This is a genomic window from Bacillus cereus group sp. BceL220 (genome assembly GCF_051776965.1).
Taxonomy (GTDB): Bacteria; Bacillota; Bacilli; order Bacillales; family Bacillaceae_G; genus Bacillus_A; species Bacillus_A cereus.
Window position 1 is genome coordinate 748,292 of record NZ_JBPWBC010000001.1, and the last position, 57,671, is coordinate 805,962.

Below are 57,671 nucleotides of genomic sequence, written 5' to 3' on the forward strand. Positions count from 1 at the left end.
TTCTAGCTCATCAATCGCTGGATCAATATCACGTGGCACTGCAATGTCAACCATAAACAAAGGACGACCAGAGCGCATTTTCTCCACCTTTGTCATCATCTCTTTCGTAATGACATACTCTGATGCACCAGTTGAACTAATTAAAATATCTGCTTCTAATAATGCACATTGTAATTCGCTTAACGATTTTGCATGTCCCATATATTTCTCAGCCATTACTTCTGCTTTCGAAAGCGTCCTATTCATAACTGTTACTTTACGAGCACCACTTCCATATAAGTTTTGCAATGCAAGTTCGCCCATTTTACCAGCACCAAGAATAAGCACATGACAATCTGTTAACTCGCCAAATATTTTCTTTCCAAGCTCAACAGCAGCATAACTAACAGACATCGCACTTTCACCAATTGTTGTTTCTGAGTGGGCACGTTTTGCTAATGTAATGACTTGCTTAAACAATTCATTAAAAATTGTGCCTGTTGCTTTAACTTGTTGTGCTTCTAAAAAGCTATCTTTTATTTGGCCTAAAATCTGTGTTTCTCCCACTACCATAGAATCTAAACCGCACGTTACGCGGAATAAATGGTCTATTGCACCATCTTGTTCAAAAATAGTTAAATATGGTGCGACTTCTTCTATTTCAAGCTGAAACCAATCAGCTAAAAATTTCTTAATATAATACCGTCCCGTGTGTAATTGATCTACAACAGCATAAATCTCAGTGCGATTACAAGTTGATACAATGACATTCTCTAACACGCTCTTTTGATTTTGTAATGTAGTCATCGCTCGCTCTAGCTCTGCTGCCTGAAATGTGAGTTTCTCACGAAATTCTACAGGGGCTGTTCGATAATTTACACTAACAACAAGAATATGCACGCAGCATGTCCCCCTTCACCCGTTTTATCACTTTATCTACTATCATAATACAACTTTCCTCTTATGAATCTGACAATCGTGTGAACAACCGATTATTTTTTAATTATTCTCCGTATGTAATAAAGGAGATTCAGCAAACTAATAAAAAAACTTCTACTTTATAATGATTATAAATTAATAACTCTATTTGTACGTTACCAAAAAAAGTCCTCATAATCAAGTGATGGAAACTATTCCATATAAATTATAACATCATCTTTCCTATCTTCTTTCATCATGAAGGAAAATATGTATGATTGTTCCAAAATGTAGCAGACACTTTCTCAATACAATGTATTTGACATTTTATTTATTTTTCGTTATATTGATTTTACAAAATTAAATTGTGCACAACTTAATAAGAAGGGAGTTATGTATGACAGAGGACTCTTTGCATCTAGATAACCAACTTTGTTTTTCTATTTATGCCTGCTCTAGAGAGGTTACTCGTTTTTATCGACCTTATTTAGAAGAGATGGGTATTACGTATCCCCAGTACATTACTTTACTCGTACTATGGGAGCAAGATGGACTAACAGTAAAAGAAATTGGAGAACGTCTATTTTTAGATTCCGGTACGTTAACACCTATGTTAAAACGAATGGAATCATTAACACTTGTAAAACGTGTTCGTTCCAAAGAAGACGAGCGAAAAGTTTGTATTGAATTAACAGAACAAGGCAAAGATTTAAAGGAAAAGGCTTGTTCATTACCGACAACGATGGCTACAAACTTAGGAATTACAGAGCAAGAATATCGCTCTTTATTAATTCAACTAAATAAACTAATTGAAACAATGAAAACAATTAATGATGGAAAAGGGGAATAAATATGGATAAATTATATACTGCTTCAGTAACAGCAACAGGTGGAAGAAATGGGAAAGTAGTTTCAGATGATGGCATATTAAATCTTGATGTGAAAATGCCGAAAGCACTAGGTGGTGCAGGTGGAGAAGCAACAAATCCAGAACAACTATTTGCAGCTGGTTATGCAGCTTGTTTCGATAGTGCATTACAACTTGTCATTCGTACAAAACGTATGAAAGTAGAAAGTACAGAAGTAACCGCTCACGTTTCTATCGGAAAAGATACAGATGGTGGTTTTGGCCTATCTGCCGTGCTTGATGTACATGTCGCTGGCGTTTCACATAGCGAAGCACAAGAACTTGTAGAAGCGGCTCACGGTGTATGTCCTTACTCTAAAGCAACACGAGGTAATATTGAAGTTACATTAAACGTACGTTAACAGCTTATATAAAGAAAAAAACGCGCGACATTCGTCACGCGTTTTTTGTTTTTGTCATTTTATGAATTGCCTTCCACGCTTCTTCTTTTCCAAGTCCTGTTTCAGAAGAGAATAGAACGATTTCATCGCCAATTTCAACAGCAAGCGTTTCTTTTACAACTTTTAAATGCTTTTGCCATTTCCCTTTCGGGATTTTATCAGCTTTCGTCGCAATAATAATTGTTGGGATTTCATAATGCTTTAAGAAATCATACATCATCACGTCATCACTTGTCGGTTGGTGACGTAAATCAACTACTAATACAGCTGCGTCTAATTGCTTACGCGTTGTAAAGTACGTTTCAATCATTTTCCCCCATGCCGCGCGCTCCGATTTAGACACTTTCGCATATCCATAACCTGGAACGTCAACAAAATGCATCATCTCATTGATCAAGAAAAAGTTCAGCGTTTGTGTTTTTCCTGGTTTAGAAGAAATACGCACTAACTTTTTACGATTTAAAATTTTATTAATAAAGGAAGACTTCCCGACATTTGAACGACCTGCTAATGCAATTTCTGGTAAATCACTGTCTGGATATTGTTCTGGTTTAACAGCACTAATTACAATATCTGCTTTTGTTACTTTCATTGTTTCACTCCTACTAATGCGTGCTCCAATACTTCATCTAAATGAGATGCAAGCACAAACGTAAGGTTTTCTTTTACGCTCTCTGGAATATCATCTAAATCTTTCTCGTTTTCTGCTGGCAAAATAATTTTTGTTAAGCCTGCGCGGTGAGCACTTAATGTTTTTTCTTTTAAGCCACCAATTGGTAATACACGACCACGAAGTGTAATTTCACCTGTCATACCTACTTCTTTACTTACAGGAATACCTGTTAGTGCAGAAATAAGTGCCGTTGCCATCGTAATACCTGCTGACGGTCCATCTTTCGGAACTGCTCCTTCTGGAACATGAATATGAATATCATTTTTCTCATGGAAATTCGGATCAATCTGAAGCTCTTCTGCACGAGAACGTATATAACTAAACGCAGCTTGTGCTGATTCTTTCATAACATCCCCAAGTTTCCCTGTTAAAATTAGTTTCCCTTTTCCTGGCGCTACAGAAACTTCAATTGCAAGTGTATCGCCGCCTGCTGCTGTGTAAGCTAGACCTGTTGCCATACCAACTTGGTCTGTTTTTTCAGCTTGCCCATAACGGAATATGTGTTTACCAAGTAAATCAACAATCTTTTTCTCTGTCACAACGATACGTTTACGTTCTGCTGTAACGATAATTTTCGCTACTTTACGGCAAACTTTTGCAATTTGGCGTTCTAGCGTACGAACACCAGCCTCACGTGTATAATAACGAATAATTTCAAGAAGCGCTTCATCACGTACTTGTAAATTACCTTTTCGTAAGCCATGCTCTTTTAATTGTTTCGGCAATAAATGCTCACGAGCAATGTGTACTTTTTCAAGTTCTGTATAGCCAGCAATCGAAATGATTTCCATACGGTCAAGTAATGGACCTGGAATACTTGAAAGTGTATTAGCAGTTGCTACAAACATAACTTTCGATAGATCATATGGTTCTTCAATGTAATGATCACTGAAGTTATGGTTTTGTTCTGGATCTAATACTTCAAGTAATGCTGCTGATGGATCTCCACGGAAATCGTTAGACATTTTATCAATCTCATCTAATAAGAAGACTGGATTAACTGTTTTCGCCTTTTTCATACCTTGAATAATGCGTCCTGGCATTGCTCCAACATATGTACGGCGGTGACCACGAATTTCAGATTCATCACGCACACCACCAAGAGATACACGGACAAAGTTACGATTCAATGATGTTGCAATTGAACGCGCTAACGAAGTTTTTCCGACCCCAGGAGGGCCTACTAAACAAAGGATAGGTCCTTTTAATGAATTCGTTAACTTCTGTACAGCTAAATATTCAAGTACACGCTCTTTCACTTTTTCAAGACCGTAATGATCGTTATTTAAAATCTCTTCCGAATGAGCAAGATCAATTATATCTTCTGTTGCCTCTGTCCACGGAAGCGCTAATAACCAATCAATATAATTGCGAATAACACCACTCTCCGCAGAACTTGCTGGTAACTTTTCATAACGATCTAATTCTTTCAGCGCAGCCTTCATTGTTTCTTCAGGCATTCCTGACTGTTCAATTTTTTCACGAAGTTCTTCTACTTCTCCACCCTTACCTTCTTTGTCGCCAAGTTCAGTTTGAATCGCCTTCATTTGCTCACGTAAGAAATATTCTTTTTGCGTGCGCTCCATTGAACGTTTCACTTGTTGCCCAATTTTCTTTTCTAGGCTAAGTAACTCTTGTTCATCTTGAATAATTGAAATAAGTGTATGTAATCGTTCTTTTACAGATACAATCTCTAGAATCTCTTGTTTCTGCTTCGTTTTAATCGGCAAGTGAGAAGCAATTAAATCAGCTAATCTCCCTGGTTCCTCTACATCAGCTACCGTTGCAAATGTTTCATTTGAAACTTTTTTCGAAACTTTAATATATTGTTCGAAATGCTCCAGTAACGTACGCATAAGAGCTTTCTCTTCTAAATCATCTTCTACTTCTTCAGTTACCGTTTTAATAGACACTTGTACTACATTTTCTTCTTCGATAAACTCTATTACTTCTGCTCTATGTAAACCTTCCACAAGGACACGAAGCGTACCGTTCGGCAATTTTAGCATTTGCTTTACTTTCGCCACTGTACCTACACTATATATGTCATCTTCTTTCGGATCATCGATATTCATTTCTTTTTGCATTGCTAAAAAGATGATATTTTCATCCATTGCCGCCTGCTCTAGTGCTTGTATCGATTTATCACGTCCTACATCAAGATGCAAAACCATCGTTGGATATACGAGAACGCCTCTTAATGGTAGGAGGGGCACGATTCTTTCGTTCGTATTCATACTAGACATAGCACCTCCATAATAAATTAAACTCCTGTTCAACTATTTTATATTACAATACACCTAGATGCAATTGCTGAGATTCCTCGCAATTGTAAATAGCTTGTTTTTCTACCTCACGAAAAGAAAAAAGACTCCGATTAAGCATACAAACTTAAACGAAGTCTGGCAAATTTTATTATTGTTTATTTTTACATAGATTGTGCATCTGTTTCGTCTACGTTAGTATGTACATCTAGCTCTCTATGCATATTTTCTTGCATAAACGTTAACTCAAATACTTCTTTTAATTTACGGACAGGAATAATTTCGATTCCCTTTATCGTATACAAAAATGGTTGCATATTTTCAGCAGGAATAATGACTTTCTTAGCTCCCGCTTTTTTCGCAGCTTTTATTTTTGCGTACACGCCACCAATAGGCTTTACTTCTCCGTGTATACTTATTTCACCTGTCATCGCTACTTCATTATTTACATATGTGCGATGCACCGCAGAATATACACCTGTTGCCATAGCAATTCCTGCAGAAGGTCCATCAATTGGGATACCACCTGGAAAATTAATATGTATATCGTATCCTTCTGGCAACACATCTAAAGAACGAAGTACTGTTAATACATTATCAACAGAGCCTTTTGCCATACTTTTACGGCGAATCGATTTCGTTTGACTACCAATACTTTCTTCTTCTACAATTCCGGTAACATTTACCGATCCTTTATCTTTCGCCGGAATTGCTGTTACTTCAATTTCTAATAACGCACCTGTATTTGGTCCGTATACAGCAAGACCATTTACAAGACCAATCCTTGGAATCGGATAAATGTGCTTTTCGTATTTCGGCGTAAGCTGACTTGAGTGAACAACCCACTCTATATCTTCATCTTTAATAAAAGAACGTTCTTCATTTATCGCCATACCAGCAGAAATTTGTACGAGATTAATCGCCTCTCGTCCATTTCTTGCATACATCCCAATCATTTCAATACCATTTTCACCTATTTGCATTTCCACTTTTTCCGCGGCGTTTTTCGCTACTTTTTGAATCTCTTCCGTATCTAATTCACGGAAAAATACTTCTAAGCAACGTGACCGAATAGCAGGAGGAATTTCCTCTGGCGAACGTGTCGTTGCTCCAACTAAGCGAAAATCTGCCGGTAAGCCTTTTTGGAAAATATCATGTATATATGTTGGGATCATCGTATTTTCTTCACTATAGTACGCACTTTCTAAAAATACTTTTCGATCTTCTAACACCTTTAACATTTTGTTCATTTGAATCGGATGGAGTTCGCCAATCTCATCAATAAACAAAATACCACCATGCGCATCTGTTACAGCACCTTTTTTCGGTTGCGGAATACCTGCTTGCCCCATCGCCCCAGCACCTTGATAAATCGGATCATGCACCGAACCAATTAAAGGGTCTGCGATACCACGTTCATCAAACCGAGCTGTCGTCGCATCAAGTTCAATAAATGTTGCATTCGTACGAAATGGAGATTTAGGATTTCGTTTCGCTTCTTCTAATACAAGACGTGCTGCCGCTGTTTTCCCAACACCTGGTGGGCCATATATGATTACATGTTGCGGATTCGGACCACAAAGAGCCGCTTTTAAGGACTTAATCCCGTCCTCTTGCCCTACAATATCTAAAAAGGTTGTAGGACGCACCTTTTCTGCTAGCGGCTCTGTTAAAGAAATCTCACGCATTTTACGAAGCTGTTCTAATTCTTTTTTCGATTCTCGATCAATTGAAACTTTTTGTGTTCGTTGATTTCGAAGTAAATGCCAGAAATATAATCCGACAATTACACCAAAAACAAGTTGAACAACTAAAAATATATTTGTCCAGCTCATTATTTATTTCCTCCCGCAATATTTTATCTCTTAGTATTTCCGCGGAGGAACGTAGCTAAACATAAAGAAAAACAGCAATTATAAAAATTGCTGTTTCCCTTTCGCATTATGCAGATGTTTTTGTATCAAGTACAGTACCGTCTTGTAACACCAATTTTGGCGGTTCATTATCAGCTACTGTTTCTTTTGTAAGAATACACTTCTCGATATCTTTACGAGATGGAAGTTCGAACATTACATCAAGCATTAAGCCTTCAATAATAGAACGAAGTCCACGAGCACCCGTTTTACGTTCAATTGCTTTTTTCGCAATTTCGATTAGTGCACCTTCTTCAAACTCTAACTCAACATCGTCAAGCTCCAATAGTTTTTGGAATTGCTTAACAAGTGCATTTTTCGGTTTCGTTAAAATATCAACAAGAGCATCTTCATCAAGTGGCTCTAGGTTCGCAATAACTGGAAGACGACCGATAAACTCTGGAATTAAACCAAATCTTAAAAGATCCTCTGGTAATACGTGAGATAAAACATGCTTCTCATTTACATCAGCATTTTTCTTCTCAGAACCAAATCCAATTACTTTCTCACCAAGGCGACGTTTAATAATCGGCTCAATGCCATCAAACGCTCCACCACAAATGAATAAGATGTTCGTTGTATCAATTTGAATAAACTCTTGGTGCGGATGCTTACGACCACCTTGAGGTGGAACGCTTGCTACAGTACCTTCTAAAATTTTCAGAAGTGCCTGCTGCACACCTTCACCAGATACATCACGTGTAATTGATGGATTTTCGGACTTACGTGCCACTTTATCAATCTCATCAATATAAATGATTCCTTTTTCCGCTTTCTCTACATCATAATCAGCTGCTTGAATTAATTTTAGTAAGATATTTTCTACATCTTCCCCAACATATCCAGCTTCTGTTAAAGATGTTGCGTCCGCGATTGCAAATGGAACATTTAGAATACGCGCTAACGTTTGTGCAAGTAATGTTTTACCACTACCTGTTGGCCCGATAAGTGCGATATTACTCTTCGCTAATTCTACATCATCAATTTTGCTGTTAGAATTAATGCGTTTGTAATGATTATATACCGCTACCGCTAGTGCTTTTTTCGCGCTATCTTGCCCGATGACATACTCATCTAAGATTTCACGAATTTCTACCGGTTTCGGTACATCTTTGAATTCTACTTCTTCGTCCTTTGCAAGCTCCTCTTGTACAATTTCAGTACAAAGTTCGATACACTCGTCACAAATGTAAACACCTGGACCTGCCACTAACTTTCGAACTTGCGTTTGTGTTTTACCACAGAAAGAACATTTTAATTGCCCTTTTTCATCATTAAATTTAAACATATTTTCACACCCCTTACAAAGTGCTAACCTCTTGCCTTCGTATGTACACGATAAATGTATCGTATGTAAATACATATTATGTCACTACGTGGCGAGAAATACAAATAATATGACTAGTTATGTACAAATAAAAAAATTTTAAAACTTTTGAAATATGTATATTCGACTTGTAAAGGAACTTTTCCTTCTCCATCGAAAAGTTTTATAAATATATTTCTATATTTATAAAACAAGGCACGATTAAAATCGTGCCTTGTTATTTTATTATGCAGCGTTTTCTACTAAGAAGTCTACAGCTTTACGCACTTTAAGATCTTCAGCTAAAGCGTCTACGCTTCCAAGAGCTTGCTTGATAGCGTCTACTGGCATACCGTACATTTCAGCCATTTTTTCAACTTCTGCAGTTACTTCTTCTTCAGTAACTTCGATGTTTTCAGCTTCAATGATAGCTTCAAGAACAAGATTGATTCTTACACGTTTTTGTGCATCTTCTTTCATTTGCTCTTTTAATTTGTCAGCGTCAGTACCTGTGAATTGGTAGTAAAGCTCAAGGTTCATACCTTGTTGGCTTAAACGTTGCTCGAATTCACGAACCATACGATCTAACTCAGTGTTGATCATAGCTTCTGGAATTTCGATTTCAGCGTTAGCAGCAGCTAATTCTACTACTTCGTCACGTACTTTGTGCTCAGCTTCGTGCTTTTTGCCTTCTTCTAAGTTTGTGCGAAGTTTTGCTTTTAATTCATCAAGAGTTGCAACCGCTTCGTCCGCTTCTTTAGCGAACTCGTCGTTTAACTCAGGAAATTCTTTTGTTTTGATTTCGTGAATTGTTACTTTGAATGTTGCTGGTTTGCCAGCTAATTCAGCAGCATGGTACTCTTCTGGGAATGATACTTCAACGTCTTTAGACTCACCAGATTTAAGACCGATTACTTGCTCTTCGAAACCTGGGATGAATGTACCAGAACCGATTGCTAGAGAGTAGTTTTCGCCTTTTCCGCCTTCAAATGCTTCGCCATCAACGAAACCTTCGAAGTCGATTACAGCTGTATCACCGTTTTCAACAGTTCCTTCTTCTTTAACAACTAGTTCAGCTTGACGCTCTTGTAAAGATTTTAATTCGTTCTCTACATCTTCGTCAGTTACAGTTGTTTCAACTTTTTCTACTGCTAAACCTTTGTACTCACCTAATTTAACTTCAGGTTTCACTGTAACTTTTGCAGTGAAGATAAGGTTAGCATTTTTTTCGAACTTCTCGATGTCGATTTCAGGATGATCAACTGGGAAGATACCAGCTTCTTCGATCGCTTCACCGTATGCTTTTGGTAAAATGATATCTAAAGCATCTTGGTATAAAGATTCAATACCAAAGCGTTGTTCGAATAATGGACGAGGCATTTTTCCTTTACGGAAACCTGGTACGTTAATTGTTTTTACTACTTTTTTGAACGCAGCGTCGATAGAGTTGTTTACTTCTTTAGCATCAACTTCGATTGTTAAAACGCCAACGTTACCTTCTAATTTTTCCCATTTTGTAGACATTTATTCTTTCCCTCCAACTATAATAATGTATGCACATACCTCTATAGATTAAGATCTTCATTATCTCTTTTTTGAAATAACAAATACACAAATAATCCTCTAGCAAAAGCTTTCAGATATAATGTTCCAATCTACTAATTGCCCAGAAGACAACTACGGTATATTTTGTTCGAGAATAATATGAAACATATTAAGTAAGAGAATTACACTTCTCTTCTCTTACAAACAGGCAGATTTCTGCCTTTTGCAACCCTTACATTATAACATAGAATATGCTCGTTTCAAGAACTGAACGATTCTTTTTCATAATTATACGGGCAAATATCCTTCTCTTTCAACACGTAATAACCATTGATAGGCAATATGAAACTCTTCCAATTCGATATTATATGCTGCCATAAGCTCTTCTTCATCTATAGCCAATCCGAAACGCTTTCTTCCAATTCTCTCTAAAACAGCTGACCAAATCTCTTCTTTATCCATTAATAGAGCGAATGGGAAAACGCTAATTTGCAACTCTTTCCAATATGTAACCATTGCTTCAAATATATCGGGATAATTTTGCTCTAATCGGCTTGATAATTTATGTATAATGTTATTGGATTGCTCCTCATTATGACCTGTAAATGCTGGAATCACCTTAATCGTATTTCCAAACTTTTCTACCTCTATTTCTTCTTCTACCTGACTTTCTATCATTTTATACAAAATAGAAGTTTTCAAATAGGGGTGCTGCTCTTCGTCTATTAAAAATTTCTTTAAAACAGGTAATGCAAGATCTAAGTCTTTTAACGAAAGTCGCTGAATCGCTCTTAGCTTCTGTCCAAAGTTTTCTCCAAAAATTTCATTAGTAAACTCATCCAATTCAAAATTTGAATCCACTAGCGATGCGTCTCCCTCATTTAGCATACCTTCTGCAAATAAAGCAAGCTGCGCTAATTTTTCCTTTTGATCAGGCATTATATCTTTCGTTTGTAAAACCTTTTCAACAGTTTCAATAACACCTTCATAATCATTTGTTTGAACTAAAATAGTTACGTACGTTTCAAGAATATCACCAAATAAGACAACTCCTGTTTTAAGCAACTGTTCACATTTGTCTTTCGCTTCTTCCATACGTTTTAATTCGAGTAAACAAATAACTGAAGCTAATTCCGTTTGTTCCGTTTCCGCATTATACTGACGTAATATTTCAAAGCAACGCAATGCATCTTCGAATTCCCGCTCTTTCAGCGCTAAAAAACCTTCATCAATATAGCGCTCTGATAGTTGTGGAAACAATACGACCGTATTTTCTTTTTTATCCATACGTCCGCCTCTTTTTCTTGATTTTAATTATGTTCAAAGTAAATATATCAAATGCGTAATGAGAACACAACATCCCTAAACTATTTGTTTTAAATATGAAAATATTTAATTTTTACATTCCAATACGAATAAATTTCTACTAAAAATTAAAATTGTACAAATAAAAATCCCCAGCAACAAGCGCAGAGGATTCATCATTAATGGAAAGCTTTTATAATTGTGGGGTATATTACAAGGGTAATAATTTGGAGAACAATAATTGCCATAACAATCATGCTAAAATAGAAGATTGGTTTACTTCGCTTCATTAAAAACATAATAATAAGCATCGTACAAGCAAACAAACTTAAGAAGAACAAACTTGTTGTCGAACTAAGTATACCACTTGGGACAAAGAACAATAACACTACACTACAAGTACCTATAATTCCAAATAACCATTCCATTCATTCACTCATTCCCTTTCCCTCTCATGGCTGTTTTCTCTAAGCGATCAAATGTTTCACAACATCAACTACATACGTTAATTTCTCATACGCTACAAATCCAAAAGCAACCGTTAAGCCCGTTACAACTAATCCTTTCATCATTTCTGCCTCCTCGTTTTATCGTTGTTATCTTCATTATAAAAGATTAGCAATTTCTTACCATCGAACTACCTTACAGTTACCTTACAGAATTGTAAGATTCCAAAAAGAGATTGAAAAACACCTCATATCGCTTGATGTGCTTTCACGGAATTTCTCTATAATCACTTGCAAAATTAACTTTTTTCTCTTGGTTATTTTTCAGCAAATAGACTCTTAAACTAATAGATTTACTAAATAATTTAGAATCAAAATAATTATTCGTTACTTTTCTTAACTTACCTTCAGATATTTTCGTATTACAAGAAAACAACGGGTGAAAATCGTGTTAATATATTTTTGTACAATTAAGAATTTAATTTACAAGGGGGATTATATATGTTTAAAAAAATGGCGGCAGATGTATTAGGACTAAGCGATGTAGGTTCTGTCATTACACCTAAAGACTATGATAAGGTCGATGCTGATGATTATGTGATGCATGAAGATGGGGAGAAAATTTATTTTCTAATTAAATCCAAATCAGATGAATATTGCTTCACAAACAAAGGGTTAATTCACTTAGACGGTACAAGCGCAACAAGCAAAAAACGTACACTGCGCCGCTATAGCTATAGCAAATATCAAATTAAAAACGTAGCACTTGAAACTGCAGGAACGATTGATTTAGATGTAGAAATTAAGTTTCAAATGGGCGATGAACATTACTCAATTGATGTTCATAAAAAACATATTGAAGAATTAAAAGATTTATATAAGGCTTTACTTAAAATCGAAGAAATTTCATACGACAACGATATTACATTACAATATGCACATAAAAGTTTAGATATGGCATCTAATGCCTTTAGCCGCATTTCAAACGCACAAGTAAATTTAGCAGAGCAATTTAAAGAAATGAACGAGATTGCCTTTAACTGGCTTGTTGATACGAAGAAACAATATAATGTGAAAGATTATGGTTTTGTCTTTGACAAGTTTATTAACAACTAATTTAAAATACACAAAAAACCTTGTTATCAAAAGATAACAAGGTTTTCTTAGCACCCCAGGAGAGATTCGAACTCCCACTCCGGCCATTTCCGTACTATTTTATATATTTTGATCGCAGTCTTAATATATCTTCGCCCTCGCGAATGCCTGCCGATCCCTTCCTCACATTTTTTACAACAGTCCAATTCGGGTTAGTTTCATCACCAATGTTCTGTACTGTAAAGTTGCCGTCACCATATTTTCGGTGACCTTCTGCCAATTTCTCCGTTAAATCATTCTCATTTGATCTCGCCATCTTTGCGCCATCTCCCTTTTTTATACGACCTTCTTAAACCCTCTAACCAATCACAGGTCCAGTCAATTGGAGATTCTCGTTTTCCGCTTCTATTAATTGTAACACACTGCCGGGGATAAGTTCCGATAACTGCTGCTCAATCGTACTAGAATGGTAAAGAGTTTGATAATATTATAAGTAAACAATTAAGAGAATCTGGATATGGTTTTCAATACGTGCATAAACCATTTGATGAGCCTGAACAAACAAATAATATAACTGACTAGCAAAGAGCGTTTTTAAGCGCTCTTTTTAATGCACTTTAATCTGTTGCATATACTCATTATCATATATCCCGTTATAATATTTTTAAACCTCTTGCACATACATCAATTTATAGACAAACAAAAAACCTTGTTATCAAAAGATAACAAGGTTTTTTTAGCGTCCCAGGAGAGATTCGAACTCCCGACCGTACGCTTAGAAGGCGTATGCTCTATCCGGCTGAGCTACTGGGACATGGAGCGGGTGAAGAGAATCGAACTCTCGACCAGAGCTTGGAAGGCTCTTGTTTTACCACTAAACTACACCCGCATATGTTATTTTCTTTTCTTCGTTAGCGCCGTTGCCCTATCGACAATATTTATTATATGTATAACCACACATAAAGTCAACACCTTTTTTAAAAGAGGATAAATTTTCTTATCCTCTTTTAAAAACTGCTTGTTCAACTAGTTGTCCGTCTAACGTTTCAAAACGAACTTCCATTTGATTTTCATCCATTTCTAATAAAGCAAATGTCTTTTCTACACGCTGACGTGGTAATAAAATACTGCCTGGATTAATAAATAAAACGCCCTCGATTAATTCCGCACCTAATACGTGAGAATGTCCGAAGCATGCAACTTGCGCTCCCACTTCTTCAGCATGGTACGCTAGCGTTTGTAATGTCATTTTCACATTATGGCGATGTCCATGCACTACTAAGAAGCGAATTCCATCTACATCAGTTACAATTTCATCTTGAAAGTTAGCATAATCACAGTTTCCTTTTACAACATGGAAACCTTGCAGTTCTTCATGAGCAGGCGTTAGCTCTGAATCACCGCAATGAATCATGATATCTACTTTCCCTTCATATTTCTCTTTCAACTGCTGTAATTCCTTCACAGAGCTATGACTATCGCTTACGATTAAAGCTTTCATCATTCTCTCTCCCTTATTCTCCTAAAAACCATTCCGGGATTTTTTCTTCTAACTTACGAAGAGCACGGCCACGATGGCTAATAGCATTTTTTTCATCTGAACTTAATTCCGCCATTGCTTTTTTGTATTCTTCCACATAAAAAATCGGATCGTATCCAAAGCCATTTTCTCCGCGGCGTTGTTCTAAGATAAATCCTTCACATGTCCCATTTACAATGACAGGCTTTTTATCACCTTCAGGGAAAGCAACTGCTAATGCACAATAGAAACGAGCTTTACGCTTTTCAAAGTCAACGCCATTTAATTCTTGTAACACTTTATCGATATTTGCTTGGTCATTTTTCGGTTCACCAGCAAAACGCGCTGAATACACTCCTGGTTTTCCATTTAAAGCATCTACAATAAGACCCGAATCATCCGCAATTACGATAGAATTCAACTGTCTACTCAAACTATCCGCTTTTAAGATCGCATTTTCTTCAAATGTTTCACCAGTTTCTTCGACTTCTTCAATATGAGGAAAATCGTGTAATGATTTCACTTCTAAATCAAATCGCTCAAATAACTCAGCAAACTCACGTACTTTTCCCATATTTTTTGTCGCTACAACAACTTGTTTCATACTTTCCACCTCTACTCTATATGAGATACGATGTCACCTAAAGCTTCTTTTTGTATATCAATCAGTTGGAAAATGCCTTTTTCCGCAGCATCAAGTAGTTCATTTAACTGCGCTCTACTAAACGTCGCTTCTTCTCCAGTTCCTTGCACTTCAACAAATTGGCCTTTTCCAGTCATAATTACGTTCATATCAACGTCTGCTTTAGAATCTTCTGGATAGTTTAAATCTAAAACAACACCTTGCTCTTCAACAATTCCTACTGACGTTGCTGCTAAATAATCTTTTACTGGAATTTTAGATACTTTTTCTGCTTGTAATAATTTCTCGAAAGCTAATACCATCGCTACATATGCACCTGTAATAGACGCTGTTCTCGTTCCACCATCTGCTTGGATAACATCACAGTCAATCCAAACTGTTCTCTCGCCAAGCGCTTCTAAATCAACTACCGCACGTAATGCTCGTCCAATTAGACGTTGAATTTCCATTGTACGTCCTGTTACTTTTCCTTTGCTTGACTCCCTAATTGTACGTTGTTCTGTTGCACGCGGAATCATCGCGTATTCAGCTGTTACCCATCCTTTTCCTTCTCCACGCATAAACGGTGGTACACGCTCTTCAATTGTTGCTGAGCAAATCACCTTTGTATCCCCAACTTCAATTAATACAGATCCCTCTGGATGTTTTAAATAATTCGTATGAATATGTATATGGCGTAATTCTGTTTTCTCTCTACCATCTACTCGCATAAAAATAACCTCCTCTTAATTACTACTCGTTAGTATAGCCAAATTTAAATGTATGATATGTATACAATAAAAGAAGGAGAACCCAAAAAGCAATTCTCCTTTCTTACTTAAGTATATCAAATTATTCAAGATTAAAAACTACCTGTATTCACGTTTTCTGGACGATCTACAGGTTTTATTAACTTTCCGCCCTTTTCATCTATAAGATTTGCTTTTCCATTCACTTCAATAGAAATATTTTTCACACCTTTCTTTTCTGTTAAAGATAAAACTAACGACTTCAATACGTAATTTGAGATCATATTTTTATCTGGGTTTACAAATATATTTTCATTAAAGTTTAATGTAAGATTTCCGTCTTGTAATTTCGGATTCGTAATAAGCTTAACGCCTGGATTAAAATCATTCAGGAGCGATTGATGAATCGGACCTTTTACAAGTTCATCTATAATTGCTGCATAATCATTTTCTTTTCCTTCCGCAACGCGGCGTGTGACTGGTACGTAGTATTGCTGTTTATTATTATTTTGCGCCATGAAATATAGTGTGACTGGTTTTGTATTCGTTACATCTGCTACTTGTTCATCATCGAAGTTAATACCATTTGCACGGCTCACTCCTTCACCAAGCGGTGTACCAGCAACCGGCATCTTCGCCAATTTCTCACCATTTATTTGGAACTGCACTTGTTTTATCTCTGTAAATTGCGTCAACGTCCACGCTATAGATTCAATGATTTGACGCTCTTCTTCTTTCGCATAGTTTTTCATTTCTTTAGAGAAATCAATAACTGCCGTCCCGTCCTTTTTCAAATCTAAAGTCATCGTTGTATTCGCCGGAATGACTGCACGAAACCCATTCGGTAATAAATTCGTTACCGGTCCATCTTTCACAAGGTATTCTAACGTTTGCTTCACAGTCTCATTTGCTTTCGGGGTAGGTATAGCTAACGTTTGTGGTACAACATAACCATTTTTATCAACAAGGTATAGTTCTCTATTTACCATTTGCCCTTGCTTATCTTTTTTAGCTACTTCTTTCTTCCCACCCTCTGTATACGTAACTTGTTTTGGCGGATCAATTTGTTCAGTTGCTTTCTCCTGATTTATAAAGCCACACCCTGTTAGTAAAACAGCGCTCACAGTAGCACCAACAACCCATTTAAAAGTGGATTTAGGCATGCCATTCCCCCCTAAAATCTAAGTTTGTACTATTATGTATACGAGCCGTTTCACATTTTAGAACAAGCTGTGCCTCTTATAAAGTGAAACTTTAATCAGTGGAGGGTCTAACTGCCCAGCAAATAGCAAGATAAAACAAAAAACTCCTGATTTCTCAGGAGCTCACCTATATGAATTCTACTATTATTCTTTTTCTAAATGAATATGCTTCACATTTTCAATCGGTTGACCGAACCATTTTGATGCAATTTCTTTAAACAAGCCTATTTTTCCCGTTGTTAAGAAGAGATGATCGCTTTGTTCTTCTCCTTCATTCAACATTTTACTATGATATAAGATTGTACTTACTTCACGTGCTGTTTCATCACCAGAACTAATTAGTTGTACTTTATTTCCCATTACTTTTTTAATAACAGGTCCTAAAATTGGATAGTGTGTACACCCTAATATAAGTGTATCAATATCGGTACTTTTCAGTGGTTGCAGCGTTTCTCTTACAACTTCATACGCCATTTCACTTTCGAAATTCCCACTCTCTACAAGTTCAACGAAAGGTGGACAAGCTAAACTTTCTACCATAACACGGTTATTAATAGACTTTAACGCCTCTTCGTATGCACCACTTTTCACCGTTCCAATCGTTCCAATAATCCCAACGTGATACGTGTTTGTCACTTTTAAAGCTGTACGTGATCCTGGGTGAATAACTCCTACTACTGGAATTGGTAATTGTTTTTGCATCTCTTCTAATACAACTGCAGTTGCTGTATTACACGCAATAACTAACATTTTAATATTTAAATCTAGTAAATGCTCCGTCATTTCCCACGTAAATTGACGCACTTCTTCTCGAGAACGTGGACCATAAGGACAACGTGCTGTATCTCCTAAATATATGATACGCTCTTTCGGCAACTGACGAATTAATTCCTTCGCTACTGTTAAACCGCCAACTCCTGAATCGATAACACCGATTGCTCTATTCAACTTCATCACCCGTTTTCTCATTCATCATCTTTTATGTTTATCATTATATTTTACACACTTTAAGTTCGCTCACTTCAAATGCTTCTGTATGAAAATTTTCATTTGCCCATGTATAGACTAGGACCTTTTTTATTTTGCTCCTTTTTTTCATAATTTGCAAGATAGAAAAATAACCGACCTTCTATAAGAAAGTCGGTTTCTTCTATATAAAATGCATATTCATTGCTCCATCTTTTTTTGAAAAGAAGACATTCCCATTAATAAGACGAAATGAACAGAAATTAAAATGACGATCAAAATAAAATTCAATCGATAACTATTTGTAGATTCCATAATTTTGCTTGCTACAGCTGGTCCGAATGCCATACCGAAAAAGTTAATTAAATTATATAAACCAAGGCCGACTCCAACTTTAGCTGGATTTAATGTTTTCGGAATAAATGTGTTTAATGATACTTGAATTGCCGAATAACTCATAAATGTTAAAATAACCGCAAATAAAATAAAGAGTAAGTTCCCGTCTGGAATAATCCCTAAAATTAAAAAGCCAATGATCATAACTACAGACGCTACATACATCATCCTCACATTCCCAAACGCAGGAATAATCTTTCCGGTAATAAAACTAGATACAATACCAAAGAGAGATGCAACAAACAATACAATTCCAATAACGAACGGAGACAATCCGTGCCCTCTTCCTAACAGTAATGGTAATAATAATAAACTAGCACATAACGCCACATTAATGATAAATCCGACCGCTATTAAACGCAGTAATGGTTTATTTGTAAACAACTCAATATCAATAAACGGCGACTCTGCTCTCTTCATATGAGCCTTGAATAAAAATAGGAAAGCAACAGATAACACAAAAAGCCAACTATTAATGTTCACTCCTAATAAAACGGTCGTAATCAATACAAATAATAAAAATGCTCCAATGAAATCAAAGTGGAACACTTCATCGGTATGTTGCACCTCTTCTGGCATAAATTTTACGAGCAAGAAAATACCAACCATTGAAATAACCATAAATAAAAATAAATACGGCCACCCTAACGTATTTGTAATTGCCCCACCAACTAAAGGTCCAATACCAACCGCTAATGCAATAGAAGAACTAATCATTGCTAACGCACCCGGTTTTTTAGCTGGAGCAACTAATTTAGCCACCGCAATCATACTAAGCGCAATAAACGCTGCTCCTCCGCTCGCCTGCACTAGCCTTGCGAAAATGATAATCTCATAAGATTGATTTACAAACCCAACAATAGAACCAGCTACAAATATGATAATAGAAATAATTAATAGCCTTTTTACACTGTAACGATCAGCCAGTTTTCCATATATCATCGAACCGATACCGACGACTAAAGAATACCCTACTACAACCCAACTTACTTTCGATTGACTAATTGATAAATCATTAGCAATATCCTCTAGCGCTACATTAAATAACACAGCGTTCATCGGTCCTAACAAAACAATAAAACATAATGTAAAAACAAACCATTTCGAATGGTTACTTATATCTTTCCCCATGTGTAACACTCTCCTGATTGCAATTTTAAAACTGTCAAACTATAGATAAAAAAATGAAGTTATTTAAATGTTGTATCACCACTAAACAACTTCATTAAATGTATAAATGGTGCTAATTTATCGCGCGATAAATTGGATTCGAAACGAAACACATATGTTGTTCGATATTCATGGAACTATCATAGTTTCAGCATTACAGTTTGTCAACGAAAAACATACAAAGTAAACTAATTTAGTATTTTTAGTTTACTTTGTTCAAAAGTTATTATACACTAATTTCGAAGCTGATATAAGGAGGACTGGCATGATTATTCAAATTTGCATTTTTTAACTTAATAAAATGAAACGAATACAGAACTTTTATATAGAAGAGACATTATAGGAGAATTATGATGAAGAAAAAAATGTTAGTTGTATTAACAAGCGTAGAAAAATACCCAAATTTAAATAGGGCTACCGGACTTTGGCTCGGTGAAGCTGTACATTTCGTAAAAAAAGTAGAAGAAGCGGGTTACGAAGTTGATTACGTCAGTCCACAAGGCGGTTATACACCAATTGATCCACATAGTTTAGCAATGGCGGAGAGCATCGATTGGGAATGGTACCAAAAGAAAGAGTTTATGAATCGCCTCGGTTCTACAATGAAACCAAGTGAAGTGAATCCAGAAGACTACGCTGTTATTTATTACGCAGGTGGTCACGGGGTTATTTGGGACTTCCCAGAAAATAAAGAACTTCAAAATATTAGCCGCAATATTTATGAAAACGGCGGTATTGTTTCTTCCGTTTGTCATGGAGCTGCTGGTTTATTTCATATTACATTAAGTAATGGGGATCGTTTAATTAGCGGTAAGAAGGTAACAGGCTTTTCAAATGAAGAAGAAAAATTAGCTGAATTAGATCAATTCGTTCCATTTTTAACAGAAGATGAACTCATTAAAAATGGAGGACTTTACGAAAAAGCTGCACAGCCTTGGGAAGCTTTTGCTCTAGAAGATAATCGTGTTATCACTGGTCAAAACCCAGCTTCAGGTGGTCCAGTAGCCGAATTAGTATTAAAACAGTTGCAAAAATAATATGTACTAAAAAAAGCAGATTTCCCTCTATTAAGGGAGATCTGCTTTTTTACGAAATCATTTGCAAAATAGCAATAACTTCTTTTTCAATTTCAGAATCATCAATTGCTTCTATATACTCTGGTTTAAAAAGTTGATACTTCTTTAATTGATAAAAATCAAGTATTGCTTTCTTTAAAGTAATATCGTACTGAATACAAAAAGAATGATCTATAATACGTCGTAACATCACATCATCTTGTACCATAAATAATTGTGCATTCATTTTATTAAAATAACCTTGTTCCATACCCGCTTCAAAAAACATTTGCAAATTATGATTACGATTTTGTTGTGCAGCGACTAATTGATCTGACAAATGCGGATATGCTTCTTTCAAATCTTGCAAAAAAACATCGGAAATATATGTCACACATTTTAAAGAGTGGATAAACGTCTTTTGGAAACGTTCTGCAAAAGACATGCTTTCATCTTGATTATCCGCATCACCTTCGAGTAGATAATTCATAAAATCCTCTACTACCGCCTCAATAATTTCATCTTTCGAAGAAAAACGTTTATATAAAGTAGCTTTACTAATATCCATATATTTCGCAATTTCATCTATTTTCAATTGGCTAAAACTCGTCTTTCTAATAACGGGCTTTATTTTATTAATATAAGTATTTGCACATGCGACTTTTCTCATTTAAAAGAGCCTCCCCTTTTGTCCATACAAAATAGTATAGCAAATTCACGAATGATTATAAATGAAGTTATTATACTCATTATGCTTTTTTAGTTTATTACATTTTCATATACTATACATAAAGAACTAGAATCCATTATCACCAACTGGACGGTTACAAACCAATTTTGAGGGGGGAATTTTAGGATAAAAATACCCACTACCTTTGTTAGTAGCGGGTACTTTTTCTATAATTTATTTACAGCCCTTTTTATAGCCTTACCTATTTCCACGCTCGACTGTGGATTTTGCCCTGTAATTAAATGCCCATCTACTACCACATGCGGCGTAAAATTAGGCGCTACATAAAACAAAGCTCCTTCTTCTTTCAACTTACTTTCTAACAAAAACGGAACGCGCTTTTCTAAATGTACAGCTTTTTCTTCATCGTTTGTATAACCTGTTATACGCTTACCGGCAACAAAAAACGAGCTATCCTTATTTTTCACACCGACTAAGGAGCTTACTCCGTGACAAACAGCCGCTACAATCCGGTTATTGTTATACATATTCTCAATCAAATTTGCTACATATGGATTGCCTGGAAAATCTACAATCGCCCCGTGCCCACCACCAAATAAAACCGCATCATAATCCGAGAAATGAACATTTGAAATCGGCCTCGTATTTTGTAATAAAGAAGCTACATGCTTGAATTCGCGAGGTATACCATTCGGAATAGACACTCTATCTATAGGTACTCTCCCGCCTTTTATTGACACAATATCAACATCAAACTTAGCCTTTTTAAATAAATGATAAGGAGTTGCGAGCTCTTCAAGCCACAAACCAGTCGGGTGTCCATTCATATCATGAGCACTTGTTGAAACTAACAGTATCCTTTTCAACATATCCCCTCCTTATTACCTATTTATGTATGGAGTGTTCTTATCATTCATATAGCAAGTGAAGCAAACAAAAAAATAGCCGACTCTTTGTATAAAAAGTCGGCTGCTTTCTTATAGTTCGAGCTCTCCCATACGAAGAAGCTCCACAACTGCTTGTGAACGTCCTTTAACCCCTAGCTTTTGCATTGCGTTTGAGATGTGGTTGCGAACTGTCTTTTCACTTATAAAAAGTTCACCTGCAATTTCCTTCGTTGTTTTATCTTGAACCAGTAATTCAAATACTTCTCTTTCTCTCTTTGTGAGTAAAGGTTTAGATTGATACGCTTTTTCCTTCAACTGGTATAACCCTCCTTGCTTAAGCCAGAGCTGTGTATGTGTAAGTTGGGTGTTTATTTAGTCAAGATATTGTATGAACGAAATGTGCAGGTGGTGAATGAAAATGGGCTTTATTTCCTATGTTATTTTAGACTTTTATACAGTGCGTACACTCCTTTTATCCACTTACTTTCCAACGCGCCATATTTGTTCTAGCAATATACTTACAACCGTACCTACAAATAAACCATTACCGAATATATATTGCATAACAGACGGCAAGGATTGAAGTGCTCCAGACGGTAAAAACATAACGCCGCTGCCAAATAATACTGCAACGCCTAAAATCGTTACATTCCTTTCACTCATCGGCACTTGTTTTATATTATTAAATCCAATTCCAATTAACTGTACGAACGAAGCCATTAAAACAGCCGATGCGACAGCAGATGGTAAAGATGCTAAGTAACGAATAATACTTGGAAAAAGAGACATTACGACTAGTAACGCACATGCCATTAAGAACGATCGTATATACTTTTGTTTTGTTAAACGTATAAATCCTGCCGTTGCTGGTAACGGAACGACACCTACAGTTGAAAATACAGAAGAGATGATATGTGAAATCCCCCCAACCCATGTTCCATCTTTCAACTGTTTTTGTTCAATAGTCGCTTTATGAATAGTTGCTTGATTAATTGCTATAATAGCTGCCACCGTATTCGAAACTAAAATACATACCATAACGAAACTTGACACAGCCATACCTGTATTCCATTTTGGAAGTCCCCAAGCAAATATATGTGGAAGTTGCACAAAATGAGTTACTTGAGATGGGATTGTCACTTTTCCTGCAATGAGAAAAATAATCCACCCACTAATTAATCCTATTAAAACTGCATAACTTTTGACAAAGCCTTTTCCGAAATTAGATAGTATAATAACGAACAAAAATATACTAAACGCGATCATTGCTGTAAATCCGTCGATTTGAGAAATAGTAGCTGTAATTCCTAACATTCCTTTTAAAAATACACCACTTAATTGTAAACATAATAAAAGTAAAAACGTCCCTGTCACAAGCGGCGTAAATAAAAATATAATACGTCCTATAAAACCAGTTACTCCTAATCCTATTAAAATAACACCGGAGATTATCATTCCTAATTCTAAAATTTGCAGTGTACTATGTAATTGATCCTGTCCGGCCGTTGCATAAGCAAGTACGGTAAATACACCAACCCAAGATCCAGCCGGCCCATCCGCAATTGGCAGTCTATGCCCAAGCCAGCCTTGTAAAAAAGAAGATATACCAACTACAAAAAACGTACGCTGCATTAAATAAAATATTTCTTCCGTCGTAAGATGAAATAATCCGCCAACGACAATTGGTAGTGCGATTGAATTTGCTAATAAAAATATAAACCATTGCAAAGTTCCCATAATATGATTTTGGTTATGTTGATTGTCCAAAATTTTCATCCCTTCTAGCTTTCCTATAAAAAATATATTGTAAGAATAAAAAAGAAGAGTTCTAGACTTACCATTAGAACCCCCCTCAAAATATTTAAACGATTCTTCTACACAAGATTATTTAATTCCACCTCATTTAAACTTCCAACAACAATATTTCCTTTATACACGACTAAACGTTTTTCTGTTTGACGCGCTACTGCTTCAGCAGCGCATGTCGCATTTGTCAAAACAAAACTCGCTTCATCCCCTACATTCGGCCATACTCGCTTCCCTTCATTATTTAACGTTTCTTTTCCTCCTGTAATAAAGCGAAGTGCTTTTCCTAAAGACCTTTCGTCACTCCACCCAAAACGCTCTGCTAATCGATTCGCCTTTTGAAGCATATCACCTGTTCCAAACGGTGACCAATGATCTGTAATACTATCATTTCCTAATGAAACCTTAACACCATTTTTATCTAATAACGGAATTGGGATTACTTGTTTACCAATTGGTACCGTTGAAGTAATATCAATATTTACATTTGCGAGTCTTTCTGCCACTTCTTCAGCCTCTTTATCAGTAACACCACCAAGTCCAAGTGCATGACTAATTGTTACACGACCTTGCCATCCTGCTTCTTCTGTTAAACTTGCCAATCTCTTCATCGTAAATGTTCCAAGATTATTCGCATCATGCAAATGAATATCAACATCCGCATTAAATTCTACTGCGATATCCATAATTGTATGTAATGATTTTTCAATATCATTATCCACTGTAGCTGGATCTACGCCTCCGACTAGATGAGCACCCATACGCATCGCATCTTTCACGAGTTGCACAGAATTACTGCGCAATAATCCATGTTGCGGAAACGCAACAATTCTACTAGACACTCGATTTTTATATGTTTCTAATGCCGCTAACGTCGCCTCCAAATTACCAAGCCCAATAATTGGATCAACATTACAATGCGTTCTAATATTCGTTGCACCATTTTGCAGTAGTAACTCTAGCATATTTTCCGCTCTATTTTGGGCAGTCGCTAATTGCTTTGGTAAAATTTTTTCTTCTTCATTAAAACGTGTAAAAATACTTTCTGCTGGCATACAAGCTTTCCAAGGACCACTATAATATGTCTTATCAATGTGAATATGCATCTCTTCGAAAGCGGGCAAAATTAATAAACGATTAGCATCAAGAATGAGTACCCCTTCCTCTTGAACAGTCCCTGCTATAATTTTTTTAATTCGTCCCTCTTCAATAAGTAAACTACATAACTCTGTTTCTGTTTTTGAAATTCTCCCCTCTTCATATGTATACCCCGATTCAAGCGTTACATTAGTCAACCAATATACCGTCATCTCTATTTCCCCACCCTTTATTAAAAGTTACCTCTTACTATAATTTTAATATCAACTGAAAATTAAGACAATTAATATGACTGTTCCCTAAAAAAATGTCATACAACCTCATAGTCTCCTCATAGATTTCCATATAGAATAGAAGTATAGAGTTTGCTATAAAAAGGAGTGTATTGGAAGATGTCAAAAAGATTATGTAAATCCGAAACTGATAAAATGCTATTTGGTATATGCGGTGGTTTAGGAGAATATTTTGATATTAGCTCTACTCTCATTCGCATACTTTGGGTCATTGCAGTTTTATGTTTTGGGACGGGGTTTTTAGTTTATTTTATTTGTTTATTACTTATGCCACGCTCTTACTAATAACATTCTTTCATATATTTGAGCATAGTGTATACAAAATCCCCTATAGATTTTTCTATAGGGGATTTTTTCATGAAGAATATTTCATCGTTAAATGTAATACCGCCACTTCTTCTTCTTCATTTTTATAAATATGCTTCTTATTCGCTTCAAATTGAATGGAATCAAACTCATTTAATTCATATACATCATTCTCCACTTGAATAGACACTTTCCCTTTCATTACCGTTACAAGCTCAATCGCACCTTCATGATGAGCTTCTGGTTCATATATACTATTTGATCGTAAACAAGCACGGTGCATTTCCATCCCTGTTTCTTTCGTATAACGGAACATCGTTTCTAAATGCCATGCTTGTCCTACATCTACTGCAAATCCTTCTCCACAGCGCGCGACGGCTACTGGTTCTCCAAAAACCATTAATCTAGATAAAGGAATTGATAACCCTTTCGTTATTTTCCAAATGACAGCTAGCGTCGGATTTGTTTCCCCTCTTTCGATCTTTCCTAATGTTAATTTACTAACTCCTGTTTTATGAGCTAATTCTTCTAAACTTAATTTCTGTTCATTTCGAATTTGTCTCAATAACTGTCCAACTTGTTGAATGACTTCTTTCGTTTGCATATCTTCATTTTCTTTCATATATAAAACCACCTCAAAGTATAAAATAGTTTACTTTTATTAAATTAAAGTATATCATACTATACATAATTATTTATTTTCGAAAGGAGTGCTATACTTCATGCGCGCAATTTTATTAGGTCTTTTATCATCGGCCTTTTTTTCTGCAACCTTTATTATTAATAGAGCAATGAATGTATCTGGAACGAGCTGGGCTTGGACAGCTTCCTTCCGTTTTTTATTTGCTCTCCCTATTTTATTCCTTATCGTTTTATTTCGCAAAAACTTTAGGGGATTATGGAAAGAGTTAAAAAAACATCCATTGGCGTGGATCGGATGGGGTTCTGTTGCCGGTATTGGTTTTTATTCTTTATTAAGTTTCGCAGCTGTCTTTTCTCCAGCTTGGCTCGTTGCTGGAACTTGGCAAGTTACGATTTTAGCTGGTTTACTACTATCACCACTATTTTTTGTGAAAATAGAAACAAAATCAGGTACGAAACTTGTACGTGGAAAAATTCCACTTCGTAGCTTATATGTTGCTTTATTTATTTTACTTGGTGTAATTTGTATGCAAGCAACTGCCGCAGGCCATATTACAATGACTCAGTTCATTTCAGGTTTTTTACCTGTCGTATTAGCCGCTTTCTTATATCCGTTCGGTAACCGAAAAATGATGGAGCTTGTTGGCGGACGCCTTGATACGTTCCAACGTGTATTAGGAATGGCAATTGGAAGTCTTCCTATAACAATTTTGCTTGGTGTATACGGATTTTCTACTACGGGTATTCCAACATCTAGCCAAATGCTTCAAGGATTTTTGTTAGCATTATGTTCCGGCGTTATTGCAACGATGACATTTTTCTTTGCTACTGACTTAGCAAAAGATAACCTGGCTTTACTTGGAGCTGTTGAAGCAACACAAGCTGGAACGATGGTCTTTACCGTACTTGGAGAAATTGTTTTCTTGAATGGTTCGTTTCCTGGCGGGCTTTCCCTACTTGGAATGATTATTATTATGTTAGGAATGGTTGCAAATAGTATTTTAAACCGATCTATTCCAGCCGTTAAACAGAAAAAATCAGCATAAAAAAAGAGTATGGTTCTATAGAGATGAACCATACTCTTTTTTATTGTCCCCCTATTTCGCCTTATCAGAATAGTATTTCATTGGCTGTTTATACTAAAACGTATGTTATAATACGTTTCATGCGCATTAATAGGAGGTAAATTATGTTAAAAAAAGCAATCGCTGAATTTATTGGTACCTTTGTACTTGTATTATTCGGAACTGGAGTAGCTGTCACTGGCGGCGGAATCGAAGGAATTGGAACATTAGGAATCGCTATGGCTTTCGGCTTATCTATTGTAGCTATGGCATATAGCATCGGAACAATCTCTGGATGTCACATTAACCCAGCAGTATCAGTAGCTATGTTCATCAACAAACGCATGAACGCTATGGAACTTTGTTATTATGTATTAGCTCAAATTTTAGGTGGTTTATTAGGAACTGCAACGTTAGTAACAATTTTAAAATCTGCTAAAACACCTTTAGATAATTTAGGACAAAATGGTTTCGGAACTCTTGGTTTATCTGGAGCATTTTTAGTTGAGTTCATTTTAACTTTCGTATTTATTTTAGTTATCGTCGCTGTAACAGGTAAAAAAGGAAGTTCTTCTTTAGCTGGACTAGTAATTGGTTTCACATTAGTTTTAATCCACTTATTAGGAATTCCGTTAACTGGAACATCTGTTAACCCAGCTCGTAGTATCGCACCAGCTTTATTTGTTGGTGGAGAAGCACTTTCTCAACTATGGGTATTCATCGTAGCACCAATTCTTGGTGGTATCTTCGCAGCTATCGTAGGTAAATTCATTTTAAATACTGAAAAATAGAATTTTCAATATTTATGAATAAAAAAAAGCGAGCCCTCATTATGAGGAAGCTCGCTTTTTTATTCTTTCATTTTAGACTTTAAATTTGTAACTAATTGATCTACCGTTACATTTGCAAGCACGTTTTCCATCGCTTCTTGCGCTTGCATTAAAATAATTTCTAATACTGATTGAATATTAGCTCCTACTGGACATTCAATGTTGGGATTTTCATGGAAGGAAAATAGCTGTCCTTCTTCTACAACTTCCACTGCTTTATATACATCAAGTAATGTAATTTCTTCTAAATCTCGAGCAAGTGTCGTACCACCTTTACCAGCTTGTACATCAACAAGTCCTGCTCTCTTCAACATTCCTGTAATGCGACGAATCACAACTGGATTTGTATTCACACTACCGGCAATCCATTCAGAGGTACAGCGAGAGTTTCGATCTATCGCAAGTAATGTCAGCATATGAACACCTACTGTAAAACGACTACTAATCCCCATCTGCACACCCTCCTTTTTATTCATTCTATTAAAAGACGACTCTTATTATTATATACTATTTTTAATTTATACATAAAGAAAAAGCATGATTTCAATAGGAAATCATGCTTTTCTCTCATTATTGACGCTTTATAAATTTCGCTAAATCTTTAAATTTCACTTTATCTGAGTAATTCATTACGCCATTTACGTAAATGCGGCTTGTAACAGCATTTAATATCGCAATTGTCGCCAATAAGACTGCTAATGTTATCGTAATTTCTAGCATACCTGCTTCACCAGCTACAATACGTGAGAAGGTAACCATCGGTGTAAAAAATGGAACGTAAGAACTTACAACAACGATAGTACTATTCGGATCACTTAATGATTTAATACTAATGAAGAATGCAGCCATAATTAAAATCATTATCGGGAAAGATACAGCTTGTAAATCCTCCGTCTTAGACACGACAGCTCCAGCAGCAGCATACATCATTGCATAAAGTAAATATCCCGTAATGAAATAAACAAGAAACATGCTTACAACCTTTGCATCTAATTTCGTAAAGTCAATTGGAATACCCAATAGTGAGGCACTTTCTAAATCGACCCAACCTAACAAATATGGAATAAGATAACCACACGCCAATATGACAAGTTGCAATAAAGCCGTTGAAACAACCGCTAAAATTTTCGCATACATCATCGTAAGAGGTTTCACTTTCGGAAGCATTACTTCCATTACACGTGACGCCTTCTCAGATGCAATATTCATTGCGATTGTATTTCCGAACGCTACAATAAACATATATAAAGCAAATGTAAAGAAATAGGCAATTCCGAAAGAAGATGTACGATCTTTTATCGCTTCTTGCTTTACTTGAATTTCTGTTTGTAATTGCTGTGCAATTTCTGGTGAAACATTATTTTGGGCAATTGTCACCATCGTATATTGTTGCTTTAAATATCCTGCCATAATTGCAGAAGTTGCTTGGCTTGGAAATCCATTATACATATATGTAATCGATGGAGCCCCACCCTTTTCCGTCACATGGAATAGACCATCTAAATCGCCTTCTTCTACTTGCTTATGCAGTTTATCAAAATCATCCTTTGAACCAAGTGTTATTTTTGCTGATGGCAATAACTTATTTAGCTCATCTTTTTGTACTTTATATGTGGAACTCTCTACTACAACTGCAATTTTATCTTTATCCTTATTTTTATCATCGCCTGAAGTAAAATGATTAAATGCAAAAATCCCAAACACAACTAAAAATAAAATGGCACTCGTAATTAATGATTTTTTAGATAAAAATGCTTCCCTAAAATAAAATGAAAATACGTGAGAAAATTTACGCATCGTTATTTCGCCCTCTCTACAAAGATTTCATTTAACGTCGGCTCTAACATTTTGAATTGTCGTAAGCTAACACCTTGCTCTTGCAACTGTTGCAAAATCTTGAGAGCTTCCGCATCGTCTTGTACTTTCACATAAAGAAGGCCTTGTTGTTTTTCATACGATACATGTATAGCTTCTAATCCCTTTTCATTCTCTACTGTATCTTCAATCGTTAAATTACGGAAACCGTATTCTTTCTTAATATCACTTAGCTGTCCTTTTACGACTGCTTCACCTTTTTTCAAAATACATACATGTTGGCAAAAAGCCTCTACTTGTTCCATACGATGACTTGATAAAATAATCGTCTTTCCGCTCTGTACTTGTTCTTCAATAATACTAGCTAACATCCCGGCGTTAACTGGATCAAGGCCGCTGAATGGTTCATCTAAAATGAGAAGTTCCGGATTATGAAGAAGAGCAGCAATTAATTGGATTTTTTGCTGATTCCCTTTTGAAAGCTCTCCAGCCGTTTTAAATTTATATTCTGGTATCGCTAAACGCTCTAACCAATGATCAATAGCTTGATCTACTTCTTTCTTCGACATTCCTTCTAATCTACCAAAATATCGCAACTGATCTATTACTCTACTTTTTGTATATAAACCTCTTTCTTCTGGTAAATACCCAATTGTTACGCCACTATCCCCAAATGCTTTTCCATCCCACGTAATCGTACCTTCATTAGGCGTTAATAATCCGAGAAGCATTTTGATTGTTGTTGTTTTCCCTGCACCATTTCGTCCAAGTAATCCTAGTACTTCACCTTTTGGTAACGAAATTTGCAAACCGTTAACTGCTTTTGATTCCCCAAATTGTTTCGTTAAGTTTTGAATTTGTAAACTCAAAGTATAAAGCCTCCCCTTTAGTATCATTCGTACTCTCTTTCAAAGACTATGTTTATTCAAGAAAAAATATAGCACTACACTTCATCCTCTTATATGTAAACACCGTCATTAATCCATCATTTGTTCTATTTAGTTAAAATTGTAAATAACAAAACTCTTTTTGTCAATTATAATTGTCATTACGACAATAAAACTTGTCAAAATAACTATTATTATTTTGCTCATCTTTCTAATATAGGACATACTACTATATATACAAAAGACAATATGCAAATGTTCATATAAAAATATTATATTTTAATATATAATATAAAATGATTTTCTAACATCAAGGAGGGTACATATGAAGATGAAGAGGGGCATTACCACTCTATTATCTGTAGCGGTTCTATCTACATCACTTGTAGCATGTTCAGGAACACCAGAGAAAACAGTGGCGAAAGAAGAGAAAGTAAAATTAACAGAACAGCAATTAATGGCTGATTTATGGTATCAAACAGCTGGCGAAACGAAAGCACTTTACTACCAAGGGTACAATATCGGTCAATTAAAGCTTGATGCAGTTCTTGCAAAAGGGACAGAGAAAAAACCTGCTATCGTACTTGATTTAGACGAAACTGTTTTAGATAACAGTCCTCATCAAGCAATGAGCGTAAAAACAGGCAAAGGCTATCCTTACAAATGGGATGATTGGATTAATAAAGCTGAGGCTGAAGCCCTTCCAGGCGCAATTGATTTCTTAAAATATACAGAGTCTAAAGGTGTAGATATTTACTACATCTCAAATCGTAAAACGAACCAACTAGATGCAACAATTAAAAATCTTGAGCGTGTAGGTGCTCCTCAAGCAACGAAAGAACATATATTACTACAAGATCCGAAAGAAAAAGGAAAAGAAAAACGCCGTGAACTCGTTTCTCAAACCCATGATATTGTCTTATTCTTCGGTGATAACTTATCTGATTTCACAGGTTTTGATGGAAAATCTGTAAAAGATCGTAACCAAACAGTAGAAGATTCAAAAGCACAATTTGGTGAGAAATTCATTATTTTCCCGAATCCAATGTATGGCGATTGGGAAGGCGCTTTATATGATTATGATTTCAAAAAATCAGATGCAGAAAAAGATAAAATCCGTCGCAACAACTTAAAATCATTTGAAGTAAAATAAAGAGGATGGCATTCGCCATCCTCTTTATTTTACTTTCTCTGTTAAAGGCAAGATAAACACTTCCACACGTCTATTCTTTGCCTTTCCTTCTTGTGTATCGTTTGGAGCAATTGAACGGTATTCTCCGTATCCAATCGCACTAAATTTTTCTGGTTGTAATTCTTTATTTTGCAGTAATACTTGCATAAAATTAACTGCCCGCTGCGTACTTAATTCCCAATTCGACGCAAACTGCGCATTCGCAATAGGGACATTATCCGTATGACCCGATACTGTAATTTCACGAGGTGACGCTGAAACAAGTAAGCTAGACATCTCTTTCGCAATCCCTAAAGATTCTAATTTCACATCTGCTTTCCCCGAATCAAACAGTATATTTTCTAATATTGTCACCATTAATCCCTTTTCAGTTAATTTAGTTTGAAAAGAAGAGGATAATTGTTTTTCATTAATATATTGATCAATCTTTTTTTGTAATGCTTTCAATTCATCCATCTCTTTTTTTTCTTTAGCTCTAGCTTCTTCTTGTTTTTTTGCTTGTTCTGCCTCAAGGCTACTTGCTGATAATTCTTTTTCCTCATTTGGCTTTTGATCACTTAAAAATTCTTTGTTACCTGTTCCCCCAGCTAATTCACTTCGAAAAGCAACTGCCATCTGTTTAAACTTCGCAGCATCTATACTACTCATTGCGAATAAAACGATAAACAATGCAAATAACAACGTTAACATATCAGAATATGGAATTAACCACGTTTCATCGATATGCTCATCATGTTTTTTCTTTTTGCCTCTTCTATTTTTCTTACTCCGCATTTTTTTCTGCTCCTTTTTCTAGCTTTTTACGCTCAGTTGCAGAAAGTGCACCTAAAATGCGGTTCTTCATAATAAACGGATATGTACCTTCTTGTAACATTAATAAACAATCAATGATTAAACGTTTTTTCTCAATTTCAGCTGAAGATTTTTGCTTTAACTTATTTGCAAATGGATGCCATAATACATAACCTGAAAAAATACCAAAAATCGTTGCAATAAACGCACCCGAAATAGCATGACCTAACTTTTCAATATCAGTTAAGTTACCAAGCGCAGCTACAAGACCGATAACAGCACCTAAAACTCCTAATGTCGGTGCATACGTACCAGCTTGTGAAAAAATAGCAGCTCCCTTTGCATGTCTTTCTTCAATTGCCTCTAATTCAGATTCCAAAATCTGCTCTAAATCTTCTGCGGATACGCCATCAATCACAAATTTCATACCGCGCAAAAGAAATTCATCTTGAATTTTGTCTAATTGTTGCTCTAAAGACAAAATACCGTATTTTCTACTTTCAGATGTCCAATGAACAAATAATTCTAGCAACTGTTCATAACTTAAATCCTTTTTATTTGAACCAAAAAGAACTTTAAATAGTTTTGGAACCCTTTTTAGTTGATTCATCGGAAATGCAATACATACTGCAGCAAATGTACCGATAAAAATAATTAATGCTGCGGCAGGATTTAATAAGGCTGTTACGTCAGCGCCCTTGACGACCATCCCTACTACCACTGCTAAAAATCCTAAAACAAGTCCAATAATTGTTGCAAAATCCATTCCCATTCACTCCTAGTCTATACAAGAAGTTCTTTATTCTCGATAATCGCTACATCTTCTTATGTATATATATTACATAAAAAATGCAATTCATGAAAGATAAGAAATGAATTATATAAAAAAATACTACAAATTCACACATTTTCTGACATTTTCTTTGCATTTCTATTACGTTATGACTCTTATATTCCTTTTCCAACAAACTAGACTTATAATAAAAAAACGCTACACATTTTATTAAGAAGGGACTGTGATTACAAGGCATTATGAAAAAGATAATAATTATTTCTGCCACTACTATTGTAATCGGTATCACATCTTTCACTTACTTTGGTTCTAAATCACCACTACATAATGAAGCGAAAGCTGTCGAAAGTCAAAAACATACTAACCACCCAAAAGAAGAGATTCCTGCTTTTCCAAAAGCTGATCATAATGCAAAGAAAATAGACAATAACTTTTCAGTTGTAACAAATCCAAAATCTAATCTTGTCTTAATTAATAAACATCGAAAACTACCAGATGGATACATTCCTGAAGACTTAACGAGACCAAACGTACCATTTGCTAGTCCAAAAGATAAAGAAAAAACATTGCTACGCAAAGATGCTGCAGAGGCACTTGAAAACATGTTCAAAGCTGCGAAAAAAGAAGGGCTTGATCTTACAGCTGTATCTGGTTATCGTTCATACAAACGCCAAAAATCGTTGCATGATACATACGTTAGGCGTCAAGGAAAAGCTGAGGCTAATTCAGTAAGCGCAATTCCTGGTACGAGTGAACACCAAACGGGTTTAGCAATGGATATTAGTTCAAAAACAGCTAAATTTCAATTAGAGCCTATTTTCGGGGAGACAGCAGAAGGAAAATGGGTCGCGGAACACGCTCATGAATTCGGCTTTGTCATTCGTTACTTAGAAGATAAAACAGATACAACAGAATATGCATATGAACCATGGCACTTACGCTACGTTGGTAATCCATACGCTACATACCTATATAAACATCACTTAACATTAGAAGAAGCGATGGAAGACAAAAAATAAGAGAGCAAATTGCTCTCTTATTTTTCTTTCACTCTATCATTGTAGTAATTTCTTCTTCCATTCTTCAGGCCATGGTTCGCCTCTTCCTGTTTTTTTCGACGCTTGAACCATCATTCCACGACCTACTAAACAAACCTCTCCTTCTGCATTCTTCACCATATAATGTAGATCTAAAGAAGAGTTCCCAACCGATCCTGCCTTTACATACACCTTCAACTGTTCATCAAAATATATTTGCTTAATAAAATTACATTGTAAATCCGCAACAACGATCATCGTTTCTGATGATGCATGTGTCCACTCTTGCATAAATCCAAGTTCTTTAAACAACGCGATACGAGCTTCTTCAAAATAAGTAAAAGCAACGACATTATTTACATGTCCAAACATATCTACTTCACCAAAACGAACCTTTACAGGATTGTAAAATGAAAAACCACTTTCCCATTTCTCGAAGTCTTCAATATAAGAAATTCTCTTCAACGCTATCTCCCCTTCCTGCCAAAAAAAACAGAATAAACTGAAAAATGAAGTTATAAATATTGCCCCTTCAAGATGAAGAGGCAATATTTATTAATAGTTATTATCGCTACCAAAGAAATCTTTGAACGATTGAATTGTTGTATCACGGTTTAATGCCGCAATTGAAGTTGTTAAAGGAATACCCTTCGGACATGACTGCACACAGTTTTGAGAGTTACCACAGTTTGCTAGTCCTCCATCTCCCATAATTGCACGTAAGCGATCTGCTTTATGCATTTCACCCGTTGGATGTGAGTTGAATAAACGAGCTTGTGATAACGGCGCTGGTCCAATAAAGTCAGACTTACTGTTTACGTTTGGACATGATTCTAAGCAAACACCACATGTCATACATTTTGAAAGCTCATAAGCCCATTGACGCTTTTTCTCAGGCATTCTTGGTCCTGGACCTAAGTCATACGTACCATCAATTGGAATCCAAGCTTTAACGCGTTTTAGAGCATTAAACATGCGACTGCGGTCAACTTGTAAATCACGTACAACTGGGAATGTCTTCATCGGCTTTAAGCGAATTGGCTGTTCTAATTGGTCAATAAGAGCCGTACATGATTGACGTGGCTTTCCGTTAATAACCATCGAACATGCACCGCATACTTCCTCTAAGCAGTTCATATCCCATGCGATCGGAGTTGTTTGGTTTCCTTTTGAATCAACAGGATTACGACGAATTTCCATAAGCGCCGAAATAATATTCATATTAGGACGATATGGAATTTCAAACTCTTGGTCAAACTCTTGTGCATCTGGTCCATCTTGTCTCGTAATGATGAGGCGGATTGTTTTCTCAGACATGTTGTTTATCCCCCTTCTCTTCACCCTTAGCAGCTACATCATGTTTTGAAGAATAATCACGTTTACGTGGTTTAATTAATGAAACATCAACGTCTTCGTAATGGAATGCTGGTGCATTTCCTTCTCCTTCAAATTTTGCCATAGTAGTTTTTAAGAAGTTTGCATCATCACGATTTGGGAATTCAGGTTTGTAATGCGCCCCGCGGCTCTCATTACGGTTATATGCGCCAATTGTAATAACACGTGCTAACTCAAACATATTTGCAAGTTGACGTGTAAATGAAGCACCTTGGTTACTCCATCTCGCTGTATCGTTAATGTTAATACGTTTGTAACGATCCATTAACTCTTCAATTTTCGCATCTGTTTCTAATAACTTTTTATTTTCACGAACTACTGTAACGTTATCTGTCATCCATTCTCCAAGCTCTTTATGAAGAACATATGCATTTTCATTACCATCCATCGTTAAAATATTGTTAAATTTCTCTGTTTCGATTAATTCATTTTGCTCATATACAGTAGATGAAACAGCATCTGATGATTTAGAAAGACCTTTCATATATTCAATTGCGTTTGGTCCTGCTACCATACCACCGTAAATTGCTGATAATAGTGAGTTTGCACCAAGGCGGTTACCACCGTGCATAGAATAATCACACTCACCTGCTGCAAATAAACCTGGAATACTAGTCATTTGCTTATAGTCAACCCATAGTCCACCCATTGAATAGTGAACAGCTGGGAAGATTTTCATTGGTAGTTTACGAGGATCATCCCCTGTAAATTTCTCATAGATTTCAATAATTCCACCAAGTTTAATATCTAGTTCTTTCGGATCTTTATGAGAAAGATCTAAGTACACCATGTTTTCACCGTTAATACCTAGTTTTTGCTCTACGCAAACATCAAAGATTTCACGCGTTGCGATATCACGAGGTACAAGGTTTCCGTAAGCCGGATATTTTTCTTCTAAGAAGTACCATGGTTTACCATCTTTATATGTCCAAACACGTCCACCTTCACCACGTGCAGATTCACTCATAAGACGTAATTTATCGTCTCCAGGAATTGCCGTTGGGTGAATTTGAATGAACTCACCATTTGCATAATATGCACCTTGTTGATATACAGCAGAAGCTGCTGTACCTGTATTAATAATGGAGTTTGTTGATTTTCCGAAAATGATACCAGGGCCCCCTGTTGCCATAATCACGGCATCAGCTCCGAAACTTTTAATCTCCATAGTTTGTAAGTCTTGTGCAACGATTCCTCGGCACACACCTTCATCATCAACAACAGCTCGTAAGAAATCCCAGCCTTCATATTTCGTTACAAGTCCTGCTACTTCGTGACGACGTACTTGCTCATCTAATGCGTAAAGTAATTGCTGTCCAGTTGTTGCACCAGCAAATGCTGTACGGTGATGTTGCGTTCCACCAAATCGACGGAAATCAAGAAGTCCTTCTTCCGTACGGTTGAACATAACACCCATACGGTCCATTAAATGAATGATACCAGGTGCTGCTTCACACATTGCTTTAACTGGTGGTTGGTTCGCTAAGAAGTCCCCACCATAAATTGTATCGTCAAAGTGGATCCATGGAGAATCCCCTTCACCTTTCGTATTTACGGCACCGTTAATTCCGCCCTGAGCACATACAGAATGTGAACGTTTTACTGGTACTAAAGAAAACAGTTCAACATTTACTCCTGCTTCTGCCGCTTTAATCGTTGCCATTAAGCCAGCCAAGCCACCGCCGACTACTATAAGTTTCCCTTTCATGCTCTCCCACTCCTTACTGATTTGCTAGCTGTGGATCGATGAACGCTAATAATGCACTCACACCTACATAAGATAGACCTAAGAAAATAGCTAATGTTACATAAGTAGAGATTCTTTGTGAACGTGGAGATACTGTAATTCCCCAGCTGATGCAGAATGTCCATAGTCCATTTGCAAAGTGGAAAATTGTTGAAACAACACCAACTAAGTAGAATGCAAACATAGCTGGATTGTTTAAAATATCTGCCATCATATCATAGTTTACCTCTTTACCTAACATTGCTTGAATACGAGTTTCCCAGACGTGCCAAGAAATGAAAATCAGCGTAACGATACCTGAAATTCTTTGGAAAACGAACATCCAGTTACGGAAATAACCGTAAGAAACCGCATTGTTCTTAGCTGTAAATGCAATATATAAGCCATATATAGCATGGTACAGTATCGGTAAAAAGATGATGAAAATTTCTAGCGCATACCGGAATGGAAGGAGCTCCATAAAGCCTGCAGCTTTGTTAAAAGCCTCTGCTCCTCTTGTTGCAAAGTTGTTTACAATTAGATGTTGCGTCAAAAAGACACCAACCGGGATGACCCCCATTAATGAGTGCCACTTACGAAACGTATACTCGCGGCCTTTCATGTCCCCATTACCCCCTTGAATGTTTGACTGCTGTTTTCAGATTAATTTATAACAATAATGTTTTTTCACTATTGGCATAAGAAAAACTGAAAAAATTATTCGAAATATTTCAGCATAATTTGATAACAAGTTCATTTTACCCCTATTTTTGTCGAAGCGTCAAGAAAACGTATACATAATTTGCATATAATTTGCCAATTCTTTTTTTCTTCTTAGATATTCAGATTTCCCTAAAGAAAAATCTGTTTTTATAAATGAAAAATGTTATATAATAATCCCTATAGAAAGAGGGGAATATTGTGAGTAAAAATACAATCGATATAACATCTTTAGAAGATGTTTCATTGAACGCCTTCGCTTATGAATTGCTACGTGAAGAATTACTACCTGATTTAATCGGCAACGATTTAGATGGTATTTTATACTGGTCTGGTAGAAACCTTGCAAGAAAATATCCGCTAGAAACAATTGAAGAAGTCATTCAGTTCTTTGAAAAAGCTGGCTGGGGCACTTTAAGCATTATTGAACATAAGCGTCGTGAAATGCAGTTCCAACTTAAAGGCACACTCATTGAAGAACGTCAAAAACAAAAACGACATTCTTCTTATCAACTAGAAGCTGGATTCATCGCTGAACAAATTCAAAAGCAACGGAACGTCGTTGCAGAGTCATACGAAGAAAAGAAAAAACGTTCTGACTCTATTACATTTCTTGTAAAATGGGATATAAAAGATCTCATTGAAGTGTAAGCATTACCTACAGTCAACTAGACATATCAGTTTAGTTGACTTTTTTGTATTTTCATTCAGATGCATTTATTTTAAATCTTCAGAAATTATACCAAAAAACAGAAGACGTTGTAAACTACAACGTCTTCTTATCTGTTAAATACGTATAAATCGTCTCCGCGACATTTTTCGGCATACCCGCTTCGACAAATTCCTCTATAGAAGCTTCTTTCATCTTCTTTAATGAACCAAAATGTTTTAACAATACCTTTTTCCGTTTATCACCTATTCCTGGAATGTCATCCAATGCTGATTGAATGACAGATTTCCCATGTAATTGACGATGGAATGTAATCGCAAATCGATGCACCTCATCTTGAATACGCTGCAATAAATAAAATTCTTGGCTATTTCTCTCAAGCATCACAGGTTCCGGTGGGTCCCCAATAATTAAATGGGAGGTTTTATGTTTATCATCTTTCACAAGACCTGCCATCGGAATATATAATCCGAGCTCATTCTCTAGAATATCACTTGCAGCCGCTAGATGGCCTTTTCCTCCATCAATAATAATCAAATCAGGTAAAGGTAAATTTTCTTTAAGGGCCCTTGTATACCGGCGCCTCACAACTTCTCTCATAGACTCATAATCGTCTGGTCCTTGAACCGTTTTAATTTTATATTTTCGATACTCTTTCTTCGCCGGTTTCCCATCGATAAAAGCAATCATTGCAGAAACAGGATTTGTTCCTTGAATATTTGAGTTATCAAACGCTTCAATACGATACGGCGTTTCAATCCCAAGCTGCTTCCCTAAATGATCTACTGCTTTAATCGTTCGTTCTTCATCACGTTCAATTAAGTAAAACTTCTCTTCAAGAGCAATTTTCGCGTTTTTATTTGCTAATTCTACAAGGTCTTTTTTCTTACCACGTTTCGGCTGTGTCGCTTCTACTTCTAAAAAGCGCTCTACTAATTCCGAGTCTATACTTCCTGGAACGACGATTTCCTTCGGCTTAAAATGACTACTGTTTTCATAAAATTGGCCGATAAATGTTAAAAAACCCTCTTCTGGTTCATCGTAAATTGGAAACATAGAAACATCACGTTCAATTAGCTTTCCTTTTCGAACGAAGAAAACTTGAACACACATCCATCCTTTATCCACTGCATATCCAAACACATCACGATCCACTAAGTCACTCATAATCATCTTTTGTTTTTCCATAATCGCATCAATATGAGCAATTTGATCACGCAACTCTTTTGCACGTTCAAACTCTAGTTTCTCTGAGGCCTCATACATTTTTACTTCTAATTCTGAACGAACTTCTTTATGTCCACCATTTAAAAACTTAATAATTGCATCTACAATTTCTTTATTTTGTTCTTCCGTCACTTCTTTCACACACGGCGCTAAGCATTGACCCATATGATAATACAAACAAACTTTATCTGGCATATTCGTACATTTCCGAAGTGGATACATACGATCTAGCAGTTTTTTCGTTTCATGAGCAGATTGTGCATTTGGATAAGGACCAAAATACTTTCCTTTATCCTTTTTTACATTTCGAGTAATGAGTAAGCGCGGTTGCTTCTCCGCCGTAATTTTAATAAAAGGATATGTTTTATCATCTTTTAATTGAATATTATATTTCGGATCATATTTTTTAATTAGATTTAACTCTAAAATAAGTGCTTCTAAATTCGAAGAGGTTACAATATATTCAAAATCAACAATTTCTCCTACAAGCCGCAGTGTTTTCCCATCATGTGAACCAGTAAAGTACGAGCGCACACGATTTTTAAGCACTTTTGCCTTTCCAACATATATAACCGTTCCTTGCTTATCTTTCATCAAATAACAACCAGGTTGATCTGGTAAAATAGCCAACTTCTCTTTCAAATGTTCGTGCACTCGTCTCCCTCCATTTCTACATACTTAGCATTTTTATTTTCCCTTGAAAACATACTATGCTCAAACACCCAACATACGTTCTTTTATTGTAACGGAAAGACTGTAAAAAAGAAAATAAAAAAAGCTACCAACTGGTAGCTTTTTTATTTTAGAAATGTTTAGAAACTAATTCTACTAACGCTTCTTTCGGTTTGTAACCTAACGTTTGATCAACTACTTTACCGTCTTTTAATACGAAAAGAGCTGGAATGCTCATTACTTCGAATTGACGAGCAGTTTCTTGGTTCTCATCAACATCTACTTTTACTACTTTTACTTTTTCGCCTAGTTCTGCATCGATCTCCTCTAATACAGGAGCGATCATTTTACAAGGTCCACACCAAGGTGCCCAGAAATCTAATAATACAACACCTTCGCTAGTTTCAGCTGCGAAGCTTTGGTCATTTGCGTTTACAATTGCCATTTTATTTCCTCCTTCAAGTATATTCTACCAAGAGTATATCATTAACTTATATACGTGGCGAATAATATGTATCGTTATGTATTGTAACAAAAAAATGTTCCTTTATACTATATAAAAATATGGATTAAATACTAAAAAGATGAGAGACAGGGGATCTCTCACCTTTTTCTATATATAGGGGTACTTCACTTGGAACTCAAGGGTACTTAAATCATGAATGTACTTTTAACTTTTTAAACTCTTCTGTTAAAAGAGGTACAACTTCGAACAAGTCACCAACAATACCGTAGTCAGCTACTTTGAAGATACTTGCTTCTGGATCTTTATTAATCGCAACGATTATTTTTGAGTTAGACATACCTGCTAAATGCTGAATCGCACCAGAAATACCACATGCAATGTATAAGTCTGGCGTAACAACTTTACCAGTTTGACCAATTTGTAATGAGTACTCACAGTATTCAGCGTCACAAGCACCACGAGATGCCCCAACAGCGCCGCCTAGTACGTCAGCTAACTCTTTTAATGGTTTAAATCCTTCTTCACTCTTCACACCGCGTCCGCCAGCGATAATAACTTTCGCTTCAGAAAGATCCACACCTTCTGCTGTTTTACGGACAACATCTTGAATAATTGTACGTAAATCTTTCACATCAACTGTAATAGAAGATACGTCACCGCTGCGAGACTCATCTTTTTCCAGAGTTGCAATGTTATTTGGACGCACTGTCGCAAATAAGATGCCGTCTGTTACAATCTTCTTCTCGAATGCTTTACCAGAGTAAATTGGACGAGTGAAGATAACATTTCCACCTTCAACCTCTAAAGCAGTTACGTCAGAAACTAAACCAGCTTCAAGCTTCGCTGCTAATTTTGGTGATAAATCTTTACCAAGTGCCGTATGTCCAAAGACAATACCTTCTGGATTTTCTTCAGCATGTACAGCTAAAAACGCTTGTGCATAACCATCAGATGTATATGATTTTAATTTATCATTTTCAACTGTCACAACGCGATCTGCACCGTAATGAATCAATTCATTTGCAAAAGAGGCAACGCTGTCTCCAATTAGAAGACCTACTACTTCACCGCCTTCTGCAATTGTTTTTGCTGCTGCTACCGCTTCAAACGAAACGTTACGTAGCGATCCATCACGAACTTCACCCATTACTAATACTTTACGAGCCATAGATTTTCCCTCCTGCATATATAATTTCGTATTTTATTAGATTACTTTCGCTTCTGTATGGAGCAACGATACAAGTTCTTTTACTTGATCTTGCAGCTCGCCTTGTAACACTTTTCCTGCATCTTTCTTAGGAGGCAAATAGATTTCAATTGTTTTTGTCTTTGCTTCCACATCATCTTCTTCTAAATCTAAATCATCTAATTCTAATTCTTCTAGTGGCTTTTTCTTCGCTTTCATAATACCTGGAAGCGATGGGTAACGAGGTTCATTTAAACCTTGCTGTGCTGTTACTAAAACTGGTAATGAAGTTGCAATCACTTCTGTATCACCTTCAACATCACGCTCAATCTTCACATTTGTACCGTCAATTTCAAGTTTTGTAATTGTCGTTACATATGGAATATTTAACGCTTCAGCTACGCGTGGTCCTACTTGTCCAGATGCACCATCAATTGCAACGTTTCCGCCTAAAATTAAATCTGCATCTTTATCTTTTAAATACTCAGCAAGTACTTTTGCTGTCGTGAACTGGTCACCATTTTCTACATCATCTTCAATATTAATTAATACCGCTTTATCACAGCCCATTGCTAATGCAGTACGAAGTTCTTTCTCACTATCTTCGCCACCGACTGTTACAACTGTAACTTCTCCACCTTGTGCGTCTCTTACTTGAATTGCTTCTTCAATTGCATATTCATCGTAAGGGTTGATGATGAATTCCGCTTCGCCATCGTAAATTGCACCGTTTTTAATTACGATTTTTTCTTCTGTATCAAATGTTCGTTTCATGAGTACGTAGATGTTCATTCCATTTACCCCCTTGTTTTTCAGAAAGATTCTATCAATTTTAATTTTCTGTTAATTTATATTAAAAAAATAATTGAACTACCTGCCACTAAATGAAGGTTTACGCTTTTCTAAAAATGCGGCTACACCTTCTCTTCCATCTTCACTCGTAAATACTTCACCAAAAATTTGTGATTCACGTTGTACACCTTCATAGTAATGAGACGATTTTGTCGTTTGCAATAACTCTAGTACAGCACGAGTTGTTGCTGGACTTTTTCCAGCAATTTGTTTTGCAACTTTAAGCGTATCATCTAAAAATGATTCTTCAGAGAACAATCCGTTAACAAGTCCCCACTTTAATGCTTCTGCACCAGTAATTGGTGTACTTGTTAACATCATTTCACAAGCTTTCGCTTTCCCAACATAACGTGGTAAGCGCTGTGTACCTGCAAAGCCAGGAATTAATCCAAGTGTTAATTCAGGTAAACCAAGTTTTGCACTTTCAGTTGCAAAGCGCATGTGGCAAGACATAGCAAACTCAAGGCCGCCGCCCAGTGCCGCTCCATGAATTGCCGCAATAACTGGTTTTGAACATTTTTCAACACGCTCAAACGTAACTTGTCCAAGCTGTGCTAATTCTGTTGCTTGCTTCGCTTCAGTAACAGATGTAAATTCTTTAATATCTGCTCCTGCTGAGAAGAAACGTCCTTCACCGTGAATAACAACAACACGAATGTTATCATCCTTTTCCACTTGATCAATTAATTCAGTAACGTCATGCATAACTTGTGAAGACATCGCATTCGCTGGTGCGTGATTTAACGTCGCCACCGCGATATGATCTTCAACTCTTACAGATAGGAATTTCAACATGATCCCTCCCATTATTGACGATAACCACAAGCTGCAATAAGTAGCCCGTGTACCGTTTTTGAAAGTGCGACCAGATCATACTTATGATCGCTCATTACCCAATTGGTCACAACTTCATCTACTGTTCCAAAGATCATTTGTCTTGCCACGCGAACATTTAAATCTGCTTGAAATTCACCTTGTTTTATACCAGTCTCTAAAATCTCATCCATAACTTGTAAGTAGCCTTTTAATACTTCATTTATTTTAAGGCGCAAGTCTTGATTGGACTGCCTTAGCTCTAATTGCGTAACGATAGCAAGCGGATCATTTTGCGACAACAGCAAGAAGTGCGTTTCTACCAACATGAATAACTTCGATACAGCGCTTTCAATTCCTGCTGTTTTTTGACGAATTGTTTCGACAAATTCTCCCATCTTCTCTTGGAATAAGGATATTAATATATCTTCTTTATTTTTAAAATATAAATAAATCGTGCCATCAGCTACCCCAGCTTGCTTTGCGATTTTAGACACTTGCGCTTGGTGGTACCCATTCTCCGCAATCACAATGACTGCCGCATCAATAATTTGATTGTATTTCGGTCTATTTTTCTTCACTTTACTGTCCCCTTCAAGAAGATGACTGAATGAATAGTCATTCATATTCTTATAATACTGACTATTTAGAAAAGTGTCAATCCTATTTTTTCAAAAAGAAAGGGCCTTAGCCCGTTTGCTCATCCTCATTCTTTCTCTTCTCTTCATCTATTAGAACACGGCGCAAAATTTTCCCTACTGTCGTTTTCGGCAATTCATCTCTAAACTCATATACTTTCGGCACTTTATAAGCCGCTAAATATTTACGTGCAAACTGATTTAATTCTTCCTCAGAGCATTCCGTACCTTCTTTTAACACAACAAATGCTTTAACTGTCTCTCCTCGGTACGGATCTGGAACTCCAATTGTCACTACTTCTTGCACTTTTTCATGCTCATATAATACTTCTTCAACTTCACGAGGATACACATTAAATCCACTCGCGACAATCATATCTTTCTTGCGATCTTTTACATAGAAGAATCCATCTTCATCCATGTAGCCAACATCACCTGTATGGAGCCAGCCATCTTGCAATACAGCCGCTGTTTCCTCTGGCTTATTCCAATATCCTTTCATAATTTGAGGGCCTTTCACTACAATTTCACCTATTTCTCCTGGCGGTAATGCCTCACCAGTTTCAAGCGACATAATGATTGCTTCTGTATCTGGCCACGGAACTCCGATGCTACCTGGCACTCGCTTTTCCCATAAAAAATTACTATGTGTAACCGGAGAGGATTCTGTTAAACCATATCCCTCTACTAGTTTACCACCTGTAACTTTTTCGAACTTTTCCTGTACTTCTACTGGCAGTGGTGCTGATCCACTAATACAAGCACGAATAGAAGAAATATCGTATTCTTTTAAAAGCGGACTATTTAAAAGAGCGATATAAATAGTTGGTGCCCCTGGAAACAATGTCACTTTATGCTTCTTAATCGCTTCAAAAACCATTTTCATATCAAACTTTGGAATAAGGACCATTTTGTATCCTTGCATAATACTTAAATTCATAACAGCTGTCATACCATAAACATGGAAAAATGGAAGAACCCCAAGAACGACTTCTTCTCCTTCTTTGCAATTATATAACCATTGAACTCCCATTAACGTGTTAGAGACGAGGTTTTTATGCGTTAACATAACTCCTTTCGGAAATCCGGTTGTTCCTCCTGTGTACTGTAAAAGAGCTAGATCATTTTCAGGATCACAAGGCACCTCAACATTCGTATTCACTTCTTTTTCTACTGAATTCCAAAGATGAATCGTTTCACTCTCTGATACTTTCACAACTAAATTCGACTGTTTTTTCTGCACAAATGGATACAATAGATTTTTAGGGAATGGTAAAAAGTCTGCAATACGAGTTACGATAATATGCTCAATTTTTGTAGCAGATTGAACATTCGTTACTCTTGGAAACACTAAATCGAGACAAAGAATTACTTTTGCTCCCGAGTCATGAAGCTGATATTCTAATTCCCTTTCTGTATACAGTGGATTGGTTTGTACTACGATACCTCCCGCAAGTAATGTACCGTAATAACCAATTACAGCTTGCGGACAATTCGGCAACATAATAGCAACTCGATCACCCTTTTCCACACCGAGTTTTTGAAGATAATTTGCAAACCGCTTCACCTTATCATGGAAGTCCGAAAACGTAATATCCTTCCCTAAAAAGTGAAGCGCTTTCTTTTCTGGATAGCGAGAAGCCATCTGTTCTACATATCTATGAAGCGGCTGAATATCATAAGAAATCGTACTCGGAATTTCCTCTGGATAACTTTTCAACCATGATTTTTCCACCTTCATTCCCCCTTCAAATACATAAAAAATAAATGAATGTTCATTCATGATGGTTATTTTCATTATATTATAGTCACCATAGCGTTACAATCATAATATTCTGACTTTTGTATAACTATGCTTTACTTCATTAACTTCTTATTATATGTAGAAACTCTCTTAATCTTAAAAGAGTAAGAGAGTTTGTCATTAACTTAATCTTATAATTGTTAATACCGCTCCTGGGGTAGTTGTTGATAATGTCGCAACAGCTAACAAACCAAATAATTGCAAACTAATTGCACTCCCCGCCGCAAGAGTCGTAATAATTGTCGCACTAAATGATGTCGTTGCTAATGCAGGAGAATTAATAGTCCCAGCAAGCGGTGCCCCATTAATTGTAATTCGTGAACTAACTAATAATGCAGCCGTTATATTAATTGAATATGAAATATAATAATTCCCTGCATTTGCAGCCGTAAATACTGTGTTCCCCCCAGACACTGTAATACCTGGACCAATATTCTGATTGTTTGGAAGCGGGACATTTGTTCCACCTAGTAGTACCGATATTGCTGTACCCGACGCATTATTTGCAAATGCGTATGTTGCCGTTATACTTGTGCCTGTTGCTCCTGTTGGACCTGTATCGCCTGTCGCTCCCGTTGGACCCGTTGCTCCCGTTACTCCTGTCGCCCCCGTTGGACCCGTTGCTCCTGTTACTCCTGTTACTCCTGTCGCCCCCGTTGGACCCGTTGCTCCTGTTGGACCTGTGTCGCCTGTTACCCCTGTCGCCCCCGTTGGACCCGTTGCTCCTGTTATTCCTGTCGCTCCTGTTGGACCCGTTGCCCCTGTATCGCCTGTTACTCCCGTCGCTCCCGTTGGGCCTGTTGCTCCTGTTATTCCTGTCGCTCCTGTTGGACCCGTTGCCCCTGTATCGCCTGTTACTCCCGTCGCTCCCGTTGGGCCTGTTGCTCCCGTCGCTCCCGTTGGACCTGTGTCGCCTGTTACTCCTGTCGCCCCCGTTGGGCCTGTGCCACCTGTTGCTCCTGTTGCTCCCGTCGGACCGGTTGGACCAACCTTAGGAACTGTCCCATCGCAACTAAAACAGCATGAATCAACATGTACACCATTTTGATTATTACACCCACAATATCCATTTACGTTATTGCTCCATGAAGACATGTTGATCACTTCCTTTACATGCAATCTTTTAAGTACAATCACCGAGTTAGAAAACATCTATCTAAATAACAAAGAAATACTTTACCTATTAGGGATAAACACAGGTTTATTCCATACATTCTAGTAATTATTACATGCGATTCTCACTCCTTTTGCTTGTACTTTCGCCCCATCTCCACAGATTATTAACCATACACATTACACTTTCGTACAGCCAAGTTCCCATTTAAACTTTTCACATTCGCCAATATTTTTAGTAAAGAGGCTTATTCTTCATAAATAACGACTATAATATATAAAAATTCATATAATTTGTTATTTTTCGTCAAAATTTTAAAAATATATTGACACTTAAAATACCCTCATAGTATGATTTGGGTGTTGTAATTGATAACCATTTTCACTTATGGTGCTAGTTACAAAAAACACTTAATTTGGGGGCAGAAGATGAAGAAAATTCTCAGTATTTTCATAGTAGTTCTTCTATTCGCTGTTGGATGCGGACAGCAAAAAGAGGAGAAAAAAGAAACAAAAGCGGACAATAAAAATCAAGCTATAACAATTAAACACGCTGAAGGGGAAACGAAGTTAGATAAACCAGCGAAAAAAGTAGTTGTACTTGAGTGGGTATATTCAGAAGACTTATTAGCACTTGGTGTTCAGCCAGTAGGGATGGCAGACATTAAGAATTATAATAAATGGGTAAATACAAAAACAAAACCAAGTAAAGATGTTGTAGATGTAGGGACACGTCAACAACCAAACTTAGAAGAAATTAGCCGTTTAAAACCAGACTTAATTATCACAGCTTCATTCCGTGGTAAAGCAATTAAAAATGAATTAGAGCAAATTGCACCAACAGTTATGTTTGATCCATCAACAAGCAATAACGATCACTTTGCTGAAATGACAGAAACATTTAAACAAATTGCAAAAGCAGTTGGAAAAGAAGAAGAAGGTAAAAAAGTATTAGCTGATATGGATAAAGCATTCGCTGATGCAAAAGCAAAAATTGAGAAAGCAGACTTAAAAGATAAAAACATCGCAATGGCACAAGCATTTACTGCTAAAAACGTACCAACGTTCCGTATCTTAACTGACAATTCTTTAGCTTTACAAGTTACAAAAAAATTAGGTTTAACAAATACTTTTGAAGCAGGAAAATCTGAGCCAGATGGTTTCAAACAAACAACTGTAGAATCATTACAAAGTGTACAAGATTCAAACTTCATTTACATTGTAGCGGATGAAGATAACATTTTTGACACGCAACTAAAAGGCAACCCTGCTTGGGAAGAATTAAAGTTCAAAAAAGAAAACAAAATGTATAAATTAAAAGGCGACACTTGGATTTTCGGTGGTCCTGAGTCTGCAACATCTTTAGCAACACAAGTAGCAGATGTAATGACAGCGAAGAAGTGATTACACGATGAATAGCTTACAACATACACTTCGAGCAAGTCTTGTATTCGGAGGAGGAGCAGCTCTCTTGCTCCTCCTTTTCTTTATTCATATCGGACAAGGTCAAGCAAACATTTCCTATAGTATGATTATTGATGCTCTTATCTCACCGAACCAATCGCTAGAACATCAAACTTTAATCATGCTTCGATTACCTAGAGCTGTAATTGCCATTTTAGCTGGAGGTGCTCTTGCTGCATCAGGGGTTATTTTACAAACGTTAACGAAAAATCCACTTGCTGAATCCAGTACAATGGGTATTCACTCTGGCGCATATTTCTTTCTAGTAGCGGCTACAATTTTCTTACCGAAAGGCTTGCAAATTAATTCGCTTCTGTTCACATTTATCGGCGGTGCTATTACTGCTTTATTTGTATACCGTATTTCTGGTGGAAAAAAGGGAACCCCACTTAGAATGGCATTAGCTGGTATGGTCGTTACATTAATGCTCTCTGCCTTTACCGGAACGATGCAGCTTTTCTATGAAAATGAAACAGCTGGTTTATTTTTATGGGGAGCTGGATCTCTTATTCAAAATAACTGGGATGGCGTTCAATTTGCTTTTCCATTTATCATTATTTCTTTCCTAGTTTTACTATTTATATCTCGTAAACTCAACATTCTCTTACTTGGTGATGATGTTGCTGTTTCTCTTGGTGAAAAAACAGCAGTAACACGTCTTATCGCCTTCATTGCTGCAATCTTTTTAACAGCAGTAATTGTTACTGTTGTTGGACCAATTGGATTTGTCGGCTTAGTTGCACCTCATTTAATGCGCCTTATCGGATACCGTCAACACTTTACTCTTCTTCTCTCTTCTTTCTTATGGGGGGCAGTATTATTGCTTGGAGCAGATGTTGTCGGTAGATTAATAGATCCAACCGGTGCAGAACTTCCTGTTGGGGCAGTCACAGCAATGATTGGATCTCCTTGGCTTATTTACTTAGTGTATCGAATGATGAAGTCGAAACAATATATGAATGATAACGGTGCGAATGCAGCTGGAGCTAGTTCCCGCTATTACTCTTATAAAAAGGTAATCATTATATCTATCACACTTTGTATTGTGACGATTGCTCTTGGTGTTACAATCGGTAGTAACGCTTATATCGAAAGCATTACTAATGTTATATCAGGTCAATTAACACAATTTGACAAAAATATGATGATGAATCTTCGTTTACCAAGAATGCTCGTTGCCGCTATTGCTGGTGCATGCCTTGCAATAAGTGGGCTTGTTTTCCAAGGTATACTACGAAACCCACTTGCCGATCCTTCTATTATTGGTATTTCATCGGGAGCTGGTGTCGGTGCTTTAACTGTTATGTATGTCTTTCCTGCACTTCCTGGTTTCTTCCTACCAATTGGTGCATTTATTGGTGGACTACTTGCAGTAGGAATTGTCCTCTTCTTCTCATGGAAATCAGGGTTTAGCCCCACAGCTCTTGCTTTAATAGGGATTGGTATTTCTGCACTTGGCTCAGCAATTATTCAAATCTTTATCGTTAGAGCCAATTTGAATGTTGCCGCTGCTTTAACATGGTTATCTGGCAGTACGTATGCAAGAGGGTGGAATCACTTAGAAAATATCATTCTATATCCATCTCTAATTCTTGTATTAATTATCTTTTTCTTAATAAAACAACTTGACGTTCTCGTACTGGGAGACGATTTAGCAACTGGACTTGGGCAACCAGTAAATAAAACACGTCTTGCTCTAATTGTGCTAGCGACACTACTTGCATCAGTAAATATCGCTGCTGTCGGTACAATTGCCTTTTTAGGCCTTGTCGCACCTCACTTAGCAAGAATTGTTGTTGGTATGAACCATCAAAGACTATTCGTTTGTTCAGCACTATTTGGAGCAATCCTTCTTTCTGTTGCTGACTTACTTGGACGTACAATCGCATACCCGAAAGAAATTCCTTCTGGCCTTGTCGTTGCTGTACTTGGAGCACCTTATTTCTTATGGTTGATGAGGAAGAGTGGGAAGAAAGTTAATTAAAAAGGAGGCTTCGTTTTAGAAGCCTCCTTTTTATATACTAAATAAAGTGAAACTTTAATTAGTGGGGGGGGGCTTCATCCCCACTGATTATTAACCCAAACCAATTGGGCTTTTATGAGCAGTGGATCTCCCACCTAACTTCTTTGCTCCAGCCGAATCTTGAGGTGGGAATTTTACTGCAGGTGAATAGCGGGATAAATTACTCTGATCTCACTAATTTCACAGATTTAGTCCCTCCCATAAACTCATGATGTACAGTTAATGTGTTCTCCTCAAGTTTCAAATCAACCTTCTGTTTTCTTTCTCCCATTAAAAATACAAGCTCTATGGAAATAATCCCTTGGTCCACACTTAATATTCGAAAGTCTCCTATAGTAGTCCCTTTCCCAAAAATATTATGTTCCATAAATTCTCCGCCTGTTTTCTCACTATTAATAGATTCTATTTCCAACCCAACTGGCCTGTCTGTACTTTCTGATGACATCCAAGACCCCTTTAACTTTCCAATATCAGCCTCTTTTTTCTTTTCATTTTTTAACTCTTCCTCTTTTTTCTTAACTTCTGCTTGTTGAGTTAGTAAGTCATCTATTTGCTTATTCAGCTCTTCGGCCCGTTGATTTTCCGAAATAAATTGTTGATTTTGGCCAGTATCGTTAACAATTTTATTTACTATCCCTTTAGCCTCTTCATACTTTTTATCATTCTTTAACTTCTCTGCCTTTTCCAATTGACCTATATATTGACCTTTTAACTCTTTATGCTCTATGAGCGAATCTTTTTGTTCTTTCGCTTGACTTTGAAGGATTGCGGAACCATCTTTCATCTTTTCTACTTCTTGAAACAAACCTATTGCTTGTTCTATATTTCCACTCGATTTCTCTTTTATCGAACTTATCATCTTAGTAGTTTGGTCTTTTAATACCTTTGCTTCTTTATCATCCTTTTTCTCTTCTAATGCTAGCTCAAATGATGCTACTGCCGTGTCATATTCTTTACTCGCTAACGCCAATTTCCCTTGATCCATTGCTTTTTTATAGATTTCATTGCTACATCCTACCATTAAAAATAAAATTATGATTCCTAAAATCAATCTTTTCATAATATCCCCCTAAATTAATATAATTCTATATACACTCAATAGTATCATAAAATTTATATATAAAATTTTAAATACCATCATTAAAACATAAAGGGAACTTGTCATTTCTTCTCGAACTTAATCTATGAACATAAGTAGAGGGGGATAACAATAATGTACCAAACAATTGACGGCTTCTTGCAATCATGGACATACGAAGCAGAGTCTACTCAGAAAATGCTTGATTCATTAACCGATGCATCTTTATCACAAGAAATTGCACCTGAACATTGGACGTTAGGTAGAGTTGCTTGGCACATCGTGACGGCAATTCCTGTTATACTATCTGGCACAGGGCTAAAGTTTGAAGGAGAATCGAAAGATTATCCTGTTCCAACTTCTGCAAAAACAATTGCAGATGAATACCGTAAAGTAAACGCGGCTTTTGTTGAAACACTTCAAAGTAAATGGACTGATAAAGACTTAGCTACTATTAATGACTTCTTTGGTCGCCCTATGCCGAATTCTATATTTTTAATGACACTCATTAATCATCAAAATCACCACCGCGGACAAATGACGGTTTTAATGCGACAAGCTGGCTTAACAGTTCCTGGCGTATATGGCCCCGCAAAAGAAGAATGGGCTGCGGCTGGAATGGAAGCTCCTAAAATGTAACGACAAAAAAGACAAGATGTTTACATATCTTGTCTTTTTCTGTAACTTGTTTCATGTGAAACTATTTTTTCTTAATGGTTGTTTTATGGAAAAGATAGGTTAAAATGAATACATATTACGAAGAGGAGTAACCAAATTGAATACAAAAAATAAAAAAATAGCTATGGGAACTATTTTACTAACTTCTCTTATTGGAGTTATTAGTGTATCTCTTTATTTCACCTATTATGGTACCCCTTGGGGAAAACAAGTAGCAATTACGGACTCAAAAGAGTATATTACAAAATATTTTAATCTAGATGCAGAAGTCAAAAATACTTCTTACGATGCTAAAATGAATAGCTATGCAATCTCCTTTGAAACAAGTACCGACGGCGAGTTTACTATCGAATATAAAAGTCCTAATAACTTTAACATTTCTCCAGAAGTGCAAAAGTATTTAAGCACACACTCTAAATTTACAGAGTAGTAACGAAGCATACATATACAAAAAAGAGTTGGTGTAACACCAACTCTTTTTCACATATTCTTATCATACAGTTATATCTTCCTTCTCTATATTTTTAATGCCGTAATATGCAATTACAACTCCAATTGCTGCAAGTGCTAGTTGAAGGGGAAGAAAAGTTGCTGTAGAAAACGCTGGGTTGCCATTATTCATTGCAATTGTGACAACGATAAGAGATGAAACAATTGTAGTTGGCACGGAACGTTTACGCATTCCGAAATATAATGGGATTAAACTCATCCCCGCAGTTGCAATGGCTAAAGGAACTAGTTTTATTCCTTCTTGCATCAATTGATCTACTGTGAATGAATTAGGAAGAATTGAAAAATAACTATCTATCCCAAAGAAAATTCCTACTACTAAAATGTTAGATACAATAACTGTTATAAATGTTACTGTCGCTGTAATAGCCAACTTACTAGCCATCATCTTCTTTCGGTTAATGGGATAAGAAAACATGATTAGTATTGTTTTATTTTTATATTCACCAATTATTAGCCTTGCGATTAATACACTACCAAAAACAATAAACGTTGCTCTTACTATTGTGCTAGCCATTAACAATATCGTCTCTGGATTCCTTATTTCTGCATCACCTTCTACTTGAGCGATGATGCTCACAAAGATCATTAATGCCAGTATAACAATATTTGCAATAATTGCTCTCTTCACGTACCAACCAAGCTTAAACTTTTTCAATTCTAGCTTCATTAAATGTAGCATGATAGTGTCCTCCTTCCTCCTAAGATTTAATCAATATAAATGACTCCTGTTTCACTTAAAATCTTCGCTTCATTTTTTGCATCACCAATCGTTCCTATTTTTATTTTTTCTGTATTTTTATCTTTCTTAAGTCCTTTTAAATCCACTATTACATCAGCTGAATTACTTTTAGCCATAAGCTTCAATGATGCTGGGACACCTTTATACCGTACGCCAATATCCCCTGATTTTGTTTCTATAAATAATGATTTTCCTTCTGTCATATCTTTCAGTAATACTTCCCCAGATGTTGAAGTGATGTTCACATTTTCGTTTTTTACATTTTTCACATAATTATCGCCAGTAGTAGAAGTTATATTTACTTCTTGTAATGAACTATCTTTTAACATCAAATCCCCACTTTCGGATATGAATTCACCCTTCTCTGCCGATAGTCCTGTAATCATTCCATCTCCAGACTTGCCTTTTGTCACGATACTTTTTACTACTATATCGTTTATTTTCACATCACCCGATTTATTATTGACTACAATTTTGTCTATTGCTTTCCTCGGAATAGCTATACATATACTATTTTTCTTCCTAAACGTAAAACCATTAAAAAATTTGGTCACCTTTTGTTTTTGCTTAATCACAATTTTATTTTCGTCATTTTCTATTTTGACGGGATCTATCTTTTTATCTACTTGTTGACCTTGAGCGGAAATTACTATTTTATTAGCGTCTGTACTTTTAAATTCAATATTCCAGTTTTCATTGTCTACTTCTATTTCTTTTATATTATTGATTTCAAAAGACCTTTCTTGCTTAAAATCTTTCACCTGAAATACCTTAAAACCCAAAACCGCACTAGCAATTGTAATGACTAATATTGCAATTACTATTATTTTTTTCACCAGTCATACCCCAGTTCGTTTTTGTTTTAAGCTTGCTTCACGCCACATCAATCTTGTCGATTTTTCGATACGATAGATAACTAATGAAAATTCCTAATAAACAGAGCACGATTGGGATAGCTATAAAATCAAACATACTTACTTGACCATTTCCAGGACCAACGTTACCATTAATCAGCATACCAATTATTACTGCTGAAGTAATCGTTGTCGGTGTCGATTTCTTTCTCATTCCAAAAAATAAAGGAATTAAACTTATACCAGATATCATAAATGCACTTATAATAGTAGTTGGAACGGTAGCTATTATTTCCCCCATCATAACAGGCGTTTCAAGTATTCCTATTATTGGATTCATACAGAATATGAGCAAACTAATAATAAATGTTGCGATTATCGTGCTCACAAAGCAAAAACTAAAAACAATTGCTAATTTCGCTCTCATTAGCATTTTCCTTTGCAGTGGGTACATAAATAGTAGCTGTATTGTTTTGTTCTTGTATTCATCAATCACTAAACGTGATAAAATAACCGATGCAAAAATAATAAATGTAATTCTAATAAAAATATTTGCTAAAGACATGTATTCCATATAGCTAGAGAACATCAACTCATCCTCTACTTTAGATGCCCATGCCATAAGACTTACCGCAGCAAAAATTGCTATAATACAAATGGCTACTCCTTTAAAATAACTAGATAATTTATGTTTTTTCCATTCGAGTTTCATTAATTTAAACATATAAACCACGCCTCCATTCTTTATATAACTCTCTCTACGCTGTTAACATTCTAATTCCAGCAGTAATTACGCTTAACATTCCTATCACTAGTAGAATTAACAACCATTTTCGCTCTGGTTTCCTATAATATGAAATCCCACTTATGAACATTACGATCAATCCACTTACTAGATTCACTAACAATCCATTAAGCATGAATGCCCTCTCCATCCATTACATTTAAGAAATATTCCTCTAAGGAACTATGTTTCTTATTAATACTTTCAATTTCCACATCATTCATAATAAGTGCTTTTGAAATGGCTTGCTGAGACACTGCCGTATCATACACACGAATCATATTTCCGCTCATTATTTTATAATTTTTTATGCCAAGTTTATCTTCTAAAATGTAAGCTGCACGCTTCACATCAGGAACAGTAATTTCAATGTACTCTGTTTGTTTTCCGTTAATACTCTTCATTGAAACTTCTTTTATTAGTTTTCCATTTTGAATTACACCAATTGTATCCGCCATTAATTCCATCTCACCTAAAATATGACTAGAAACTAATAATGTAATGCCATATTCTTTGCAGAGCATTTTAAATAAGTCTCGTAACTCTTTAATACCAATTGGATCTAAACCGTTTATGGGTTCGTCTAAAATGAGCAATTCTGGCTTTGTCACGATTGCCCTTGCAATACCAAGTCGTTGTTTCATTCCTAATGAAAAATCTTTTACTTTTTTATTATCTATCCCTTGCAGTTTCACTAAATGTAATGCATGGTCAATTGCGTTTTTATCGTAATAGCCCATATATTCACAATGTAATTCTAAATTTTCTTTCGCCGTTAATTTATCATAAAAGATTGGGTATTCAATAATTGTCCCCATTCTTTTTAATACTTCATAAGATGTGTCTGTTAACTTCTCACCTAAAACTTCAATCTCACCGCTCGTCGGTTTTATTAAATTTGTAATCATTTTCATAATCGTTGTTTTACCAGCACCATTCGGTCCTAAGAAACCGTATATCTCTCCTTTTTTCACATGCATGTTAACGCTAGAAATAACTTCTTTCCCTTTAAACACTTTCGTTAACTGATTCGTTTTTAATATATAGGTCATGTCACTTTCCCCTTTCGCACTACTTTATATTTTTATAATAGACAACGGAAATCTCTTTTTTCTTACCCGTTTCTTACAAATTCCTTACGCTGAAAAAAAAGCTTGTAGAATCTACTTCTCTACAAGCTAAAACTGCATCTTTTTTAATGCAACTGTAAAAATTGTTTTTTCATACGGCTTACTAGAAAGATGAATTTTTCCATCCATCGCTTCCACCAGTCTTTTCGTAATCGTTAACCCTAAACCGCTTCCTTGGTACAATCTATTTCTTGAATCTTCAAGTGTGTACATACGCTCAAACACTTTATCAATATGAGATTCATCAATCCCTTTTCCTTTATCCCATACGTCTATATACACATTCGTTTCATCATCTCTTAACGTCATACCCAGTATCTTTCCATCGTCTCCATATGTAATTGCATTTGATATTAAATTATTCAATACTCTACCTAATACTTCTACATTTCCAAGTGCATATATATTTTTTTCTGGTATATCAATATGAACTTGAAACCCTTTCGTCGTCACTAAATCATAAAAAGATAAAATCTTCTCACGACAAACCTCATTCATATTTACTTTTGTCATCTCGATTGCCTTGTCACCAGATTCCAATTTTGCTAAATCAAAAAACTTA

Annotated in this window: 59 protein-coding genes and 2 tRNA genes (2 of these 61 running past the window's edge); 14 read left to right on the forward strand and 47 right to left on the reverse strand. The window is 36.2% G+C overall.

Translation table 11 applies throughout. The features are described 5' to 3' along the window. Positions 1 to 879: the 5' portion of a glutamyl-tRNA reductase gene (gene hemA / locus ACS2FK_RS03970; protein WP_000547868.1), read on the reverse strand. The gene continues 456 nt to the left of window position 1, outside the view; 879 of the gene's 1,335 nt are visible here — the first part of the coding sequence; its start codon is at positions 877 to 879; its stop codon lies off the left edge, out of view. A gap of 415 nt (positions 880 to 1,294) precedes the next feature. Here hemA and ACS2FK_RS03975 point away from each other — a divergent pair, with 415 nt between their 5' ends. Next, positions 1,295 to 1,747 (forward strand): MarR family winged helix-turn-helix transcriptional regulator, encoded by a 453-nt coding sequence (locus ACS2FK_RS03975; protein ID WP_000133921.1) that lies wholly within the window; start codon positions 1,295 to 1,297, stop codon positions 1,745 to 1,747. Positions 1,748 to 1,749: 2 nt separating this feature from the next. Further along, positions 1,750 to 2,166 carry an organic hydroperoxide resistance protein gene (locus tag ACS2FK_RS03980; protein WP_000359774.1) on the forward strand — a complete coding sequence of 139 codons (417 nt, stop codon included), beginning with the start codon at positions 1,750 to 1,752 and terminating at the stop codon, positions 2,164 to 2,166. Positions 2,167 to 2,200: 34 nt separating this feature from the next. Here ACS2FK_RS03980 and ysxC read toward each other — a convergent pair whose 3' ends face one another. From ysxC to ACS2FK_RS04015, 7 genes are all read right to left on the reverse strand, one after another. After that, on the reverse strand, positions 2,201 to 2,797 hold the full coding sequence (gene ysxC, locus ACS2FK_RS03985) for a ribosome biogenesis GTP-binding protein YsxC (protein WP_000869118.1): 597 nt from the start codon (positions 2,795 to 2,797) through the stop codon (positions 2,201 to 2,203). Further along, on the reverse strand, positions 2,794 to 5,124 hold the full coding sequence (lon, locus tag ACS2FK_RS03990; RefSeq protein WP_000097288.1) for an endopeptidase La: 2,331 nt from the start codon (positions 5,122 to 5,124) through the stop codon (positions 2,794 to 2,796). Before lon ends, ysxC begins: the two co-directional genes overlap by 4 nt. A 182-nt stretch (positions 5,125 to 5,306) precedes the next feature. After that, positions 5,307 to 6,977, reverse strand: a complete 1,671-nt coding sequence (gene lonB, locus ACS2FK_RS03995) for an ATP-dependent protease LonB (protein WP_000119173.1) — start codon at positions 6,975 to 6,977, stop codon at positions 5,307 to 5,309. Between the two features lie 106 nt (positions 6,978 to 7,083). Then, a complete protein-coding gene (clpX, locus tag ACS2FK_RS04000) occupies positions 7,084 to 8,343 on the reverse strand; it encodes an ATP-dependent protease ATP-binding subunit ClpX (protein ID WP_000472289.1) in 1,260 nt (419 codons plus the stop codon). Positions 8,344 to 8,607: 264 nt separating this feature from the next. Continuing rightward, positions 8,608 to 9,885 carry a trigger factor gene (tig, locus tag ACS2FK_RS04005; protein ID WP_063548704.1) on the reverse strand — a complete coding sequence of 426 codons (1,278 nt, stop codon included), beginning with the start codon at positions 9,883 to 9,885 and terminating at the stop codon, positions 8,608 to 8,610. 309 nt (positions 9,886 to 10,194) lie between these two features. Continuing rightward, entirely contained in the window at positions 10,195 to 11,193 is a 999-nt protein-coding gene (locus ACS2FK_RS04010; protein ID WP_000358255.1) for a hypothetical protein, read from the reverse strand. Between the two features lie 197 nt (positions 11,194 to 11,390). After that, a complete protein-coding gene (locus ACS2FK_RS04015) occupies positions 11,391 to 11,639 on the reverse strand; it encodes a hypothetical protein (protein ID WP_001983650.1) in 249 nt (82 codons plus the stop codon). 519 nt (positions 11,640 to 12,158) lie between these two features. On the opposite strand from ACS2FK_RS04015, the gene ACS2FK_RS04020 reads away from it, so the two are divergent. Continuing rightward, a complete protein-coding gene (locus ACS2FK_RS04020) occupies positions 12,159 to 12,773 on the forward strand; it encodes a PH domain-containing protein (RefSeq protein ID WP_000473872.1) in 615 nt (204 codons plus the stop codon). A 94-nt stretch (positions 12,774 to 12,867) separates the two neighbouring features. Here ACS2FK_RS04020 and ACS2FK_RS04025 read toward each other — a convergent pair whose 3' ends face one another. From ACS2FK_RS04025 to ACS2FK_RS04065, 9 genes are all read right to left on the reverse strand, one after another. Then, complete coding sequence (locus tag ACS2FK_RS04025; RefSeq protein ID WP_000124460.1) at positions 12,868 to 13,068, reverse strand: hypothetical protein; 201 nt, start codon at positions 13,066 to 13,068, stop codon at positions 12,868 to 12,870. Positions 13,069 to 13,492: 424 nt separating this feature from the next. Then, positions 13,493 to 13,566 (reverse strand) — tRNA-Arg (locus tag ACS2FK_RS04030). 1 nt (position 13,567) lies between these two features. Next, positions 13,568 to 13,641 (reverse strand) — tRNA-Gly (locus tag ACS2FK_RS04035). A gap of 108 nt (positions 13,642 to 13,749) precedes the next feature. Continuing rightward, entirely contained in the window at positions 13,750 to 14,253 is a 504-nt protein-coding gene (locus tag ACS2FK_RS04040; protein ID WP_000645488.1) for a metallophosphoesterase, read from the reverse strand. Positions 14,254 to 14,266: 13 nt separating this feature from the next. Next, positions 14,267 to 14,875: an XTP/dITP diphosphatase gene (locus ACS2FK_RS04045; RefSeq protein WP_000815949.1), complete on the reverse strand. Its 609-nt coding sequence runs from the start codon at positions 14,873 to 14,875 to the stop codon at positions 14,267 to 14,269. A gap of 11 nt (positions 14,876 to 14,886) precedes the next feature. Next, a complete protein-coding gene (gene rph, locus ACS2FK_RS04050; protein ID WP_063548706.1) occupies positions 14,887 to 15,624 on the reverse strand; it encodes a ribonuclease PH in 738 nt (245 codons plus the stop codon). Positions 15,625 to 15,755: 131 nt separating this feature from the next. Next, the gene (gerM, locus tag ACS2FK_RS04055; protein WP_001126743.1) at positions 15,756 to 16,805 is read right to left on the reverse strand and encodes a spore germination protein GerM; all 1,050 of its coding nucleotides are present in this window, start codon (positions 16,803 to 16,805) and stop codon (positions 15,756 to 15,758) included. 183 nt (positions 16,806 to 16,988) lie between these two features. Continuing rightward, complete coding sequence (racE, locus tag ACS2FK_RS04060) at positions 16,989 to 17,798, reverse strand: glutamate racemase (RefSeq protein WP_016512279.1); 810 nt, start codon at positions 17,796 to 17,798, stop codon at positions 16,989 to 16,991. Between the two features lie 213 nt (positions 17,799 to 18,011). Beyond that, entirely contained in the window at positions 18,012 to 19,337 is a 1,326-nt protein-coding gene (locus ACS2FK_RS04065) for an MFS transporter (protein ID WP_000513864.1), read from the reverse strand. Positions 19,338 to 19,729: 392 nt separating this feature from the next. Here ACS2FK_RS04065 and ACS2FK_RS04070 point away from each other — a divergent pair, with 392 nt between their 5' ends. Further along, a complete protein-coding gene (locus ACS2FK_RS04070; RefSeq protein WP_000728514.1) occupies positions 19,730 to 20,413 on the forward strand; it encodes a type 1 glutamine amidotransferase domain-containing protein in 684 nt (227 codons plus the stop codon). Between the two features lie 49 nt (positions 20,414 to 20,462). Here the strand turns inward: ACS2FK_RS04070 and ACS2FK_RS04075 are convergent, their stop codons facing one another. The 5 genes from ACS2FK_RS04075 to ACS2FK_RS04095 all read right to left on the reverse strand — a co-directional run bounded on the left by ACS2FK_RS04075 (position 20,463) and on the right by ACS2FK_RS04095 (position 25,125). After that, a complete protein-coding gene (locus ACS2FK_RS04075; RefSeq protein WP_029443378.1) occupies positions 20,463 to 21,101 on the reverse strand; it encodes a TetR/AcrR family transcriptional regulator in 639 nt (212 codons plus the stop codon). 227 nt (positions 21,102 to 21,328) lie between these two features. Further along, on the reverse strand, positions 21,329 to 21,991 hold the full coding sequence (locus tag ACS2FK_RS04080) for a type 1 glutamine amidotransferase domain-containing protein (RefSeq protein ID WP_063548708.1): 663 nt from the start codon (positions 21,989 to 21,991) through the stop codon (positions 21,329 to 21,331). Between the two features lie 108 nt (positions 21,992 to 22,099). Continuing rightward, complete coding sequence (gene gerE, locus ACS2FK_RS04085; protein WP_000659484.1) at positions 22,100 to 22,324, reverse strand: spore germination transcription factor GerE; 225 nt, start codon at positions 22,322 to 22,324, stop codon at positions 22,100 to 22,102. A gap of 165 nt (positions 22,325 to 22,489) precedes the next feature. Next, positions 22,490 to 23,785 carry a purine/pyrimidine permease gene (locus ACS2FK_RS04090; RefSeq protein WP_063548710.1) on the reverse strand — a complete coding sequence of 432 codons (1,296 nt, stop codon included), beginning with the start codon at positions 23,783 to 23,785 and terminating at the stop codon, positions 22,490 to 22,492. A gap of 98 nt (positions 23,786 to 23,883) precedes the next feature. Then, positions 23,884 to 25,125 (reverse strand): amidohydrolase family protein, encoded by a 1,242-nt coding sequence (locus ACS2FK_RS04095; RefSeq protein WP_063548712.1) that lies wholly within the window; start codon positions 25,123 to 25,125, stop codon positions 23,884 to 23,886. Between the two features lie 180 nt (positions 25,126 to 25,305). On the opposite strand from ACS2FK_RS04095, the gene ACS2FK_RS04100 reads away from it, so the two are divergent. Continuing rightward, the gene (locus ACS2FK_RS04100) at positions 25,306 to 25,491 is read left to right on the forward strand and encodes a PspC domain-containing protein (RefSeq protein WP_000044337.1); all 186 of its coding nucleotides are present in this window, start codon (positions 25,306 to 25,308) and stop codon (positions 25,489 to 25,491) included. Between the two features lie 70 nt (positions 25,492 to 25,561). Here the strand turns inward: ACS2FK_RS04100 and ACS2FK_RS04105 are convergent, their stop codons facing one another. Next, entirely contained in the window at positions 25,562 to 26,134 is a 573-nt protein-coding gene (locus ACS2FK_RS04105) for a helix-turn-helix domain-containing protein (protein WP_000661921.1), read from the reverse strand. A gap of 100 nt (positions 26,135 to 26,234) precedes the next feature. Here ACS2FK_RS04105 and ACS2FK_RS04110 point away from each other — a divergent pair, with 100 nt between their 5' ends. Next, positions 26,235 to 27,200 carry a DMT family transporter gene (locus tag ACS2FK_RS04110; RefSeq protein ID WP_001201639.1) on the forward strand — a complete coding sequence of 322 codons (966 nt, stop codon included), beginning with the start codon at positions 26,235 to 26,237 and terminating at the stop codon, positions 27,198 to 27,200. Between the two features lie 143 nt (positions 27,201 to 27,343). Next, on the forward strand, positions 27,344 to 28,009 hold the full coding sequence (locus ACS2FK_RS04115) for an aquaporin (protein ID WP_000913213.1): 666 nt from the start codon (positions 27,344 to 27,346) through the stop codon (positions 28,007 to 28,009). 59 nt (positions 28,010 to 28,068) lie between these two features. On the opposite strand, the gene ACS2FK_RS04120 is transcribed toward ACS2FK_RS04115, so the two are convergent. The 3 genes from ACS2FK_RS04120 to ACS2FK_RS04130 form a co-directional block, all read right to left on the reverse strand. After that, positions 28,069 to 28,500 carry an Rrf2 family transcriptional regulator gene (locus tag ACS2FK_RS04120; RefSeq protein ID WP_000512998.1) on the reverse strand — a complete coding sequence of 144 codons (432 nt, stop codon included), beginning with the start codon at positions 28,498 to 28,500 and terminating at the stop codon, positions 28,069 to 28,071. Between the two features lie 118 nt (positions 28,501 to 28,618). Next, a complete protein-coding gene (locus ACS2FK_RS04125; RefSeq protein WP_001224989.1) occupies positions 28,619 to 29,845 on the reverse strand; it encodes an ABC transporter permease in 1,227 nt (408 codons plus the stop codon). 2 nt (positions 29,846 to 29,847) lie between these two features. Next, positions 29,848 to 30,732: an ABC transporter ATP-binding protein gene (locus ACS2FK_RS04130; protein ID WP_000058130.1), complete on the reverse strand. Its 885-nt coding sequence runs from the start codon at positions 30,730 to 30,732 to the stop codon at positions 29,848 to 29,850. Positions 30,733 to 31,075: 343 nt separating this feature from the next. On the opposite strand from ACS2FK_RS04130, the gene ACS2FK_RS04135 reads away from it, so the two are divergent. After that, on the forward strand, positions 31,076 to 31,903 hold the full coding sequence (locus ACS2FK_RS04135) for a 5'-nucleotidase, lipoprotein e(P4) family (RefSeq protein WP_000782772.1): 828 nt from the start codon (positions 31,076 to 31,078) through the stop codon (positions 31,901 to 31,903). A 24-nt stretch (positions 31,904 to 31,927) separates the two neighbouring features. Here the strand turns inward: ACS2FK_RS04135 and motB are convergent, their stop codons facing one another. Beyond that, positions 31,928 to 32,716: a flagellar motor protein MotB gene (gene motB, locus ACS2FK_RS04140; protein WP_001256741.1), complete on the reverse strand. Its 789-nt coding sequence runs from the start codon at positions 32,714 to 32,716 to the stop codon at positions 31,928 to 31,930. Beyond that, the gene (motA, locus tag ACS2FK_RS04145; protein ID WP_000344862.1) at positions 32,706 to 33,500 is read right to left on the reverse strand and encodes a flagellar motor stator protein MotA; all 795 of its coding nucleotides are present in this window, start codon (positions 33,498 to 33,500) and stop codon (positions 32,706 to 32,708) included. The genes motB and motA overlap by 11 nt, the downstream gene beginning before the upstream one ends. Before the next feature lie 266 nt (positions 33,501 to 33,766). Between motA and ACS2FK_RS04150 the strand changes: the two genes are divergently transcribed. Further along, positions 33,767 to 34,546 carry a M15 family metallopeptidase gene (locus tag ACS2FK_RS04150; RefSeq protein ID WP_000720211.1) on the forward strand — a complete coding sequence of 260 codons (780 nt, stop codon included), beginning with the start codon at positions 33,767 to 33,769 and terminating at the stop codon, positions 34,544 to 34,546. 36 nt (positions 34,547 to 34,582) lie between these two features. Here the strand turns inward: ACS2FK_RS04150 and ACS2FK_RS04155 are convergent, their stop codons facing one another. The 4 genes from ACS2FK_RS04155 to sdhC form a co-directional block, all read right to left on the reverse strand. Beyond that, positions 34,583 to 35,029 (reverse strand): acyl-CoA thioesterase, encoded by a 447-nt coding sequence (locus ACS2FK_RS04155; RefSeq protein WP_000822727.1) that lies wholly within the window; start codon positions 35,027 to 35,029, stop codon positions 34,583 to 34,585. A 90-nt stretch (positions 35,030 to 35,119) separates the two neighbouring features. Then, positions 35,120 to 35,881, reverse strand: a complete 762-nt coding sequence (sdhB, locus tag ACS2FK_RS04160) for a succinate dehydrogenase iron-sulfur subunit (RefSeq protein WP_001291830.1) — start codon at positions 35,879 to 35,881, stop codon at positions 35,120 to 35,122. Beyond that, complete coding sequence (gene sdhA, locus ACS2FK_RS04165; RefSeq protein WP_000676743.1) at positions 35,874 to 37,667, reverse strand: succinate dehydrogenase flavoprotein subunit; 1,794 nt, start codon at positions 37,665 to 37,667, stop codon at positions 35,874 to 35,876. Before sdhA ends, sdhB begins: the two co-directional genes overlap by 8 nt. 13 nt (positions 37,668 to 37,680) lie before the next feature. Continuing rightward, the gene (gene sdhC / locus ACS2FK_RS04170; protein WP_000678354.1) at positions 37,681 to 38,307 is read right to left on the reverse strand and encodes a succinate dehydrogenase cytochrome B558; all 627 of its coding nucleotides are present in this window, start codon (positions 38,305 to 38,307) and stop codon (positions 37,681 to 37,683) included. A 299-nt stretch (positions 38,308 to 38,606) separates the two neighbouring features. On the opposite strand from sdhC, the gene ACS2FK_RS04175 reads away from it, so the two are divergent. Next, positions 38,607 to 39,056 carry a YslB family protein gene (locus ACS2FK_RS04175; protein WP_063548714.1) on the forward strand — a complete coding sequence of 150 codons (450 nt, stop codon included), beginning with the start codon at positions 38,607 to 38,609 and terminating at the stop codon, positions 39,054 to 39,056. Between the two features lie 115 nt (positions 39,057 to 39,171). Here ACS2FK_RS04175 and uvrC read toward each other — a convergent pair whose 3' ends face one another. From uvrC to ACS2FK_RS04215, 8 genes are all read right to left on the reverse strand, one after another. Continuing rightward, positions 39,172 to 40,956 carry an excinuclease ABC subunit C gene (uvrC, locus tag ACS2FK_RS04180; RefSeq protein WP_000544292.1) on the reverse strand — a complete coding sequence of 595 codons (1,785 nt, stop codon included), beginning with the start codon at positions 40,954 to 40,956 and terminating at the stop codon, positions 39,172 to 39,174. 148 nt (positions 40,957 to 41,104) lie between these two features. Next, positions 41,105 to 41,419, reverse strand: a complete 315-nt coding sequence (gene trxA, locus ACS2FK_RS04185; protein ID WP_001018944.1) for a thioredoxin — start codon at positions 41,417 to 41,419, stop codon at positions 41,105 to 41,107. 211 nt (positions 41,420 to 41,630) lie between these two features. Then, positions 41,631 to 42,608 carry an electron transfer flavoprotein subunit alpha gene (gene etfA / locus ACS2FK_RS04190; RefSeq protein WP_000101946.1) on the reverse strand — a complete coding sequence of 326 codons (978 nt, stop codon included), beginning with the start codon at positions 42,606 to 42,608 and terminating at the stop codon, positions 41,631 to 41,633. Between the two features lie 36 nt (positions 42,609 to 42,644). Next, on the reverse strand, positions 42,645 to 43,418 hold the full coding sequence (gene etfB, locus ACS2FK_RS04195) for an electron transfer flavoprotein subunit beta (protein ID WP_001029028.1): 774 nt from the start codon (positions 43,416 to 43,418) through the stop codon (positions 42,645 to 42,647). A 78-nt stretch (positions 43,419 to 43,496) separates the two neighbouring features. Beyond that, positions 43,497 to 44,273 (reverse strand): enoyl-CoA hydratase, encoded by a 777-nt coding sequence (locus ACS2FK_RS04200; RefSeq protein ID WP_000911291.1) that lies wholly within the window; start codon positions 44,271 to 44,273, stop codon positions 43,497 to 43,499. A gap of 11 nt (positions 44,274 to 44,284) precedes the next feature. After that, on the reverse strand, positions 44,285 to 44,872 hold the full coding sequence (locus ACS2FK_RS04205; protein ID WP_000742223.1) for a TetR/AcrR family transcriptional regulator: 588 nt from the start codon (positions 44,870 to 44,872) through the stop codon (positions 44,285 to 44,287). A gap of 106 nt (positions 44,873 to 44,978) precedes the next feature. Then, a complete protein-coding gene (locus tag ACS2FK_RS04210; protein WP_063548716.1) occupies positions 44,979 to 46,664 on the reverse strand; it encodes a long-chain-fatty-acid--CoA ligase in 1,686 nt (561 codons plus the stop codon). Positions 46,665 to 46,853: 189 nt separating this feature from the next. Beyond that, a complete protein-coding gene (locus ACS2FK_RS04215; RefSeq protein ID WP_063548718.1) occupies positions 46,854 to 47,828 on the reverse strand; it encodes a BclA C-terminal domain-containing protein in 975 nt (324 codons plus the stop codon). 447 nt (positions 47,829 to 48,275) lie between these two features. On the opposite strand from ACS2FK_RS04215, the gene ACS2FK_RS04220 reads away from it, so the two are divergent. Both ACS2FK_RS04220 and fhuB read left to right on the forward strand, forming a co-directional pair. Next, on the forward strand, positions 48,276 to 49,250 hold the full coding sequence (locus tag ACS2FK_RS04220; RefSeq protein WP_000722821.1) for an ABC transporter substrate-binding protein: 975 nt from the start codon (positions 48,276 to 48,278) through the stop codon (positions 49,248 to 49,250). Positions 49,251 to 49,257: 7 nt separating this feature from the next. Next, positions 49,258 to 51,294: a Fe(3+)-hydroxamate ABC transporter permease FhuB gene (fhuB, locus tag ACS2FK_RS04225; protein ID WP_063548720.1), complete on the forward strand. Its 2,037-nt coding sequence runs from the start codon at positions 49,258 to 49,260 to the stop codon at positions 51,292 to 51,294. A 199-nt stretch (positions 51,295 to 51,493) separates the two neighbouring features. On the opposite strand, the gene ACS2FK_RS04230 is transcribed toward fhuB, so the two are convergent. Beyond that, positions 51,494 to 52,393, reverse strand: a complete 900-nt coding sequence (locus tag ACS2FK_RS04230) for a hypothetical protein (protein ID WP_063548722.1) — start codon at positions 52,391 to 52,393, stop codon at positions 51,494 to 51,496. A 153-nt stretch (positions 52,394 to 52,546) separates the two neighbouring features. On the opposite strand from ACS2FK_RS04230, the gene ACS2FK_RS04235 reads away from it, so the two are divergent. Together ACS2FK_RS04235 and ACS2FK_RS04240 are read left to right on the forward strand one after the other, a co-directional pair. Beyond that, positions 52,547 to 53,050 (forward strand): DinB family protein, encoded by a 504-nt coding sequence (locus ACS2FK_RS04235; protein WP_000284950.1) that lies wholly within the window; start codon positions 52,547 to 52,549, stop codon positions 53,048 to 53,050. Positions 53,051 to 53,186: 136 nt separating this feature from the next. Next, the gene (locus tag ACS2FK_RS04240) at positions 53,187 to 53,519 is read left to right on the forward strand and encodes a YfjL-like protein (RefSeq protein WP_001093302.1); all 333 of its coding nucleotides are present in this window, start codon (positions 53,187 to 53,189) and stop codon (positions 53,517 to 53,519) included. Between the two features lie 63 nt (positions 53,520 to 53,582). Here ACS2FK_RS04240 and ACS2FK_RS04245 read toward each other — a convergent pair whose 3' ends face one another. The 6 genes from ACS2FK_RS04245 to ACS2FK_RS04270 all read right to left on the reverse strand — a co-directional run. After that, complete coding sequence (locus ACS2FK_RS04245) at positions 53,583 to 54,281, reverse strand: ABC transporter permease (protein ID WP_000902920.1); 699 nt, start codon at positions 54,279 to 54,281, stop codon at positions 53,583 to 53,585. A gap of 26 nt (positions 54,282 to 54,307) precedes the next feature. After that, the gene (locus tag ACS2FK_RS04250) at positions 54,308 to 55,177 is read right to left on the reverse strand and encodes a DUF4097 family beta strand repeat-containing protein (RefSeq protein WP_000721012.1); all 870 of its coding nucleotides are present in this window, start codon (positions 55,175 to 55,177) and stop codon (positions 54,308 to 54,310) included. Positions 55,178 to 55,214: 37 nt separating this feature from the next. Further along, the gene (locus ACS2FK_RS04255; RefSeq protein WP_063548724.1) at positions 55,215 to 55,919 is read right to left on the reverse strand and encodes an ABC transporter permease; all 705 of its coding nucleotides are present in this window, start codon (positions 55,917 to 55,919) and stop codon (positions 55,215 to 55,217) included. 34 nt (positions 55,920 to 55,953) lie between these two features. Continuing rightward, on the reverse strand, positions 55,954 to 56,115 hold the full coding sequence (locus ACS2FK_RS04260; RefSeq protein WP_000931770.1) for a hypothetical protein: 162 nt from the start codon (positions 56,113 to 56,115) through the stop codon (positions 55,954 to 55,956). Further along, the gene (locus tag ACS2FK_RS04265; RefSeq protein WP_063548726.1) at positions 56,108 to 57,031 is read right to left on the reverse strand and encodes an ABC transporter ATP-binding protein; all 924 of its coding nucleotides are present in this window, start codon (positions 57,029 to 57,031) and stop codon (positions 56,108 to 56,110) included. The genes ACS2FK_RS04260 and ACS2FK_RS04265 overlap by 8 nt, the downstream gene beginning before the upstream one ends. 126 nt (positions 57,032 to 57,157) lie before the next feature. Continuing rightward, a protein-coding gene (locus tag ACS2FK_RS04270) for a HAMP domain-containing histidine kinase (RefSeq protein WP_000247669.1) crosses the window boundary here: on the reverse strand, positions 57,158 to 57,671 show its 3' portion. Its footprint extends 422 nt past the window's final position; the window shows 514 of its 936 coding nt (coding positions 423-936); its start codon lies beyond the right edge, outside the window — the gene reads right to left on this strand; its stop codon occupies positions 57,158 to 57,160.

What these genes read in the sequence shown, in the direction of transcription:
- ACS2FK_RS03975 (WP_000133921.1), top strand. Translation starts at nt 1,295, where the DNA reads ATGACAGAGGACTCTTTGCATCTAGATAACCAACTTTGTTTTTCTATT.
- ACS2FK_RS03980 (WP_000359774.1), top strand. Translation starts at nt 1,750, where the DNA reads ATGGATAAATTATATACTGCTTCAGTAACAGCAACAGGTGGAAGAAAT.
- ysxC (WP_000869118.1), bottom strand. Translation starts at nt 2,797, where the DNA reads ATGAAAGTAACAAAAGCAGATATTGTAATTAGTGCTGTTAAACCAGAA.
- lon (WP_000097288.1), bottom strand. Translation starts at nt 5,124, where the DNA reads ATGTCTAGTATGAATACGAACGAAAGAATCGTGCCCCTCCTACCATTA.
- lonB (WP_000119173.1), bottom strand. Translation starts at nt 6,977, where the DNA reads ATGAGCTGGACAAATATATTTTTAGTTGTTCAACTTGTTTTTGGTGTA.
- clpX (WP_000472289.1), bottom strand. Translation starts at nt 8,343, where the DNA reads ATGTTTAAATTTAATGATGAAAAAGGGCAATTAAAATGTTCTTTCTGT.
- tig (WP_063548704.1), bottom strand. Translation starts at nt 9,885, where the DNA reads ATGTCTACAAAATGGGAAAAATTAGAAGGTAACGTTGGCGTTTTAACA.
- ACS2FK_RS04010 (WP_000358255.1), bottom strand. Translation starts at nt 11,193, where the DNA reads ATGGATAAAAAAGAAAATACGGTCGTATTGTTTCCACAACTATCAGAG.
- ACS2FK_RS04015 (WP_001983650.1), bottom strand. Translation starts at nt 11,639, where the DNA reads ATGGAATGGTTATTTGGAATTATAGGTACTTGTAGTGTAGTGTTATTG.
- ACS2FK_RS04020 (WP_000473872.1), top strand. Translation starts at nt 12,159, where the DNA reads ATGTTTAAAAAAATGGCGGCAGATGTATTAGGACTAAGCGATGTAGGT.
- ACS2FK_RS04025 (WP_000124460.1), bottom strand. Translation starts at nt 13,068, where the DNA reads ATGGCGAGATCAAATGAGAATGATTTAACGGAGAAATTGGCAGAAGGT.
- ACS2FK_RS04040 (WP_000645488.1), bottom strand. Translation starts at nt 14,253, where the DNA reads ATGAAAGCTTTAATCGTAAGCGATAGTCATAGCTCTGTGAAGGAATTA.
- ACS2FK_RS04045 (WP_000815949.1), bottom strand. Translation starts at nt 14,875, where the DNA reads ATGAAACAAGTTGTTGTAGCGACAAAAAATATGGGAAAAGTACGTGAG.
- rph (WP_063548706.1), bottom strand. Translation starts at nt 15,624, where the DNA reads ATGCGAGTAGATGGTAGAGAGAAAACAGAATTACGCCATATACATATT.
- gerM (WP_001126743.1), bottom strand. Translation starts at nt 16,805, where the DNA reads ATGCCTAAATCCACTTTTAAATGGGTTGTTGGTGCTACTGTGAGCGCT.
- racE (WP_016512279.1), bottom strand. Translation starts at nt 17,798, where the DNA reads ATGAAGTTGAATAGAGCAATCGGTGTTATCGATTCAGGAGTTGGCGGT.
- ACS2FK_RS04065 (WP_000513864.1), bottom strand. Translation starts at nt 19,337, where the DNA reads ATGGGGAAAGATATAAGTAACCATTCGAAATGGTTTGTTTTTACATTA.
- ACS2FK_RS04070 (WP_000728514.1), top strand. Translation starts at nt 19,730, where the DNA reads ATGAAGAAAAAAATGTTAGTTGTATTAACAAGCGTAGAAAAATACCCA.
- ACS2FK_RS04075 (WP_029443378.1), bottom strand. Translation starts at nt 21,101, where the DNA reads ATGAGAAAAGTCGCATGTGCAAATACTTATATTAATAAAATAAAGCCC.
- ACS2FK_RS04080 (WP_063548708.1), bottom strand. Translation starts at nt 21,991, where the DNA reads ATGTTGAAAAGGATACTGTTAGTTTCAACAAGTGCTCATGATATGAAT.
- ACS2FK_RS04090 (WP_063548710.1), bottom strand. Translation starts at nt 23,785, where the DNA reads ATGAAAATTTTGGACAATCAACATAACCAAAATCATATTATGGGAACT.
- ACS2FK_RS04095 (WP_063548712.1), bottom strand. Translation starts at nt 25,125, where the DNA reads ATGACGGTATATTGGTTGACTAATGTAACGCTTGAATCGGGGTATACA.
- ACS2FK_RS04100 (WP_000044337.1), top strand. Translation starts at nt 25,306, where the DNA reads ATGTCAAAAAGATTATGTAAATCCGAAACTGATAAAATGCTATTTGGT.
- ACS2FK_RS04105 (WP_000661921.1), bottom strand. Translation starts at nt 26,134, where the DNA reads ATGAAAGAAAATGAAGATATGCAAACGAAAGAAGTCATTCAACAAGTT.
- ACS2FK_RS04110 (WP_001201639.1), top strand. Translation starts at nt 26,235, where the DNA reads ATGCGCGCAATTTTATTAGGTCTTTTATCATCGGCCTTTTTTTCTGCA.
- ACS2FK_RS04115 (WP_000913213.1), top strand. Translation starts at nt 27,344, where the DNA reads ATGTTAAAAAAAGCAATCGCTGAATTTATTGGTACCTTTGTACTTGTA.
- ACS2FK_RS04120 (WP_000512998.1), bottom strand. Translation starts at nt 28,500, where the DNA reads ATGGGGATTAGTAGTCGTTTTACAGTAGGTGTTCATATGCTGACATTA.
- ACS2FK_RS04125 (WP_001224989.1), bottom strand. Translation starts at nt 29,845, where the DNA reads ATGCGTAAATTTTCTCACGTATTTTCATTTTATTTTAGGGAAGCATTT.
- ACS2FK_RS04135 (WP_000782772.1), top strand. Translation starts at nt 31,076, where the DNA reads ATGAAGATGAAGAGGGGCATTACCACTCTATTATCTGTAGCGGTTCTA.
- motB (WP_001256741.1), bottom strand. Translation starts at nt 32,716, where the DNA reads ATGCGGAGTAAGAAAAATAGAAGAGGCAAAAAGAAAAAACATGATGAG.
- motA (WP_000344862.1), bottom strand. Translation starts at nt 33,500, where the DNA reads ATGGATTTTGCAACAATTATTGGACTTGTTTTAGGATTTTTAGCAGTG.
- ACS2FK_RS04150 (WP_000720211.1), top strand. Translation starts at nt 33,767, where the DNA reads ATGAAAAAGATAATAATTATTTCTGCCACTACTATTGTAATCGGTATC.
- sdhB (WP_001291830.1), bottom strand. Translation starts at nt 35,881, where the DNA reads ATGTCTGAGAAAACAATCCGCCTCATCATTACGAGACAAGATGGACCA.
- sdhA (WP_000676743.1), bottom strand. Translation starts at nt 37,667, where the DNA reads ATGAAAGGGAAACTTATAGTAGTCGGCGGTGGCTTGGCTGGCTTAATG.
- sdhC (WP_000678354.1), bottom strand. Translation starts at nt 38,307, where the DNA reads ATGAAAGGCCGCGAGTATACGTTTCGTAAGTGGCACTCATTAATGGGG.
- trxA (WP_001018944.1), bottom strand. Translation starts at nt 41,419, where the DNA reads ATGGCAATTGTAAACGCAAATGACCAAAGCTTCGCAGCTGAAACTAGC.
- etfA (WP_000101946.1), bottom strand. Translation starts at nt 42,608, where the DNA reads ATGGCTCGTAAAGTATTAGTAATGGGTGAAGTTCGTGATGGATCGCTA.
- etfB (WP_001029028.1), bottom strand. Translation starts at nt 43,418, where the DNA reads ATGAACATCTACGTACTCATGAAACGAACATTTGATACAGAAGAAAAA.
- ACS2FK_RS04200 (WP_000911291.1), bottom strand. Translation starts at nt 44,273, where the DNA reads ATGTTGAAATTCCTATCTGTAAGAGTTGAAGATCATATCGCGGTGGCG.
- ACS2FK_RS04215 (WP_063548718.1), bottom strand. Translation starts at nt 47,828, where the DNA reads ATGTCTTCATGGAGCAATAACGTAAATGGATATTGTGGGTGTAATAAT.
- ACS2FK_RS04220 (WP_000722821.1), top strand. Translation starts at nt 48,276, where the DNA reads ATGAAGAAAATTCTCAGTATTTTCATAGTAGTTCTTCTATTCGCTGTT.
- fhuB (WP_063548720.1), top strand. Translation starts at nt 49,258, where the DNA reads ATGAATAGCTTACAACATACACTTCGAGCAAGTCTTGTATTCGGAGGA.
- ACS2FK_RS04230 (WP_063548722.1), bottom strand. Translation starts at nt 52,393, where the DNA reads ATGAAAAGATTGATTTTAGGAATCATAATTTTATTTTTAATGGTAGGA.
- ACS2FK_RS04235 (WP_000284950.1), top strand. Translation starts at nt 52,547, where the DNA reads ATGTACCAAACAATTGACGGCTTCTTGCAATCATGGACATACGAAGCA.
- ACS2FK_RS04245 (WP_000902920.1), bottom strand. Translation starts at nt 54,281, where the DNA reads ATGCTACATTTAATGAAGCTAGAATTGAAAAAGTTTAAGCTTGGTTGG.
- ACS2FK_RS04255 (WP_063548724.1), bottom strand. Translation starts at nt 55,919, where the DNA reads ATGTTTAAATTAATGAAACTCGAATGGAAAAAACATAAATTATCTAGT.
- ACS2FK_RS04260 (WP_000931770.1), bottom strand. Translation starts at nt 56,115, where the DNA reads ATGCTTAATGGATTGTTAGTGAATCTAGTAAGTGGATTGATCGTAATG.
- ACS2FK_RS04265 (WP_063548726.1), bottom strand. Translation starts at nt 57,031, where the DNA reads ATGACCTATATATTAAAAACGAATCAGTTAACGAAAGTGTTTAAAGGG.